The sequence below is a fragment of the Sphingobacterium yanglingense genome (genome assembly GCF_004363245.1).
GTDB lineage: Bacteria > Bacteroidota > Bacteroidia > Sphingobacteriales > Sphingobacteriaceae > Sphingobacterium > Sphingobacterium yanglingense.
Map to the genome: position 1 here is coordinate 172503 of NZ_SNYV01000016.1, position 57671 is coordinate 230173.

Below are 57671 nucleotides of genomic sequence, written 5' to 3' on the forward strand. Positions count from 1 at the left end.
CCCAATAAGGGACTGCAAAGGTAAAAAGTTTTTTATAACTATCAAATAGTTAATGCATTATTTTTTTTCCAACAACAAAGAATATACCGACAAATTTCAATTATTCATCGAATGATGATAAAATAACACTAAAATCCTACTATATTTGTTATTAATTAAAAAGTCAAACTTATGAAAAAACATTTTTACTATCCACGACATTATTCCTATTGGGACTAGGCTCTGTTGTTGCACAAACTGACAACGACAAAAGATGGACTATCAAAGGAGAAAACACCTTTTTAATCAACCAGAGCACGTTTTCGAATTGGGCAGCGGGGGGAATAAACTCTTTCGCTGGTAACTTAATTTTCAATTATGATTTCAACTACAAAAAAGACAATTGGAGTTGGGACAACAAGGTACTAGCTGCTTATGGCCAAACCTTCCAAAAAGAAACCGATTGGAGAAAGAATGATGACCGTTTTGTCTACACTTCCCTCGTGGGACGCAAAATGACTGAAAAGTTATTATACACTTTCTTCACAAATTTCAACACACAATTTGCCAAGGGCTATAAGTACAATGCCGATGGTACTGACAAATTACTATCAGCAGGTTTTGCTCCGGCATACTTGACCTTCGGTCCAGGTATTGCATTTAAGGAGTCCGACAATTTTAGAGTAAACGTTTCGCCAGCTGCAGCACGCTTCGTATTCGTTACGAACAAAGATATAGACGAGAGACTCTACGGTCTTGACGAGGGCAAAAAATCACGTTTCGAATTTGGTGCTTCATTAGACGCCTACTATAAGATCAATCTTATGGAAAACATCTCTTTTGAAAACATCTTAAAACTATACTCAAATTACAAAGAGAAACCACAAAACGTAGATGTTGATTACACGGCTAATCTTTTCATGAAAGTCAACAAATTTGTCAACGTTAATGCGGGAGTACAGTTGATCTATGATGACAATACAAAAATTCCTCTCTTTGAAAACGGACAACCTGCAGGAACAGGGGCTAGACTACAAGTAAAACAGGTTCTAGGAGCTGGAGTCACTTACAAATTTTAACAACAAATACCCTTTAAACACAGAGGCCCAGTGTAAACTGGGCCTTACTTTTTACAAAAAAGCATAGCTCAATTGGCTGAACTATGCTCTATACCTTTATTTCCCTAAAGCAATTAGTACTGTCCTGTATTTAACATTACCAACGTACAAGCTTCAACAATCTCTATTCCCCGTTCATTCAATTTCGCTGCCAATTCTGGATTTTCAGAACCAGGATTAAAAATCACGCGATGCGGGTTTGTTGCCAAGATATAATCATAATAAGGCTCTTGATTTTTAGGTCCTACATACATTGTAATCGTGTCAACATCCGTATGGATAACCTCTGCTGGTTCGATTGCTACTCCTGCGACCTCTCCATTTTTACGCCCGACATTCACTATTGGGTACCCTTTTCTCACAAGCTTATTGGCCACGAGATAAGAATATCTGGCGGAATTAGTGCTAGCACCTAAAATCAAGGTTTTTTTCATAATATGTGTCTATATATTTAGTGTTCTACAAAACCACCGTTTGCATCATAAGCATTCTGCCTCAAAATAGGCATTTCTAAAATCTTATACAACTCATCCAGACTATTTAAACTTCCATTTACCATATTGGACAGCAACACAATGGTTACATCATTGGTCAAATCGCGCACATACAGGTTTTTGAACCCATGCCACCAGCCCGTATGGTAAACAACTTGGTTCCCAGCTGTAGAAAATGTACGCCAGCCATAACCGTAACTAAACACGCCCCTCTTAGCATCAGAACGTGGTACATATGCCGAATCCAGTAATACCGTATCCAACAGCCTACCTTCCTTAAGGGCTAGATCCAGCAAATACATATCCTGTACCGTACTATAGATTCCCTTATCCCCTAGAGGACCATCAAGATAATCCTGCACAACAGACCGTCTCCAGACTTTATCATGTCCTATCACATCAGTAGGGATCTTATCATACTTGACTCGTGATAATGCAGCTGTATTTTTCATACCGGCAGGTTTAAAAACATGCTCATCCATATACGTTGCAAAATCCTGTCCAGAGACTTTTTCAACAAGAGCACCCAACACCATATAATTTGAGTTATTGTAATGAAATCTACCATCTGGCTGCCCATACCGCGCAGGCTTATGTTCGATCATCAGATTAATAGCATCCATATTTGACATTCCTTTCTTCCGATCGGGCCATATTTTATCAACGAAGTACACATAATTAGGTAATCCCGAGCGATGGGTTAACAATTGCCTGACAGTAACGCCCTCGTAAGGAAACCCCGGAAAGAAATCACTGACCAATTGATCCAATTTCAATTTTCCGGCTTCGACCAACTGTAACACTGCTAATCCTGTCATTGGCTTCGAAACAGAAGCCAGTTCAAACTTGGATGTTATCTTCAAACTATCCTTATGTAAATAATCAGCCCATCCAAATGAATTTTGATACAAAATCTTCCCCTTCTTTGCTACCAGAACATTTCCATTGAACCCCGACACGCTATGAAGTTTTTTCATAAAAGCATCTATATCCTGATTGGCCTGATGCGGATCATAAAGCAAGGCGATACTATCGAGTTCTGATTGTTTTTTTTGGATCTCCTGTTGTTTTTGCTCTGCACTGGAACACGAAAAAAGAGCTATTAAGAATAGAAAGTTTAGTAGCTTAGATAGAAAAAATCTCACGGGCATTTCATTTATTAACACAAAATTAAATATAGGTAAATAAGCAGTAAAACCCAATAAGCGATTGAAAAAAGCAGGCGAAATAAAGCACAAAAAAAGAAGGTATCTAAAAAGATACCTTCTTCGGCCAAGTCCGTAATGACCTGTCTATATTTTTTAGCTACGCCAACAAACGAATTGGCGCTTCTAGCAATCCTTTTAGTGTCTGTAAAAATTGAGCACCACTCGCTCCATCCACTACACGATGATCACAACCTAATGTTAGTTTCATCACATTTCCAGGGACAACAGCTCCATTTTTAACAACAGGAATCTGTTGGATAGCACCTACCGACAAGATAGCACCATCAGGGGAATTGATAATAGACGTAAATTCGTCAATACCAAACATACCTAAGTTAGAGACAGTGAAAGTAGAACCTTCCCAATCAGAAGGCTGAAGCTTTTTAGCTTTTGCCTTACCTGCAAAATCCTTCACTTCAGCAGCGATATGGGACAATGTCTTGCCATCCGCAAAACGAACAACAGGAACCAATAAACCATCTTCTACCGCTATTGCTACACCGATATTAGTATGCTCATTAAATCTCACCTTATCCCCTTGCCACGAAGAATTCACTGCGGGGTGTTGTTTCAACGCTGCTGCTGCAGCTTTGATGATCATATCGTTAAAAGAAACCTTAACTGGAGCGACTTCATTAATTTGTGCACGAGCAGCCATCGCATTATCCATATCGATACTTACAGTCAAGTAAAAATGTGGAGCTGTAAACAACGACTCTGACAAACGACGAGCAATAGTTTTACGCATCTGTGATACGTTCACTTCTGTATATCTCTCTTCTCCGATAAACTGTGGTAACGTAATTGCTTTTGCTTCCGATGGAGCTGCTACAGCAGCTGCCGCAGTAGATTTCGCTGCAGGAACAAAGTTCTCTACATCTTTTTTCACGATACGTCCACCGTCTGCTGACCCTTTAACGTCATTCAGATTAATTCCTTTATCCTTCGCAATCTTACGTGCCAAAGGAGAAGCTTTTACTCTAGAGTCATCATTTGCTGATGCAACTGCGCCTGTTGAAACAGCGGCAGGAGCCTCATTTGAAACAGCAACTTCGGCTTTAGCCTCCGGCTTAGCAGCTGTTGTTTTTTGATTTAACAACGGTGTCACATCTGTACCAGCTGGGCCTACAATCGCTATGATATCATTTACCTTAGCAGCTTGTCCTGCTTCCAAACCAACATACAACAATGTACCTTCTGCATAAGCAGTCACCTCCATTGTCGCTTTATCCGTCTCTACATCTGCAATAGCATCATCTGATTTTATAGTATCTCCGACTTTAAAATTCCATTGTGCGATTACACCTTCCGTCATTGTATCACTCAATAACGGCATTGTGATAACCGTACAGCCTAATTCTTCGGCAGTCACCGAGCTAGTCGAAGTATCTTGGCTAGTAGCTTCTGCCACTTCTTTTACCGCCTCTTCTTCTTTTTTTGTTTCAGGAGCAGAAGCAGCACCATCTAATAGAGCTTTGTAATCTTCACCTTCTTCACCCAACACCGCAATTACAGCATCTACAGCAACAGCTTCACCTTCTTTTGGTCCGATATAAAGCAATGTTCCTTCTTGGTAGGACTCAAAGTCCATCGTTGCCTTATCCGTCTCAATCTCTGCAACGAGATCTCCAGCATTTACCTTATCGCCAACTTTTTTGTGCCATTTCGCGATTACCCCTTCAGTCATGGTATCGCTCATTTTCGGCATTTTTACTACTTCAGCCATCTATTATAGTAAATTATATCTTAAACAATTCAAACAAAACAACTTCCTACTAGTCCATTACAAATGGATAGTCCTCTTGTACGTAAATATCTTTGTACAATTCGTCTACCGTAGGATAAGGAGATTCTTCCGCAAATTTAACCGAGTCTTCTACAATCTTCTTGATCTCCGCATCTACTTGCGCAAACCAAGCATCGTCCGCATAAGCGTTTTCTACGATAGCGTGTTTAGTAGTCAATAACGGATCTTTTCCTTTATATTCTTCAAGCTCTTCTTTCGTACGATATTTCGCAGGATCAGACATAGAGTGTCCTTTATAACGATAAGTACGGATTTCTAAAAATGTAGGGCCTTCACCTGCACGTGCACGTTGTACCGCTTCATCCATTGCATTATGGACTGCTACAGGATCCATACCGTCCACTGGCATACTAGGCATATCAAAGCCCAAACCAATTTTATAGATATCCTCCATGTTAGTTGTACGCTTTACAGATGTCCCCATTGCATAACCATTGTTCTCACAAACAAAGATTACCGGCAATTTCCAAAGCATAGCCATATTGAATGTCTCATTCAATGCACCTTGACGCACAGCACCATCCCCCATGAAACAAACATTCACATTATCTTTACCAAGATATTTTTCTGCAAAGGCTAATCCAGCACCCAATGGTATTTGTCCACCGACGATTCCGTGTCCTCCCATCATACCATGCTCTTTAGAGAAAAAGTGCATAGAGCCTCCTTTTCCTTTAGAACAACCTGTGCTCTTACCGTATAGTTCTGCCATACAAGCGTCTGCAGAAACTCCCTTTGCCAAAGCATGGGCGTGATCACGATAAGAAGTAATAACAGTATCTTCCTGTCTAGTTGCCGATATTGTACCAGCCACTACAGCTTCCTGTCCGATATACAAATGACAAAAACCACGGATTTTTTGCTGTCCGTACAATTGTCCTGCCTTCTCTTCAAATTTACGCATGAGTAGCATAGATCTGTACCACTCGAGATATGTTTCTTTTGTTATAGGTGTTGAACTCATTCTATAAAGTCTTTTTCTTACTTAACCGATTACAAATCTAATAATTTATATCGACAAAATGTAGATTTTTTGCCTCTCAGTCCCTCATCAATTCGATAAGTACTGACAATTTTACTTTCATCTGTTCTCCAGACTCCATATTCTTCAGTGTCAATTCTCCGGACTCCATCTCTTCCGTCCCTACAAGAAGGACAAATGGAATACGCTTTGCATCGGCATAACTCATCTGCTTCTTAAGTTTCGCGGCGGTAGGGTATAGCTCTACAGCGATTCCCTCTTTGCGCAAGGCTGACAACAACGGAATACTAAACGCTTCGGACTCCTTATCGAAATTGACAATAAGAATTTTAGAACTAGTGACTGTTAATTTTGGGAACAGGTCGAGTTCTTCCAAAACATCATAAATACGATCAGCACCAAATGAAACACCTACTCCACTAAGGTCTTTAAGTCCAAACATACCCGTAAGGTCATCATATCTTCCACCCCCACCAATACTCCCCATAGCCACCTCGTTGGTCTTAACTTCAAAAATACAACCTGTATAATAATTTAAACCTCGCGCCAAGGTTATATCCACCTCCACAATTCTCTCTAAAACCTTTTCATCAACTTTAAATGCACTGACATAATTAAAGACCTCCTCTATTTCAGCGATACCTTGCATTCCCTTTTCAGAAGAAGCCAACACCTTCTTTAGGCTAGCCAGTTTCTCGTCATTACTACCCTCCAGCAAAATGATAGGTCTCAACACTTCCAGGTCAGCCATTGTAAAACCGCGCTCTAAGAGTTCCTTATTGACCCCTTCTAATCCAATTTTATCCAACTTATCAATCGCGACTGTCATATCGACGATAAGCTCTGGCTTACCTATGATTTCTGCAATCCCTGTCAAAATTTTACGATTATTTATCTTAATCGTAAAATCCTTAAGCCCAAGTGCGAGCAGCGCTTCCCAATAGATCAGAACAAATTCCGCTTCGTTCAACAAGCTTTCCGAGCCCACCACGTCCACATCACATTGATAAAACTCCCTATAGCGCCCACGTTGTGGCCTATCAGCACGCCATACCGGTTGTATTTGGAAACGCTTAAACGGAAATGCCAGATCATTTTGATGCATCACCACATACCTCGCAAATGGAACTGTCAGATCATAACGCAGTGCCTTTTCAGAAATCTGCGGGATCAACTTAACAGAATTTTTCTCGCTCCACACCTGCTCGGAAACTTTAGAAAGATAATCCCCTGAATTAAGAATCTTAAAAATAAGCTTATCACCCTCATCGCCATATTTTCCGGTCAGGGTCGAAAGGTTTTCAAACGAGGGTGTCTGAATCTCACTATAACCGTATTTTTGAAAAACGCGTTTAAGGGTATTAAATATAAAGTTTCTCTTTCCCATTTCGGAAGGAGAAAAATCTCTAGTACCTTTTGCTAAAGATGGTTTAACTATTGCCATAAGGCAAAGGTAATATAACAGAATGAATAAGGAAAGAATGCCCGACGGTTTCTAGGCAATTTCAATAATTTTCAAATATTCACAAGCTCGCTCGGCAGCAAGCTTTTCCGCACTTTTCTTATTAAAATCACGTCCTAGACCACAGGCTTCGCCATTGACTAGAACCTCTATGCTGAACATCTTGGGCGACTCCCCTTCTGGATTGTCAACAGGTACAAATGCGACCTCCTTGCCTGCATGCTGGCACCATTCAATAAGTCTACTCTTAAAATTCGTCTCCGTGTTTTCTAGCGTATGAATATCGACATGGGGTTTGATAATACGAACCAATAAAAACTCTCGGGTGAACTGATATCCCTTATCCAGATAGACCGCTCCTATTAGCGCTTCGAAAGCATCCCCTAGCAAAGACCCCTGCTTATTTGGATAAGAAATCATACGTGAATCGTACTGAATTAGCTTGTCGAACCCCAACTTTCTGGACAGTTGATTCAAATTCGCTCTAGATACTATTTTCGATCTCATTTCCGTTAGGAAACCTTCATCCTTATAAGGATAAAGCTTAAAGAGCAGTTCTGCAATTACCGAGCCCAAGACTGCATCTCCTAAGAACTCCATACGCTCGTTACTATTCTTTACCCCATCCTTAATTTGTTTGGCGACAGACTTATGTCTAAAAGCCATTTGATACAACTTAAGATTACCCGGCACAAAGCCAAGAATATTCTTTAGCTTTTTAAAGTAAGCTCGGTTTGGAGAAAAATATAGTTTATAAATTCTTAGCGACATATGTATCTACGAAAAGCGAAACACTTACAAATTAACACCTATAAGGTTAACGCTTAGCACATTCAAAAATAGCAAGATTCTTCGAATGTTATTTTATAAAAGCCAATCTACATGTATAGAAAAATAGGTAGTTTTTCCAAACTACCTATTCATATCTTAATTCAGCATGCAATCATTATGCTTGGTATTTTTTGAAAATAACCGAAGCATTGTGACCACCGAAACCAAATGTATTACTCAAAGCCGCATTAACTACACGCTTCTGAGCCGTATTAAACGTAAAATTCAATCGATTATCTATTTGTGGGTCGTCTGTAAAATGATTAATGGTAGGCGGTACCAAATCATTTTTAACAGCCAGAATAGAGGCAATTCCCTCTACGGCACCAGCGGCTCCCAACAGGTGACCTGTCATAGATTTTGTAGAACTTATATTCAATCTGTAAGCACTCTCTCCAAATAGATCGACAATAGCTTTTGTCTCGCTAATATCACCTACTGGAGTCGATGTACCATGTACATTGATATAGTCGATATCTGAAAACTGCATTTCAGCATCATTTATCGCCATAGTCATAGCAAGCTTGGCCCCAAGACCTTCAGGATGCGAAGCAGTAATATGATGTGCATCAGCACTCATACCTCCACCAACAATCTCTGCATAAATCTTAGCTCCACGTGCTAAGGCATGTTCTAAACTTTCTAAAATTATCGCGCCAGACCCTTCACCTGAAACAAATCCGTCCCTATCCTTATCAAAAGGTCTAGATGCCGTCTTTGGATCATCATTACGGGTTGACAAGGCATGCATAGCATTAAAACCTCCTATCCCAGCTTCATTAATAGTAGCTTCCGAACCACCAGTAATAATTATATCTGCTCTACCCATACGGATATAGGTAAAAGCATCAATCATTGCATTAGTTGCAGAGGCACACGCAGAAACAGCTGAGAAATTAGGACCACGCAAACCGTGACGCATAGAAATATGTCCTGGAGCGATGTCCACCAACATTTTGGGAATAAAGAAAGGATTGAAACGAGGTGTTCCATCTCCTTTTGAAAAGTTAGCAACTTCCTCCGTAAAGGTAGTCAATCCTCCAATTCCTGATCCCCATATCACACCAATACGGTTTCTGTCTAATTTATCAAACTCCAATCCAGCATCCTTAACTGCTTCGTCTGTAGAAGCAATGGCATACTGAACGAAAGGATCTACCTTACGAGCTTCCTTGCGATCCATAAAATCATGTGGATCAAAGCCCTTCACCTCGCAGGCAAATTGGGTTTTAAATTTTGACGCATCAAAATGCGTAATAGGAGCAGCACCACTTACACCGTTAATTAATCCCTCCCAATAAGCTTGGACGGTATTACCTAGAGGTGTAAGTGCGCCTAATCCTGTTACAACTACTCTCTTAAGCTCCATTTATATCTTTAGCCTAATACAATTAGTTAGTTAACGTTTTTTTCTAAATAAGCGATTGCTTGACCTACAGTACTGATGTTTTCAGCTTGGTCATCAGGAATTGCAACGTTAAATTCTTTTTCGAATTCCATGATCAACTCCACTGTATCAAGTGAGTCTGCACCTAAATCATTCGTGAAAGAAGCCTCTGGTGTTACTTCATTTTCATCTACACCTAACTTTTCAACGATAATTGCTTTTACTCTTGATGCGATATCTGACATGATTTTATAGTTTAATTGTTTAATAAATCTGTGCAAAGAAAAATAAATTTCACCAAAAATCAAACCTTTTTAATTTTTAGGTGACAAATAAAGAGCAACAAAGCTCATTTAGTGCATTATAGCACGACAAAGAAACACAACTCAATAATACTAAAAGTAATATTCAATCACAAAAAAACTTTCATTTAATACAAATTTTACATTATCCCCCTTAAAAACACAAGCATAAGTTGTACTTTCGTAAATATATCAAGCCCCTGTAAAGTTGAATAAAATCACCTTCAAATTAGACATTGACTTTGACCTCGAACTAGATTTTATTTTGGTCGGTATCAGCTCGTCTTTGAGAGACTACAGGCTTTGCCATTTCATAAATAAGCATACAGGGTTGAATTTTATCTACGGAAAAGAATCCCCGATAGATCACAACGGTAATTTGAAAACTAAACCTCAAGAAGAACTAGACTTTCATATTATACAAGAAAAATCCAAAGGAAAAAAAGAGGCAAAACACCATTATCAGATGTATAGATATTGCTGCGATTCCTTTGATTTCGAGTATTACCTACTCAACAACAGAAGCTTAGAAAACGGCCTATTGGTACCAGAGGCCCCTAACTTTGACTACTTTATAATTATAAAACATTATATCGACGAAGAGGATCTTGACACGTTGATTGATAATTTAAAATCAATCAATGAAATCATGTTGGTGAAAGAAATTGATCCAACAATATTGAAATCTAAAGAAAATCTGATATTTTAGCGGATTCTTTAGAGAGTGTAATATTTACACCTTTGATAATTAAAATATAGATTAGCCATAATCAACCGTCTACGTTGGGATCAGGTCAGCGTAAACAGATAAAAAAACAGAACAACAACGATATGAAAAAGCTTCAAAAGAGAACTAAAATAGTAGCGACATTAGGCCCTGCATCATCCAATATTGATGTATTGACTAGCATGATTGCTAAAGGGGTTGATGTATGTAGATTGAATTTTTCCCACGGCAGCCAAGAAGATCACCTTCAAGTAATTAATACCATCAATGAGATAAATGCAAAACACTCTTTCAACGTTAGTATTTTGGCTGACCTTCAAGGTCCCAAAATCCGTATCGGTAAAATGAAAGAAGGAGGTGCTATTCTAACCAATGGTTCAACTGTCGAAATGACAACCAAGGAATTAATTGGCGACGAAAAGCAAATCTACATTACTTATGAAAACTTCCCTAACGATGTTAAGGAAAATGAAATCATATTGCTTGATGATGGTAAATTACAGTTACGTGTTCTATCTACAAACCACAAAGATACCGTTGTTTGCGAGGTCGTACATGGTGGTATTTTGACTTCACGCAAGGGGGTGAACTTACCTAACACAAAGGTCTCCATCCCTTCATTAACAGAAGAAGATTTAGACAATTTAAACTTCGCATTAGACCATGGTGCCGATTGGATTGCTATGTCATTTGTACGTTCAGCAGAAGACATCGAGCAGTGTAAAGAGATTATAGCTGCCAAAGGAAGTCACGCAAAAATCATTGCAAAAATTGAAAAGCCTGAGGCTATTGAAAACATCGATGCTATTATCAACGCGACAGATGCTGTAATGGTAGCCCGTGGAGATTTAGGCGTAGAGATGCCAATGGAAGAAGTTCCCGGCCTACAAAAGATAATTGTACAGAAATGTCGTAACCTCTCAAAACCAGTAATTATTGCTACTCAAATGCTAGAAAGCATGATTACCACACCTCGTCCTACCCGTGCTGAGGTCAATGACGTTGCCAACTCCGTATTGGATGGAGCAGACGCCGTCATGCTGAGTGGCGAGACATCTGTGGGTGAGTTTCCAGAGATCGTTATCGAGACAATGGCCAAAGTCATAACACACGTCGAGTCGACCTCCTATCCGTACTATAGCGAAAAAGTTGATGCATTTATAGAAGTAAACAAAATTCCAGATGCAATCTGTGGTTCATCAATATTCTTAGCTGAAAAAACAAAAGCATCTGCAATTGCTGTAATGACAGCCTCAGGCTATACCGCTTTTGAGATTTCAAGTTACCGTCCCAATGCAGACATCTATGTATTCACAGGAAATAAAAACCTGTTGAGACAACTTAGTCTTTTATGGGGAGTACGTTCGTTTATCTATGAGAAATATGAGAGTACAGATGGTACGATTCAAGATGTAAACGAGCTTCTAAAATCTCACCAGCTTGTAGAAGCAGGACAAATCGTAATCAATACAGCGTCCACACCTTTACATGAAAAAGGTAAAACAAACACAATTAGAGTTTCAGAGGTAAATTAATTTACCTCTTATCATAAAAAGACAAAGGGCAGGTAATCGCATTACCTGCCCTTTATTAATAAACTATAAGACATCAAATTATCACTTTATAATCAACAGAGGTATTGTTTTCATACTGGATTCCGGGTTTTGATACTTCTCCACTTCATCTAACTTTTCTGTCCCTGGCATTGGCGCGCAATTCTTGCCGGAAAGACGAAGAACAGGCGTTCTAGCCCCAGTCCCGACACCTGCTTTCCCTGAGTAGACATTAGGAATTTCAATCGGCCGTACCCCATAATATTCCGACAAAGGAAGCGAATCCCTTTGTAAGGTATCCGACATTGGAACCTTCAGCTCAACCAGTGGCTTAGACCACTTGTATCCTTTCCCGTCTTTTTTTTCAATTTTATAATCTTGAGCCGACACTGCGACAGATATCAGCGTCAAAAAAGCAAAACTAAAACCTATTCTTTTCACTATATTAGAACTTATATTCATCATAATAATTCACGAAAAAAGAAAATGTATGAACCAAACGTACATCCCTATTGCAAATCAAGATACAAATATTTCCGGGAACACGAGTCTAAGATATTACGTAAACTGCTGTTAAATAGTGTTAAAGAGGACTTCAAGGTATAATACATTACTATTTTTGTAACAAATGAAGAAAAAGAGCATCTCACTGATTATAGGCTTAATGTCCGTTGCATTACTAGGCGTAGTTGCTATGCAGTACTATTTCATTCGCGAGACCTACAAACAGAAATCCATTCTTTTTGATGAAGCAATAAATACATCTTTAGCGAAGGTAGCAGCAGAAATCGAGAAAAGTGAACTCATCAATAATTCTCAGATTATCACCCGGGCAAATCAAGCCAAGTACGAAGCTGAACAAAAAAAACAGCGAATGCTCGCAGAGCAATTACGCATTCAGCGTCAGATCGAAAAGCTACGGCTTCAACAACTTGATGTAGAGAGCGTTTTCAGAGAAGAAGACGAAAAACTCAAAGCTATATTTCCAAATATCACCTATATTGAAAATTGGTTTTACGAAACTTATTTCCGCAAACGTCAAAACCAGCGGTATATTGATATAAGTCTTGTTGAGGAACGGATACCTGGCACCTCTCTTGCGCAAAATTTTGTCGTTGTATCTGCCACCCATGAATTGCCTCGTGTCAGTGCCAAAGATGATTCAGTCCGTTATGTGGTATCCACTATAGACGTTTCAGGTATTGTCAGGGATTACAGGATAGCGACCTTACCTCCCAAAGCAGATGCCAAAGTAGCATTTGAACTTATGGAATTGAGATCACAATTAGAATTACTCAACAAAGAATTCTTAGCAGATAAGAGAAATGCATTGGCGGGAGCCGAAAACGCATTCGATACCTTAGCTATTCTAGGAGGTAAAAAAGTTGGCGTTGTAGAGGATATCGCATTGAGCATCCTCCTTTCAAACAGACCCCTTGAGCAACGTGTAAATCAAAACCAAGTCCAAAAACTACTACAGGAAGAATTAATATCCAGAGGAATCTATTCCCCATTTAATATTGAGATCCGTGATCGCTCTAGAATCATTTACCACAGCCCCGATGCGGAGACACTTGCTTCCTCCGAAAAATCGCCCCGTTATACAACAGCTCTATTCAAAGGGGACTTTGGCGAACCCACCGGAAGATTGAGCATCTACTTTCCCAACAAAAAAAGAGTCATTGCAGACAATATGAGCTACCTCATATTACCGACTCTGGCATTATTTGCTGTCCTCATTGGGTGTTTCGCATACACCCTGTCTATCATCTTCAAGCAAAAGAAAATTTCCGAAATGAAGACTGACTTTATCAACAATATGACCCACGAGTTTAAAACACCTGTTGCCACAATCATGATTGCCAGCGAGTCTCTGCGCGATCCCGAAATCGCATCCAATGAGCAGCGGGTAAATAAACTTGCCAACATCATATATGACGAAAACGTCAGATTAGGCAGTCATATTGAACGAGTTCTCAACATCGCCAAACTTGAAAAAGAGAATCTACGGATCGAACGCACCGATGTACATGTCAATCCCCTGCTAGAAGGAGTATTAGACAGTATGCAGCTACAATTGCACAAGGCGAGCGGAACAATCCATGCTGACCTCTCTGCAACCAAAGATTTGGTAATTGGAGACGAATTGCATCTTTCTAATGTATTCTTTAACTTAGTTGACAACGCAATAAAATACAGCCCTAATGCTCCGGAGATACTCGTGAGAAGTCACAATTCGAAAGAGAACATCATAATATCTATTTCGGACAAAGGGATGGGGATGACAAAAGAACAACAAGAAAAAATATTTGACCAATTCTATCGTATTCCTACAGGCAATTTACATAATGTAAAAGGATTTGGCCTTGGATTGAGTTACGTCCATGATATTATTAAACGATTAGATGGAAAGATTCAGGTGAAAAGTGAAAAAGACAAAGGCACGACCTTTGAGATAACATTACCGCTTAAATCGAAGAAGTCCAATAATTCATAAACAAAGACAACAAACTACTATGCAAAAGATATTATTAGCAGAAGACGATCCTAACCTAGGGGAACTCTTAAAAGATTACCTAGAACTAAAAGGAAAATATGAAGTAGTCCTTTGCCAAGATGGAGAGCAAGCCTTAGACCAATTTAGAAAAAGTGACTTTGATCTTTGTATTTTCGACGTGATGATGCCGAGAAAAGATGGCTTTACATTGGGAAAAGAAATCAGAAAAATCAATCAGACCATCCCCATTATTTTTGCAACAGCCAAAGGAATGATGGAAGACAAAACTCAAGCCTTTGAGTTGGGTGGAGACGATTATATCACCAAACCCTTCCGTGTCGAAGAACTACTTTTACGTATTAATGCACTCCTCAAGCGTGTTTCCAAAGATAAAGAAGAAGAACTGGCCGATAAGTTTGAAATTGGCGGATACTTTTTTGACTATACCAGCCAGATTATATCTTACAAAGGGCAACAACAAAAACTATCCACCAAAGAGGCAGAATTACTACGTCTTCTTTGCTTAAAGAAAAACGATGTATTGACCCGAGAAGAGGCACTCATTAAGATTTGGCATGATGACAATTACTTTACCGGACGTAGTATGGATGTTTTCCTGAGCAAGCTCCGCAAGTACCTCAAAGAAGATCCAAATGTAGAAATAGTAAATGTACACGGCAAAGGATACAAACTACTAGTAAGCTGATAAACAGACAAAAAGAAGTAAGGAAAAGACGATCCCAATCTATTCTTTTCCTTACCCTTTAATATTTTTCTTTGCAATTTCAATTCTTATCCATACCTTAGCGTCGCTTATAGAGAAAGGCAGAGGGACTAGACCCGATGAAGCCTTAGCAACCTGTCCCTTGACAAGGTGCTAAATTCTACTCCATAAATGGGGAAAGATAAGCCGAAGTTTCTGATCCAAGAACTCTCTCTACAGCATTATTTTTTTATTAAAACAATTTAAAAGGAAAATAGTATGTTAATTACCAACAACTTAGGTTACCCAAGAGTGGGCCCATTCCGCGAACTTAAAAAAGCTAACGAGGCGTATTGGGCCAAGAAGATTTCCGCGGACGAACTATTACAAGTAGCAAAAGAAATCCGTGAAGCAAACTGGAAAACACAGAAAGATGCAGGGATCGATTTAATTCCTTCCAATGATTTTTCTTTCTATGATCAAGTATTAGACCTTTCTTTGACAGTAGGTGCAATTCCCGCTCGCTACAACTCCCTATTAAGCAAGGTAGACAACAGCTACAGTCTAGATCTTTACTTTGCTATGGCTCGTGGATTCCAACAAGATGGAATTGATGTCACAGCTTCAGAGATGACAAAATGGTTTGACACGAATTACCATTACATGGTTCCTGAATTTACCAAGGACCAAACATTTAAATTATCTTCAGAAAAATTCTTAAACGAATATAATGAAGCAAAATCTGCAGGTATCGACACAAAACCTGTTCTAATCGGCCCTATTACCTATTTATTAATCGGTAAAGAGAAAGAGGCAGGATTTGACCGCATCGACTTAATAGATAGATTACTCCCTGTTTATGAGCAAATCATATCAAAATTAGCTGCAGCTGGAGCTAAGTATATCCAAATCGATGAGCCGTACCTAGCTTTAGACATTGATGCCAAGACAAAAGCTTTATATACAACCGTCTTCGAGCGTCTTAATGCAGCTGCCGGTACAACTAAGTTAATCGCAACGACTTACTTCGAAGCATTAAAAGACAATGAGGATCTCGCGTTATCGCTTCCTGTTCATGCTTTACACATTGACCTAGTACGTGGTGAAAACCAACTGGACACTGTTTTAGCTAAAGTTCCTGCCTCTCTGACACTATCTTTAGGTGTGGTAGAAGGTCGTAACATCTGGAAAAACGATTACGAAAAATCATTGAGTAAAATCGAACAAGCAGTTCATGCTTTAGGAGCAGATAGAGTATGGGTTGGTACTTCTTCCTCTTTGTTACACGTACCATTTGATTTGGAAAGTGAGAAAAACGAAGAAACATTACCAGCGCAAGTAAAAAACTGGTTAGCATTTGCAAAACAAAAATTAGCAGAGGTCAAAGACTTAGCAGTATTAGCACACGGCGAAGTAGACGCTACTACAGCACAACGCTTTGAAGCTAATAAAGCTGCTGCTGAAAGCCGTCGCACATCCCCTCTAATTCACAAACCTGAAGTAAAAGAACGCGTTGGCAATATCACCGATGAAGACGCCCGTCGTACATCTCCATTTGCAGCACGTAAAACAGCACAGCAAGCTAAATTCAACCTGCCATCGTTTGCTACTACCACTATTGGATCATTCCCTCAAACCAAAGACGTACGTAAATGGCGTGCTGATTTGAAAAAAGGAACTATCACACAAGAAGAATACGACAAAGCTATCGCTGAAGAAACTGAAAGCACAATCCGTCTTCAAGAGCAATTAGATATTGACGTGTTGGTACACGGAGAATTCGAGCGTAATGACATGGTCGAATACTTTGGAGAGCAATTAGCCGGTTATGCATTTACACAATACGGATGGGTACAATCTTACGGCTCTCGCTGTGTGAAACCTCCTGTCATTTATGGTGATGTATATCGTCCAGCAGATATGACCGTTCGCTGGTCCGCTTACGCACAGTCATTGACCAATCGTCCTGTAAAAGGAATGTTAACAGGACCGGTTACCATCCTTCAGTGGTCATTCGTTCGCAACGATCAACCACGTTCTACAACAACGTATCAAATTGCATTAGCGATTTTGGATGAAGTTCAGGCATTAGAAAAATCAGGCATCAAAATCATTCAGATTGACGAACCGGCAATCCGCGAAGGACTTCCGTTACGCAAAGCCGATCAGCAAGAGTATTTGGACTGGGCTGTACGTGCGTTCCGTGTTTCTTCTTCAAACGTTGCGGACGACACACAGATCCACACCCACATGTGCTATTCTGAGTTCAATAACGTAATCAAAGATATTGCAGCGATGGATGCCGATGTTATCACGATCGAAACATCCCGTTCGCAAATGAAATTATTGAATGCTTTCGCTGGAGACTTTAAATATCCAAACGACATTGGCCCAGGCGTGTACGATATCCACTCCCCTCGCGTACCTAGTACCGAAGAGATGGTTGATCTATTACGCAAGGCAAAAGATGTAGTCCCTGCATCCCAGCTATGGGTCAATCCAGACTGTGGTTTGAAAACTCGCGCTTGGCCAGAGACCAAGGCAGCATTAGAATCAATGGTTGAGGCTGCAAAAATATTAAGGGCAGAATAACCGCAAAAATTTAGTAGTATTAAATAAATTTAAAATCCCGAGCCCTAAAAAGTTTGGGATTTTTCATGACCGCACTTTTGCTTCGAACAAACCAATCAGTCTTTACCCTCCCCATCCTATACTATGGCTTTGTGCTAGCACTCACTCTTTACAATTATTTAAAACTGAAGGAATAAACTTTTTTGACAATCACTTGTTATAAAGTAAATATCAGTTATGAAAAAAATAAGTATTATAGCCCTGTTGACACTAGTTACATTATCATTCACAAGCTGTGAAGTGATTGGAGGAATATTCAAAGCAGGAGTCTGGTCTGGCATCATTATGGTTGTGGTTGTAGTAGCATTAATACTATGGCTATTGGCAAAAATGTTTGGCGGACGAAGAAACTAAAAAAATATATGCGCAACTACTTACTACTACTGCTTTATTTCAGTTCAGTTCTTTTCCCTTTATTAGCACAAGAAGGTTACCCAAAACCAAATGTTAAAGACTTGCTATTCTACATTCAGCACAATCGCGGAAAAAACACCTATTTGTATCAAGCCAATATCGACAAGCAGGGTAAAATAGACTCCAATGATCCCGTCAAGATCAGCAGACAGATGTTTGACAATAATGCGGAAATAAAATCTATAACCGCCATACAGCGCAAATTTGCTTATGGTATCGATTCCACACCACAAAGTGACAAGTCGTACGAACTGAGCCTTGTTTCTTATCCCCAACAACGGCTTTATCTCCGCAGCAACGCCGACGACAACTACTTTGTAGAAACCACCTTAAACGGTATAAAGATGAAAATAAATCGCTTATTTATTTTCCAAAAAGAAGGTACCTCCGGGCTTAATACAAAAGTAGATTACATTTTATTCTTTGGCACAGATCAAAAGGGCAAACACGTACATTCAAAATTAGTCATCGACTAGCCCTTCTTCTCCCTAGATTTTACTTTTCAATGTTCGTGATTACTCCACATTTTATCTAATTTTGCGTCATGATTACAGCAGAGAGATACCACGACATTTCATGTGGACACCGAGTAGTAGGGCATGAAGGAAAATGCAGATACCTGCATGGTCACAATTACCGCATACATTTCATTGTCCAAGCCGATGAGTTAGACAATGTAGGCCGTGTCGTCGATTTCTCCGTAATAAAAGAAAAACTATGCATGTGGCTCGAAGACAATTTCGACCACAAGTTCCTCATCTGGAATGAGGATCCATTACTAGCTTCATTGATGGAAATTGCTGCGGACAGCCTGGTTCTTGTCCCCTTCAATCCTACAGCAGAAAATATAGCAAAGTACCTAGTCGAGCAGATAGGCCCTCAACAGCTGGCAGAGCATGGCTGTCACCTTATCAAATGTAAAGTGGAGGAGACACAAAAATGTGCTGCCTCCTACACCTTAGCCTAGACGGCATCAATCCTTCAGCTCGAGCAATACCGGACAATGGTCCGAGTGTACAGCATCATTCAAAATATTTGCCGCTACAATCCGGTCTTTCAATGCAGCTGATGCCATATTATAGTCGATGCGCCACCCCAGGTTCTTGCCTCGGGATCCCGCTCTATAACTCCACCAAGTATAATGGTGCGGGTCTGCATTCAAATGGCGAAACGTATCAATAAATCCAGAATTGATAAAATTCTCCATCCACTCCCTTTCTTCGGGCAAAAAGCCAGAAGTGTTTGCATTAGATTTTGGGTTATGAATATCAATTGCACGATGACAAATATTAAAATCTCCACAGACGACAAGATTAGGCTGCTCTTGGATCAATTTGTCCGCATAAAGCTGAAAATCATCTAAAAAGCGGTACTTGAACGTCTGTCTTACATCCCCAGTAGTACCTGACGGAAAATACGTACTCATCACCGACACCGTATCAAAATCAGCCCGGATAATACGGCCTTCAAAATCATAATCCTCGTGTCCACAACCATACTCTATATGCTTGGGCGTTATCTTCGTCAAAATAGCGGTTCCACTATACCCTTTTTTTTGTGCAGGGTACCAGTAATGTTCATAGCCCATCTGTTCAAAAAAAGCTATTTCAGGAACCTGATCCGGTGTTGCCTTTATTTCCTGTAGACACACCACATCTGGGTTTACCGTCTTCAACCAGCCTACCCAATCCTTCTTCAAGGCAGCCCGTATTCCATTCACATTATATGTTACAATCTTCATCCCTAGCCAATTATAGATAAATTCCTTTACACAGCCCTTTATAGGCTATACTTCTTTGATTTAAAAGCATCAAAGAACTCCGTTATAAAACCAGATTTTGGTTTAAGTCCCTTTAAGATACGATCCTGATTCACCGCTTCCCTCCTCGTCAATAACCGGGCGGACATACGTTCATTCACAATAGGCCTATCCTGAGCGTTTGTTTTCGCTCCCGCGATAATATCTACGGCCTCTAGACCACTTATCACCTGACCGAATACCGTATAATTCCCATCCAAATGAGGAGCACCACCTACAGTAGTGTATTGTTCCCTTTGCAAAGCTGAAAGCTTATTCCCGTTCAATCTAAAACGCTCCAAAGAATCTAGACCATCATTTGTAAAACGGTGTCCCTGAACGATATAAAACTGCGAAGCAGAAGATTGCTTTGCTGGATTATTGTCCCGAGCAGCTCCCAAAGCTCCTTTCTTATGAATAAGTCCTTCCTGGATTTCTGATGATATTTTATAATCGGGGCCTCCATTGCCGAGCATCGCATTATCCGCAGCCTTCTTCGAATCTGGGTCCCCCCCTTGAATCATAAAATTCTTAATAACACGGTGAAAGAGTAAAGAATCATAATAGCGCTCATTCACCAATTTTTTAAAATTATCACGATGCTTCGGCGTCTCATTGTAGAGCTGGATTAATATATTTCCCTTCCCCGTCTTCAGCTCTACATAATAGTGCTGTGGTTTTTGCGCCTGTGTCACCACTAAAAAAAATCCTAAAAAAATAGAAAATAAAAATCTCTTCATAAAAATAAGTTATATCACTTCCAACTCTTGAAAGTAATCAATAATCAATGATTTCATAATCAGTTCTTGTTCCAATAATGTATAGTTAGGGATTGCTTTCACCAACTTCCAATGAGGCCAGCCTTGCTCGTCCAACCCTTCCAATTCATAAAACCCCATCGAACTGAAAAGTCGACATGTCGCAATATGCATCAGTTCCTCCTTCTCTCGCTTGGAGAATTTCTTAGGTCCCTGTCCGAGCTCCTGTACTCCGATTAAAAACAAAACCACCTTTATATCGGGTAGTTCCATATCAAAACTCTGAGCCAGAGCCTCCCTTAGGACATTCCATTTTTTATTTACTTCTGTTGCTTTCATGTATATTTAAAAACCAAAAGTAACTAATTCAGAAGTAAGAATTGTCATGTGATTCTTTAAGATAACTCTAACAATAGTTCTTTGCATCGTTTTTCGACCATTTTATATACCGGATCAAACAGCATATCATCAAAATAAGGATCAGGCACCACATCATCTTTCAAAAACAGATGCACCTTATCTTTCTGTTCCCTATTCCTAGCTAGGCCGATTACGTCTTTATAGTTCTGCCTGTCCATCACCAAAATTAAATCATAATCCTCAAACAGTATCTCCGTAAAATGTTGCGCCCGTTGACCAGAGATATCTACGCCATTTCTTTTTGCCACAGCGATCGATCTATGGTCTGGTGCATGTCCAACGTGCCAATCTCCTGTACCGGCAGAATCAACAATCCATCCCAACCCTTTATCCAAAACCATATGTTGTAATATTCCGTGTGCCAATGGCGATCGACAAATATTACCCAAACAAACCATCAAAATCTTCATATTCCAAAAATCTACATTATTATATAAAAAAACAAAGTATGACGATCTTACGAAAGCCATACTTTGTTTATATATAAACTATTCTACGGTTTAATACTCAATAGGTACATTCAACTCGACCGTACTTCCACGTTGAGGAACTCCCTTTATACGTACGATATTACGTTTTGTCGAAGCTAGTGCAGATTCTACATCATCCACATTATTTACCGTCTTACCGTTCACTTCAGTTATCACCAATCCACGTTCTACACCAAAATATTCGAACACTCCGCCACGGCGCACATCCGTCACCACAACTCCAGACGTAATTCCTAATTCTTTCTTACGCGCATCTGTTGCTGGAATAAAACTTGCACCAAGTTTATTAAATATCTGTGTTGCACTAGCGCTTGAGCCTTCATCACTAGCCGCAGCTTTGTTTACTTCCTCACCTTTTAGCGTTACTGTTACATCTTTCTCTTTTCCATCACGTTTATAAGTCAATGTAACCTTATCGCCTGGACGAAGTCGTGCTACACGCTCTTGTAAATCTGGCGAACTGTAAATAACTTTACCATCCACTTTGGTTATGATATCATTTTTCTTGATACCTGCAGCTTCTGCTCCGCCCCCTTTTACAACACTAGAAACATATAGTCCTCTTACATCATCAATGCCTAATTCTTTACGTGCAGCATCATTCATCTCCGTAAATGTAAAGCCTACATAACCACGTTTTACGCTACCAAACTCTTTAAAATCATCCAATACCTTTTTAGCAAGACTAATCGGAATCGCAAAACCATATCCTGCATAGGTACCCGTAGGTGAGGCGATTGCAGAATTGATACCAATCAATTCTCCTCGGGCATTAACCAACGCTCCACCACTATTACCTTTATTAATTACCGCGTCCGTCTGTATAAAAGACTCAATAGCCGTACTTACCATCTGCTCGGGTTGTCCTCCTTGTCCAAATCCTCTCTGTTGCGAAGGTTCATCGAGAATACCTATACGACGTCCCTTAGCACTTACGATACCTGCTGTTACTGTAGATTGCAAGCCTAGTGGATAACCTACCGCCAATACCCATTCTCCTACTTGAACATCATCCGAATTACCCAACTTAACCATTGGAAGATTTGTCGCGTTTACTTTAATCAACGCCAAATCAAAATTAGGATCACGACCGATTACTTTAGCTTCGTAGGTACGATTATCCGTAAGCTGCACCTCTATTTTATCAGCATCTTCAACCACATGGTTATTCGTTACGATATAGCCATCTGTTGATATAATTACACCCGATCCAGACGCCTGAGCCTGTCTTGGCTGAGCTTGCCCACGTCGTTGTTGTGGCATCCCAAAAAACTCCTCAAACATATCAAACGGAGAACCTGACCCTCCACCTCCACGTTGATTGGCACGTGTCGTCACAGAAACTTTTATATGCACAACACCCGGCGAGACTGCCGCTGCTGCTTGGGTAAAATCTGGGTTACCAGTAGATGAAATAGCTGCACCTGTAGGATTACTTGCATAATAGACTTTTTGCTGTTCTTCAAAAGTCATATTATTCAATTGTTTGTTCTCAAAAAATTTGTATCCCCCTACAGCGATTGCCCCTCCTAGGACAGCTGCTAATAAACTTACTCCTATTTTTTTCATATTACTTTGCTGTTTTAATTTCTAACTTTGCTATTCAAATAAATACAAATTGTGTTAGTCAAATGTAGTACCATCACAAGGTCTGTCACAACTTTTGTCAGTTAAAATTTGTTAATAAACAGTAGTTTTTCAGGTTTTTAACATGTTTTAACACGTTAGCACACAATTGTAACAAGAATATTAAATTTGACGCATATTTTCAAGTTTTATGGACCAAAAAATTAAATTTCATAAATATCAGGGTGCAGGCAATGACTTCATTCTAATAGACAACAGAAATAAGCTTTTCAATCACACCAATACAGACCTGGTCAAACACTTGTGCGACCGTAGATTTGGAATAGGTGCCGACGGCTTAATGTTACTACAAGATACAACGGAATTTGATTTCGAAATGGTTTACTTCAATTCTGATGGCCATCAAGGCAGCATGTGTGGCAATGGAGGGCGCTGTATCGTAGCTTTCGCACGCGATCTTGGTCTCATAAAAGATGAGACTGTCTTTTTGGCAGTTGATGGAGAACACCATGCTACCATTCAGCAGGAACAGGTAAAATTAGGTATGACTGATGTCCATGAAATCCAAATGGACGGAGATTCTTACATACTACACACTGGTTCGCCCCACTACGTAACAATGGTAAACAACCTTGCACAGTTAGATGTATATCGACAAGGCTATGCCATCCGCAACAACGACACTTACAAGCAAGAAGGTATAAATGTCAATTTTGTAGAACGAGAAGGAGAGGGGTATTTTCTGCGTACGTTCGAACGAGGCGTAGAAGACGAAACTTATGCCTGCGGTACAGGCGCTACTGCTGTAGCTATGGCTATGGCCTTTAAAGAAGGCTTAGATGGTTATCATGAAATTCCTGTACGTGCCTTAGGAGGTCAACTGTACGTCTCCTTTGAGAAAAATCATCAAACATTTAGTAATGTAATCCTTAAAGGCCCAGCTACATTTGTTTATGAAGGCACGATAGCTTCAGACTACAGATAACAAGCTACCCTTATACAGTCTATTATTTAGCTTTTTATTTTTACTTTATCGTTATTCGGGTTATCTTAGATGCCTTCTTACAGAAGAATTCATCAAGATGCAGCAAGTAGACAGATCCATTCGATATCAATTGGTTTATTCACTCGGAGAACACCCCTATCTGGGCTATCTACTGGAACCACATATTGTACAGCTCAATGCCAACGGAAGTCTTTCGCTATCTTCCAAACGGGTATTTTCCAATACAGTAGATGAATACGCTTCCGCCTTGGATGAACAAGATTACAAAATCATCAAACTTTTGGACGAGGTCGAACAGACCCATGTCATCAAGAAATACCATAAAAAAGCAATACGCCCGGCAGATTACTTCCTCAACGTATTCGATCAAAAAATATACGATTACATCCGTCCCAAATTAGAACAGAAGCTACTCAAAGCATTAGAATTAATCGGTCAGAAACCCCTATTCTTGATGAGTAAAAAAGACGGATATTCTGCAGACCAAAAGCTACAGATAGCTCCACAAGCGACATCCATTCTCTTCCATTTCAGACGCAGCGAAGAGGAGACCCGCTATTTTCCTACATTAAAATATGATGGGCACAGGATGGAGTTTATGTTCAAAAATGCCGAAGTCATCATCAATGCACAGGCATGGCTCCTGTTGGACAACACACTGTACCATTTTGACCAGCCGCTAGAAGGAAAAAAACTAAGTCCTTTCCTCAACAAACGTTATATCACAGTGACACGTGCTACGGAAAAAAAATATTTCGAAACCTTTGTCTCTAACCTTATCGAAAAAAACAACGTTTATGCGGAGGGCTTCGACATCAAGACCATCAAAGAAGAAGCAATCCCCGTATTGACGTTAAATTATATTGTAGATGGACAGTCCCATCTCCAACTATCATTCAAGTATGGTCACTACAACTTCTCTTCTGGTGGCGACCATAAAATCTCCGTACGTCTACATTACGATACCGATGCCGATTGGTATACCTTTACTCGAATTAGACGATCATCGCTCTGGGAAGAAAAACAGCATTTGTATCTCGAGAATCTTGGGCTAAAACGGCAAGATGCATTATTTGGCAGTTATATTCCCAGCACAGAGGATGTAAGCAGTATCTTCGACTGGCTTAATCAGCATCAAGAAGAATTGCTAAACAAAGGCTTTCAGATCAAACAAGAAACAGGGGACAAACAGATATTCATTGGTAAGACCTCATTGGACATCGAAGTAGTTGAGGACAACGATTGGTTTGACATACGTGCCTTTGCCAACTTCGGCCCTTACAAGATACCTTTTATACAGTTGAGAGATCATATCCTCAACCGCATCCAAGAATTTGTCCTTCCAAATGGGGAGATTGCGATCATCCCCGAAGAATGGTTCGCCCAGTATGAGCATCTTTTTCATTTTGCCGTCAAAAAAGATAGCCTACAACTTAACAAAGCGCATATAGGTATTCTCCACGAAATATCCGAGCATACCGAATTGAGCATGAGTCGTAAGCTTCAAAATCTGAGTAACTTTGAGGAGATACAACAGACTGCACCGCCCGAAGGCTTCAAAGGTCAGTTACGCCCTTACCAACAGGCAGGCTACAATTGGTTCCATTTCTTGCAGGAGTATAAATTTGGAGGTGTCCTTGCCGACGACATGGGACTTGGCAAGACCGTACAAACATTAGCCCTTTTACAAAAACAAAAAGAAGAGCTCAAAGACACCGATCACGCAAAGACGACACTACTGATCTTACCAACCTCTTTGGTTTATAACTGGCAAAAAGAAGCAGACCACTTCGCCCCAAAGCTAAGAGTACTCTTACATACTGGAACCAATAGATTCAAGGACCCTTATGCTTTCACCCATTTCGACTTGGTCATTACCACATACGGTATCGTCAGAAGCGACGAGGCTATTCTCAGCAAGTGTTTTTTCAATTATATCATTCTGGACGAAAGTCAGAATATAAAGAACCCGACCTCCAAGTCTTTTAAAGCCATCAAACTGTTAAAGAGCCGCCACAAGCTAGCGCTTAGTGGGACACCTATCGAGAATTCCGTTTCTGACATTTGGTCGCAGATGCATTTTACAAACCCTGGTCTTCTGGGCAACTATACCTTCTTCCAAAAAGAATTTGTAACCCCTATTGAAAAGAAAAAAGATGAAGTGGCAGCCAAAAAGCTACAGGCTATCATCAAACCTTTTGTACTGAGACGGACAAAAAACCAAGTAGCAACAGAACTACCTCCAAAAACAGAACAAATCATCTACTGTCAAATGACCGAAGGACAGTCTGAGCGCTATGAAACTACAAAATCCGAATACCGCAACGCTATATTGGATAGCGCAGTCCAACAACAGCGTAAAGGCGCACAGATAGCCCTATTGCAGGGACTGACCAAGCTCAGACAGCTTGCCAACCATCCGAGTATGGTCGAAGGCGATTACACCGATGGCTCTGGCAAATTTGAAGCGGTACTCGAGATGTTAGAAGCTATATTATCCGAGGGGAACAAAGTCTTGATTTTCTCCCAATTCGTCAAGCACCTTGAAATCTTTAAAGCGCATTTCCAACAGTATGGTGTACCATTTGCCTACCTAGATGGGACCACAAAAAACCGTGCAGAGGCAGTCCAAACATTTAAAACAGACGATAGTATCAAGATATTCCTCATTTCCATTAAAGCAGGAGGAGTAGGCCTCAACCTTACCGAAGCAGACTATGTATTCATTCTAGATCCATGGTGGAATCCCGCTGTCGAACAACAGGCTATTGACCGGAGTCACCGCATAGGCCAGACCCGCAATGTATTCATCTATAAATTCATCAGTAAAGATACCGTCGAAGAAAAGATAGTCGCCATGCAGAACCGAAAGAAATCGATAGCTACGTCTTTAGTGACTACCGAAGAAAGTTTCGTAAAGTCACTATCTCAGGATGATTTAAAGGAGCTATTAAGATAATAAGCTATAGAACAGTAGGCTTTAGGCGATAAGCTTAAAGCATATAGCTTACTGCCTATTATCAACAAAAGTAATCGGCTTTCGGCTCATCGGATTAAAAACAGACTGTTGTAATGCCTCAAGTTTACAAAACTCAATCTTAGGCGCCACCCGCAGCTTTGCCCTAAAATAATCCTTGATTTCATTGATAAATTCTTCCGATTCATTGGCAGACACCAATCGGATGATGATTTCATCAGTACCTATCTCATTGTGAAATAGCTCAATCTGATGCAACAGTATTTCAGGGAATCCAGCTAACAAATCATGCATAGCTGGCGGATATAGTGTTGTCCCCTTATACTTCACCATATGTTGTTTTCGCCCTTCGACAGGTCCAATACGATAGGTATGGCGGCCACATGCACAGGGCTCCGTATAACGGCGCACGATATCTCCAGTTTTAAAACGCAGCAGAGGCAACCCTTCCACCCCTAAGGTCGTTACTACCAACTCTCCACTTTCGCCATCAGCCACCCATTTTCCCTGTTCATCCAGTATCTCGGTGATAATCAAATCCGGTTGCACGTGCCCCCCTTTAAAATGATCACACTCCGTAAAAGCCGCTCCCATCTCTGTAGAAGCATACGTAGAATGCAAGTCCACATTCCACTTGCTTGCTATACGATTGGTAAGAATCGTATTATTCAGATCTTTATCCCGCAAAGCCTCACCTATGCAAATCACAGCCTTGACACTGCAATTAGTATAATCGATGTCATGCTGTTCTGCAAATTCAATCAGTTTCAATAAAAAAGAAGGAACACCAATAAGGTAAGTAGGTTTATATTTCAGTATCGAGTCCCATTGCATCTGGGGGATTCCCGAGCCGACACGGATTACCCCAGCTCCGAGCTTTCGCAAGCCAAGAAAATAAGCAAGTCCCGCCATAAACCGGCGGTCCATCGTCGTCATCAACTGCACCCTATCCCCCGGCTTCACCCCCACCATTTCAAAAGATTGCATTTCATTCGTCGCTAAGCGATCTAAATCCTTATCCGTAAGGCCAAAAGTAACAGGAGTACCCAATGTTCCAGAAGTCGTGCAATAATCAATGATCTCCTCCTGTGGTACACACAGAAAATCATCATTATACAATTGCAAATCATCTTTACAGGTAGTCGGTAGCTGTTCCAAATCCGACAGCCTTCTGATGCTTGACACATCGACATGATGTTTTGCAAATAAGCGTTGATAAAAAGGGGAGTTACTTGCCAAATACGACAACTGCTCCCGCAACAAACCTTCTTGAAAAGCTTCAATAGCGGCTACCGAAGCGTACACTACACCTTCCGTCTTTTGTTCGCCTTTTTCCATAATTTCCGTATTTCTTTTTCTGCTTGCAACGTAGGGATTTCTAATGTAAGGGCATGTGCGAATTCAGCTTGAGCCTTTCCATATGCCCCCTGCTTATACCAATATTTACCGGCAAGGTAATAAACTAACCAAAGATTTGGATTAAGCTCCTTAAAATTTTTCAATCGCTCCTCCGGCATCTCTCCCTTTACTCGAATCGCATACGCTATACTATCTGATTCACTTTTATACCTTTCATAGTTGACAAAAGTATCCGAGTGCACAAAAGCATCTTCTGCTATCGTGAGCGCCTCTATCTGTTTTGATTGTCCTATTGTTGAAGAATCTGCAAACACCTCATCCAGATTATATGCTGTAAACGCCCCAAGTTGATAAGGAGAGTTAGAAACCCATATCAATTTATCTTCCGGTTTAAAAATAACCGCATGATGCGCCAATAGATGATTGAGCGACTTGTCATTACCATACCCGATATCCGTATCCGACATACCCTTCCGATTACGTAAAATATCCGCCATTTTCTCCGGGTTTAACTTATTTTCCCTATGCAGTAACTCCAACAGCCTATCATACCGATACTGAGAATGGCTTTCTTGGATATGGGCTGTATTTCGTTTATCCAGCGCATAGGTATCAGATTGAAAATGGTTTGTACAGACAAGTTGATTCCCATTATCCACCTCGTATATTCCAAAATTCTTCGGTGAAATTTCTAAAAGAACCGCCTTTTTATCTTTTGCACTGCCAATCATCAACGATTCCGAGACAAACGATTGTGCCTCCTTTGCAATAACAATGGCTTCCTTTATGTCCGTAGCACGTTCTAGTATTTCCCGAGCAACAATAGAAATAGGTCTTTTTGCAGAAAGTGGAATAGTAGACTTCCCCGCATTCATCGTCACCGTAAGCCCCTCCTTATTCATTCCCGAGACAACACCTATCATCCCCGGCCACGATACCGACACAAAAGGAATCCCTTGTTCCGGCCGTACAAAGTTCAGCACTTTATTTTCCGCAAACTCATCCCCCACATAAAAATCAAAATTTCGTCCAATCAGTAGCTTACCATCCTCCGTCTTATCCCCCCAAGAGGCAACAGATGAACATCCTACAATTGCGAGATCGCGGAGTGCATGCCCTAGGTCATGTGCTGCATGCATCAACAGTGTCAGACTAAAATTATCTCCGGCATAAGGATAGGCATCATCCAGGTGTGTCGACAGCCCATAGATTTCGTCCAAATAAGAGGGGGGAATATAGTCATCTAGACGCCGTCCATACCAATGGATAAACTTAGACACAAGCCGCTGCTTAAATTTAGACGGCACCATGTGCTCCAATTTATCCATAAAAACACGTTGCTGTTGCCTAAACAAATCTTCGGTCAGCAACCCCGTCCTATTCCCTAAATCATAAGGCGCACCAGACACATAAAGCTCCCACATCCCGTACCGATTCTTTACCAAATAATCCTTATTGCTCAGCATCCGTAGCGAATCCTGGTCCAGAACAAGTTGTACCGTATCCGAAGTATCGTCAAAAGTACGGGTATACCGTTTAGAAATCCTATTAGATACACAAGAAGAACATAAAAGGATAATAAAAACAAATTGCAACCACTTACCCATGCGTTTCATTTTTAATTTTATCCAACAAATAGGTACGCCCTAGAATCTCCATACATGTTGCTACAGCTCCAATGGTCACCCCTAGTACTCCATGCATTCCCACACTCTGCCCCACAAAAAAAAGATTCGGCACCTTCGTTTTAGGGGATATCCGAGACCGCATCATTTCATTCACATCTTTTTCCGGACCATATAGGTTTCCCTCGGTCGTGCCTATATAATCCCGATAAGACAATGGTGTAGAGGCATACGCATCCACTATAGTACTTGGCAATTCCGGCCAGCGCACCGCCAACTTATTCAATATTCTATTTATTCTGGCTTTCTTAAATTCAGCATACCCTTCTCCTCTAGCGGCCTCTTTAATAACCGTATTTCTCGACTGTTCCCATGCCTTCACTTCATCAAAGCGCATCACACTGAGACAAGTCAATGTATCCGCGTACCCCGGCCTACTCTTATCCTCTGTCATAGACAGCATATACATCACAGGCCATTCTTTCTGTTCGTAGGCCGGTAGGTTCCACAGTTTCTCCTTGTCTTCGTGATAATATATGTTTGAACCAACAAATGGGAAAGTACCAACCTTTAGAACAAAATGCGCACTAAAAGAAGATACAGTAAGCGGCAGACTTTGTATGCGATTGTAATAGACACTCCGAAATAATTCCTGGTCCAGCTGCTTTAAAGTTGTCTGTGGTTCCACGTTGGAAATAAACAGATCCGCAACATACCGGCTCCCATCCCTAGTCTCCACCTGCTGTATACGTCCATCCCGACTATGATATCGTACCACCTCCTGATGACGCAGTGCTACTCCACCCAAAGAGCGTAGCACTCTGACCAATTGCTTACTTATCTGGCTCCCCCCATTTATGCAACGGTACGCACTCTGTATGTAAGAATTGATGGTAAGTGCATGCACGTAGAAAGGCGTCTTGTACGCGTCTCCGGCATATAGAAAATTTGCTCCGGCCAATACAGACCGCAACGTACTATTCGCAGTAAGCTGCTCGAAATATGTGGATACACTGATTCCCAAAAAAGGATGGTCATAAGCTTGCCCCGTTTGCTCTTCGAGATTATACAATGGAAACGCACGACACACCTCCTGTATATCCACAATATACTGCACTATTGCGGGCCGTTCCTGCGGAAAATAAGTGCTCAATTGTTCAACAAAATTAGCATATCCTTGCGCCAAAGGATAATCTACTCCTTCATTTCCAAAACGGACATAATCAAACACCTCAGGCATCTTCTCCAGGTTCAGCTTATCCATAATGCCCAGATATGAAAAACACCGGTGTAAGTTCTGCCCCTCTGACAGCCCACCTATATAGTGTACGCCCGTATCAAAGATTTTCTTGCTCCGCGAAAACGTCTGCAGATTACCTCCAAATTGATTATTCTTCTCCAATACACAGACCTTCTTACCCTCCTTCGCTAAGATTACTGCAGCTGTAAGTCCTCCTAAACCACTGCCTACAATGACGATATCATATTCAGTCATTGACATACATCCTTCTATAAATCTGTACACCATCTAGGCTAGATTCCATAACAAATCCATCCTGGACCAAAAAATCTAAGTTATTTCCACTATTGACGTTGACGACCATCGCATAGGTTTTCCAATCTTGCCCTAAATAGTCCTCTGCCAGCAATAGTTTAGAAATCACCAACAGATCAGCCTCTGGAGCTTCAGCGACAAACTGTATTCCCCGTAGTGAAGACCAATAAATACGCATTGCGACTTTTCTCCGCTCCTCATCCTCAATCACTCCCAACACTTTTCGTTTACCATTTTGCAGAGACAGAAGATAATCCAACTCTCCGAAGGACAGGCTCCAATGCGCCCATGTCCCCCCTTGTGGTAGCTGTTTATTCACCTCCCAAAACACCTTCTTCCATCGATGCAGGCCATCTTTCACCCCGCTGACTATTTCATCATCTTTATACAGGTATGCTAACCTTATCTTAGCCACAAAATAATCTTCATTTTCTAGCTGAGTCCGTTGCAGTTCGAACTGTCTCTTAAAATGATTTGAAATAGCCTTTGCACGCGCTGAATAGGTCCCACCAAACCGCTCATCAGCGATTGGAATCCGTTCTCCAATCATTGGACGGAGCTTTCCTGGAAAAATCAACACATCCCCCTTTGGTAATACATCACCATTTCCATGTATATAGATGGGTAGAATATCGAGTTGCAGCTGCTCTGCAAGATAGAATGCGCCTTTATGAAAGCGCTTAATCTGGTTATCATAAGAACGGGTTCCTTCCGGAAATACAACAATAGAATAGCCCTGTGCCACCTTACCCCGCAAAAAATCTAAACTTTCCTCAACACCACTACTTGTCGGATAAAACCCTAACACCCGAACAGCCTTTCCAAAAATCGGAGATTTCCAAACCCAATCATTCACTAAAAAAACCATCTTGGGAACCAGCATTCCCATGGTCAATGTATCGAGAAAAGAACTATGATTACCGATTACTACAGCCGGTTTATTAAAAGTCTCCCCATAAGGATTACTAGTCTTATTCTTTACTAACGGATACCCATACAACACCGACTTCATAAATTTAGAGACCACATACCGTAAAAATTTATCTTTCCGGGACCGCTCCATTGGCACAATAGGAAGAATAAGCCGTGCAAAAAAAGAAAGCACAATACAACCTAGACCATAGTACATGAACAGTAACAGTGACCACAAGAGAATAGTAATAGTGAAAGGAGATTTTCCACGTTTCGCCCTATCTGTGATAAAGAACCGAAAGATAATCGGATACCAGACAAAAGTAATAATCACTGCGGCAAAAACCCCGATCAGCGATACCGAAGATATTGAAATCAATGCAGGATGCTTAGCAAATATCAATGCACCGATAGCCAACACCGTAGTTAGTACAGCCAACAAAATCGAAGTACGGAATACCTGTAGTTCATCCTCACCCGTGCTGTATTGCTTTTGCAAGGCCGCAGTCATAAAAATACTGAAGTCCACTCCATGTCCAAATACCAAGGTACAGACAATAGCAGAAAAAATATTAAACTCCAATCCGAATACCCCCATCAACCCTGCGGTTACCAATCCGGTAAGACCGATTGGGATTGCCGCCAGCAACACCAGCTCCAAGCGCCTAAAAAACACCCACAGGATGAGTAATATCGCTACCGAAGAATAGCCTACCAATGCATTAAAATCATCCCGCAACTTCCCTAAAAACGTCTCGTTCAGCTGCTTACGATCTACAACAACGACTCCAGGTATTTCTTCCAATTTCTTAATCAGTTGATTTCTATTCTTCTCGTCCAGTTTGACCATCGAGGATACCGTAAAAAAGCCATTCTTACTAACGACAAAATCCCGGATTCCAGTACTTGGCAATTGCCCGAAATCCGACAACTGCATCGGCAAGAAAGGCTCACGTAGCAGCCCATAAAACTGCTCGTAGGCATCTGCTGTAAATCCATATTGCTCCCCTATTGTACGTAGGTTACGGATTACCAGTTCTTTGTTATGATATTGCCAAAAAGAATTCCAAGCTGCTATTTTAGCCTGTTGCACCTGAATCGGATTCAGCAACTCACTGACATTTGAAAAATCCAATATAACATCCTGATCCTTTGCCAAATTCAGATAAGCCGCTATTTCTTCATTGCGTTGCAGTGCAGTATCTAGCGTATTACCCGTAGCTACCACATAGAGTGACTTGGCCGAGGTATTCGTCAGTTTATCCAACCGAGCTTCCGTATCCGCCAGATCAGACGGCATATAGTTCAACCCTGCCAGATCATTATTAAAGCTCACTTTACCACTGGTAAACAAACTAATCACAATCAGTACTGTACAAGAAAAAATCAGGATTCTACTTTTCTCGAAAGGGAATGCTGCTATTTTATCCAGCAGACTAGTATGTCGGAGTTCTTCTTTAGGTTTATAAAGATGTGGAATAATGAGCAAGGTAAATACAGCGGAGGCAACCAAAGTGATTGAAGCAAAAATACCTAAATCAATCAAAGCGGTAGAGTGTACAAAAAGAAGACATAGAAAAGCCACCGCATTGGTCGTCCCCGATATTAGCAACGGTTTGGTCAACTCCTTAAACAACACCTTCACATCGGTGTTCTTTTTAAAGTGAGTCAAGATATGTAATGAAAAGTCAATCGTGATACCAATCAGAACTGCTCCTATACTTAGTGATATCGCCGAAATCACTGGCTTATACAAATAAAGACAGCCCAAGGCAAAGACAACTGCGAATAGCGTAGGGATAAATACCAACAATGGGATATACAGCTTACGATAAAACAAAACCAGCAGCACCATCAATACCGACATCGATATCAGTATTGTTTTTAGGATATCCCCTTTTATCTGATCCGCATTGGCCACCGCGACAAGAGCCGAACCAAAGTAAGATACCTCAACCCTCCCCTCATACGTAGCATTCCAGCTTTTCTGCAGACCATAAAGCTCCTCTGCAAAGGCTTTGTTCTTCTCTGTTTCAGCCCCCTCATATTTTGGACTTAAAAAAAGAAGCATTTGCGTTGTATCCTTGCTTGTTATGAATCCTTCATGCAGCAAAAAATTATCCCCAACGCTGATTCGTTGTAGCTTTTGTAAGCCCATTACCGCCAATCCAAGCGGGTCTTTCTGAATAAAGTCTCCCAATACAAATCCCGATGGTGATGATAGTGTTTCATAATTTGCTGCCATACGTTGAGATATACCGTCTCTAGATATACGTGTAGCTAGGCTATCATAATCCGCCTTATCGAGAAAAAAAGGAATATGTTCGTATACAAAATCATATGCTTGCCCTATTGCGCCTTCATCCAATTGCCCTGTAATCTCCCGGATATAGAGACTATCCTGCGACAGGGTATCTGCAATACCTTGCGTAGCTTCGACAAGATCATCAACAGATGCTGATGGCAGACGTTCCACCAATACCGTGATTTTATCCGAAAAATTGACCTGTCGAATGGCCTTTGTCGTTAAATCTGATTTCTCACTCTTCGGTATAATCTGTGTGATATCTTCTTCAAAGCGAATCTTGGAAGCCAGAAATCCAAAGAAAAACAAAAATAGCATCGATAGCACCACCGAAAGCACCTTATGTCGCTGTACCCAGCAATAGATATGATAAAAGAGTAAATGCATTATTCCGCAGACACCGATTTAGGTTGTTTCATCCGAATCAAAACATAACTTCCAAAGCCAACAAGCAGTCCCATTATCGTAGCCAACAGCAAAGAACCAACCAAATACTGCAACAGATGCTGCTGTATCGTATCAAAACTAATATTATCCAATTGCAACACCCCTTTGGTAGTTGACGAAGGAAGTACAGCCTCGCCTACGATTAGCGATGCGTAGATAATCAACGGGATAAATGGAGGCAAACTAATATTCGAAAAGGCAAAGGATAAAACCTTATTCAGTCTCAAGAACACCGATAGTGTGATGACTAAAGCAGTCTGAAAACCCCATACAGGAGCAATTCCCATAAAAACGCCAAAGCCGATGGAAGCAGCCATCTTTTCAGGTGAGTCTTCCGAACCAAAAATATTTTCCTTTATAAATTCATTCAAACTTTTTTTTTTGAACGAACGGAAGAAATTCCGGGGAATAATGTAAAAGAAAGTAAGAAATACCAGTACCGTATTTAAAATACTGATCCGTGTAAAATCCTTAAAAGGACGAAAGTGAGAAACCCGTTCCTCCGGGTCATACAGCACCTGTACGGGTATATTTCGGACAGCAACACCATTCCATGCAGCACGGACAATAATTTCAATTTCAAACTCAAACTTACGTGTGTAGTATTTCTGCGGAATCGCAAGTAGCGGATAAGCCCTATAACCCGATTGAGTATCTTCCAGTTTGATTCCAGTTTCAAACCAAAACCAAAAATTAGAAAATTTATTCCCGAAAGAAGACTTCTTCGGCACCGAATCCTGAGTCATGTTACGGGCACCGATTAATAATAGAGGGGCTTTCGCTTCTTCCAGGACTTCTACGAATGTAGAGAGATCACTCGGATAATGCTGACCATCCGAATCAATGGAAATAGCATAATGATAGCCCAACTCACGAGCCCTAGATAGTCCAACCCTTAGCGCACAGCCTTTACCTTTATTAGCGGCAAAATCGATACGTTCCAGTCCGTTATAATCATTTAATATCTGGGAGGTTGTGTCCGTAGAGCCGTCATTCACCACGATAATCTGCGCTGTATACTCCAACACACCGTCCAGCACACGGCGCAGAGTCTTCTCGTTATTATACGTAGGTATAACAACAACAATCCCCAAACGGGTAATCCGCTGTTGTAAAGTATCTTCCATAATGGGTTCTACTGAGTTAATGTACGCAGCTCAGCTGCTGTAAACACACTAGAACGGGTACTTGCATAACGCTTGACCGCATCTTTCACCGCTTTAGTTTGCGAATCAAAATTAGTCAAAATCATTTGCTTATCTGTATTAATATTTCCTTTATACTTTAAGATCTTGGGGGTATTCTCTTGGATAATCAACCGTACCAGTCGTATTTCTACATTGTTTGGTGCCGTTGCAACAGCTCCTTCAATATCCTTCGCTCCCGCCATAAAAAGTTCCTTTTTCGTCTTTCTATCCGGTACATAGCGGGCTTGCATAGCATAAGCAGCCCCCTTATAGGCCAACAAAACAGGGTCCGTTTTATTATAATTTTTAAGCTGATTATACAGGGTCGCGGCAGCTTCTTTTGAAGTGTCGGATTTCTCAAAATTAGAACGGACTGACGATAGGTCAACCTGAACCCATAATGAAGCTGTCAGCAAAAAGGATATCAAAATATTAGCCATCTATTTCACTTTAAATATGCATGTCAACTTTAATGCTACTGTATCTTCAAAATAGCTGACATTTTTCACTTTATACTCAGACTCATCAGAACCCGAAATGTCAATTTCCAATCGGAGCTCTGCATTTACTTCGGGATTGATTAAAGCCATAAATTTTACATTAGAAGATTTGTACATAAACAACTTCCTTTCCAAAACCTGCTCACTTAGTTCCTTGACAATCTGCATCATGCATACGCCGGGGGTTACGGGTTGATCCGGGAAGTGTCCCTTAAAAATAGTATGATGCTTATTTAATGTAATATCTGCGACATATTTATGTCCCCCAAGGTTCTGTAAAGCACGTACGGTATAAAAATCCTTTAAAAGCATGTGTTCTCTTTAGTCTTCAAAGATAAAAGAATTTAAATTTTATTTTGCATTTACGAATTCTTTCGTAGATTTGATTACGAAAACATTCGTAGATAAACTTAAAAAGACATGAAACCCACTGAAAGCGAAATGGAAATCCTACAAGTACTTTGGAACAAAGGGCAATGTAGTGTACGCGAAGTCTTCGAAGCACTGAATAAAAAAGATGTGGGCTATACCACTATTCTTAAACTCATGCAGATTATGCACGAAAAGGAAATGGTGACTCGCGACACTTCTTCAAAGACACATATCTATACCGCCAACATCAATAAAGAAAAAACACAAAACCAATTCTTGAATAAAATGATCGACACCGTATACAACGGTTCCACATCAAGATTGGTCATGCAGGCGTTAGGCAACCACAAGACGAGCAAAGAAGAATTAGACTTGATCAAAGATTATTTAAATCAATTAGAAACCAGGTAACATGGAAACATTGATATCATCTGTAAGCACAGCGTTAGGATGGAGCCTCCTACATTCCTTATGGCAAGGAGCTGCTATATACCTTATTCTATTTGGGTTATACCTTGCTATACCCGGACTAAGGGCGACCACAAAACATAACCTAGCTCTAGCCGCTCAGGTTACGTTATTTTTTTGTTTCGTCTATACATTTTTTGACCTGATAGACTACCGTACCACACAAGAAAGCGCTACTCCACTTTCTTTAAAAAATGAAGAGCTATTCTATATAGACTATCTACATGAAAAGCAATCCAGTATCCAACACTACTTCATGTATATCGTGCCATTATATCTATTGGGCATCCTCGTTCAATCTATTTCATGCACGCGCAGCTATCTGCAAGTCAAAAGTCTAAAAAGAAAAACGACCGATCACATTCCTAGCGCATGGCAAGAGCAGTTTACACATAGTATCCAACGTCTTGGTATCACCAAGAATGTACGCCTATTGCTATCCGACCAGATTTTCGAACCTCTAGCAATGGGATTCTTTAGACCGGTTGTTATCTTTCCTGTTGCTTATATCAATAAAATGGCATTAGCCGAGGTAGAAGCACTCATTCTCCATGAACTCGCACATATTAAACGCAACGACTATCTTCTCAACATAATGAAGATAGTGATGGAGACTATTCTATTTTTCAATCCTTTCATCTGGCTTATCTCCAGGCATATCCAAACCGAGCGCGAGCAGGCATGTGACGACAGTGTTGTGTCCCTCCTCCCCCAACAGATTAACTATGCTAAAGCATTGCTTACGGTTGAACTTCTCAAGAAAGAAGCTTCGTCTCCACGAATGAGCCTTGCTGCATCTGGCACACAACACAAACTACTTCAAAGAATAAAAAGAATAACACAAGCTAAAATGGAAACATCATATACGACCATCAAACACCAATTAGTAGCTTCACTAATGGTTCTATTCACCTTAGTATCTGTCGCCTGGACACAACCCAACAGTAAAAAAGAAGTTAACAAAACAGATGCGGCAATAACCAAGACAAACATAGAAACCAATGAATTAGCAACCCTTAGCTCCCAATACAACAACACCGATTGGTCAGACGACTCACTCGACAACTGGGCTTCGGACATTGTCCTAACCACCGACACCAACAAAATCACTACGAAGAAGTTCGAATCTCCCGAATGGCATGCCTATATCGCGAAGATTGAAGAAAATGCCAGAAAAGTAGAAGAAAAATTTAACTCACCAGAATGGCATGCCCATATCGCGAAGATTGAGGAAAATGCCAGAAAAGTAGAAGAAAAATTTAATTCTCCAGAGTGGCATGCTCATATCGCTAAGATCGAAGAAAATGCCCGAAAAGTAGAAGAAAAATTTAACTCCCCAGAGTGGCATGCTCATATCGCTAAGATCGAAGAAAATGCCAGAAAAGTAGAAGAAAAATTCAACTCCCCAGAGTGGCATGCTCATATCGCTAAGATCGAAGAAAATGCCAGAAAAGTAGAAGAAAAATTTAACTCTCCGGAATGGTTAGCACATATTGCTAAAATTGAGGAAAATGCCCGAAAAGTAGAAGAAAAATTTAACTCTCCAGAATGGTTAGCACATATTACTAAAATTGAGGAAAATGCCCGTAACTTGGCAAAGGACATCTTGGACTCAAAGTATAAAAAGAAGCCATGAATGGGAGCCAGTAGTATCGTTTTTTTGAAATGATGCGATAAACCTGTACAAGATTATGATTTCCTCGTACAGGTTTGCTCTTATTTTGTAGAGGGTTACGAAAGTTTTGTACAAGTCTTTCAAACTTTTGCACAAGATTATCAAAGTTTTGCACAAGATTATCAAAGTTTCGTATAACTATCTCGCACTTCTGTACATAACTCTTAAACTTTTGCACGGATTTTTCATAGTTCCGTGCGGGACTTTTAAACTTTTGCTCAAGACTATCAAAATTTTGCACAAAAGTTTCCCACTTTTGTACAAGACTATTGAAGTCATGTACCTATCTCTCGAACTTTTGTACAAGAATGTTAAAGTTCTGTACGGGGCTGATCAACTTCTGTACAAGGTTTTCGGCATCATCTTACAGATCAAAAATAGAATCTGCGAGTGTTCCATTTATCTTCTGATTGGTAAATACAAAGCGCGTAGAGCCATTTGAATTATCTAAGAGCATCACCTCTACCACCTGATAGGTAGTCTTATCAAAACCAACAACCAATTGTTTCATAGCCTTTTTAACCTCTTTGGCGAGAGGGTTCAGTTTTAAAATATACAACTTATTTGTCTGAAAATAAGAAGGTGAAAACTCAGTCCCTTGATAGGTACCTCCATTCATATTACTTTGTATCGCTTGACTGATTTTTTCAAACTGTTTACTCCTCCCAACATCCATGGTCTTTTTCTTCCCCTTCTCTTCAATCATCATCTTTTTGTTGTTAAATACCATCGTATAGGCAGTAGGGCTGCTATAGAACCAAGCCAGCTTATCTGGATTTTTCACGTAAAACTTACCCGACGACACCAACTCATTCTTGACATACCCCACCCTCTTGTATTGTATAAAGTCTGCTGTCAAAGTTTTGATTTGACCTATCTTTCCCATTCCGTTTTGAAAAGTAGAAATCTCTGCAGACGACATTTTCTGCTCTTGGGCAATTCCCACAGTAACACAAAATGTCAAAAGAAATGATAACAAAAAATTATTCTTCATATGCGTGCAAATTTAGCAATTCGTCGGCAGTTACCGAATGCCAATCACGCTCTTTCATATAGGCAAGGACCCGCGCTAGTACCCGCAGGCTTTTTGAAGAAGTATCATGAAACAGAACAATGTCTCCTGGTTGCAACCTGCCGACGACACGTTCATATATTTTATCCTCGTTAGACAGCACCGTATCTAAAGAACGAATGCTCCAACCAATCACCTGATGTTTGGTCTGCTGGACCGCTTTAGCTACCGGAGGATTAGTCACTCCAAAAGGTGGCCTAAAAAGACGGGGCTTCAATGGAACTAAATCATTAATCACCGCATCACAACTATCGATTTCCAAAACCACCTGGTCCGCAGTCAGGAAACCAAATGCCTTTGAATGCATCATCGTATGATTGCCAATAGTATGTCCTTCTTCCAAAATACGCTTAAATATCCGGGGGTATTTAGTAATCTGCTTACCAATACAAAAAAAGGTAGCCTTAGCATCGTAACTCTTTAGTAAGTCTAAAAATTCTTCTGTAATTGGGGTAGGTCCATCATCAAAGGTAAGTGACAGTGTGCGTCCATCATGTCTGAACTTCTTATAAAATACATCCGTAAAATAGCTTTGACGGATATCAAAGGATCCCCAGGTAGTCAGACCTATCCAAAGGAAAATTAATAGAAAACACCAAGACCACGATATTACCGAAAATAAAGCCAATATCGCAGCAAGTATCCCTAAGGATAGCAAAAACGGAACGATATTTTTATGCTTAAACATACTTTTAACAATTGTATTTTGATTCTGTGATCTTGCTATCCTGTTATCTTGTGATCTTGTTAACTTGATAACCTGTTCACCTGTTCACCTGTTCACTGGTTCACTCAATAACTTAATAACTCCTTAACTCCGTTTCAATAACACCAAACTGTGGTCTCTACCTTTATACTGATTATATAATAAAACATAATTAAGCGGCATTTGTTTTCCGGCTTTCCAAACAATTTCTTCTGGAATCTGCTGTGTTTTCAACACATAGGCCGCTGTAGCCATTCCAAAAGCTGAAGCCACATCAGAATGACCATAAAAATGCTTATAATACAACTGATAGGTATCTTCAAATAACTGTCCAAACCCATCGAAATAATAATCGTATTCCATATCACCACTATTGCCGATTACTACAGCGGAAATAGCAGCACGCTCTACTTTATTCCGCTCTAGAAAACCATCGATAAATTCTTCTACCTCTCCAAGCTCAAGCCGATTTTGAATACATACATCCACAACCTCCGCATAGCTCTCCATAGTTGAGCTTGAGCCAAGTGCAAAAAAAGTAGCTCCTTCACCGTAATTAACACCCCTAGTTTGAGATTCACGGATAGTTTCATCTGCGCCATCAGACTTTACCTCTCCAATCAACTGCTTTAAACTGAAAGTATGGCCCGATATTTCATCTATTCCACCTACCAATATCGATTGTGCATCTCCTGTCTCCAACTGCTGCAAGCTATCCAACAAAGCCGATTCGAAAGAGACCGCACCATTCACATAGGTAAAATTATAAGCCTTACAGCCCAACCGTAACGCAATCTGTGCTCCTACTGTATTATGCGTAGACTGAATAAAGGAAGTCGGGGTTAGATACTCTTCGTCATTATCCAGTATATTTTTTAAAAACTTCTCAGAATCTTCCAAACAGCCTAATCCCGTCCCAGTAATTACGCCATCTAAGTCTTCCCCCCCTGCTTCATCTAAGGCTTGTTGAGCAGCAAATATCCCCATTTTAATACCTTTGGACATACGCCGTATCATATTCGGAGCAATCAACTCTTTATAAGAAGGCTGTTCCGCGTAGGCCTTAGATACCCGAATCTCTCTGGCCTGTTCAAAAAAATCAGCCCGCCAGATTCCCTGTGCAGTAACGGCACCAATACCCTGAATAAAACATTTACCTTTCATTTCTCTTTTTATGTGAACCTGTGATCGAGTTATCGAGTGAACTTGATAACTCCATAACTTGTTAACCTGATAACTTCATAACCTGATAACTACCTCCCAAATATCAACGTCGAACAGTTACCTCCAAATCCAAAAGAATTAGACAAAACATAATTGATATCCCTTCGCAATAACTCAGTCTGTGGAATCAATCCAAACTCCTCCATCGGCGTATCAAAGTTAAGGTTTGGAAACACCATGCCCTCTTGGATTGCCAAAATACTATAGACCGCTTCGATCGCCGCCGCTGCCGCTAGCGTATGTCCAGTGAATGCCTTCGTCGAGCTGAATGTAGGGACATCATTACCAAAAGCACGTAGCAAAGCACGTCCTTCAGACAAATCATTATTCGGTGTCGCGGTACCATGGGCGTTGATATAGTCGATTTGACTCGCTGCTAATCCACTTACCGCAAATGCCTTCTGCATCGCTAAAAAGGCTCCTTCTCCATTCTCAGATGAGGCCGTCTGATGGAAGGCATCATTTGCATTTCCATATCCTGCGACATAAGCCAACACAGGCTTTTGCTCCTTAGCAATCAACGCATCTGATTCCAAGACCAAATAAGCCGCCGCTTCACCTAGATTAAGCCCCTTACGATTTTGGTCAAAAGGCTTACAATAGGTATCCGAAAGTATCATTAACGTGTTAAATCCGTTCAACGTAAATTTGCTCAATGCATCCGTTCCACCTACAATAACACGGTCCAACCGGCCACTCTTAATCAATCTCGCTCCTAGCATAATCGCATTGGCAGCCGAAGAACAAGCGGTACTAATGGTCGTAACTGTACCTTTCAAACCCAGGTCATCGGCAATCTGCTGCGTAGACACACCCGCATCATGACTCAGGATATAGTGTTGCAATTCCGGGTCGTGGGTATAGCTATAAAAATACTTCTCCGTGACATCCATCCCCCCCACGCTTGTAGATGAAATAAGTCCTGTACGGACTGATGAGTCGGCAAGTGATAAACCGGCTTGTTGTACAGCCTCCCGGGCAGCAAGAATGCCGAGCATCCCAGTACGAGTGACACCATGTCCCTTGAGCAGACCTATGCGTTCTTCGAGCTCAGCATTAGAAAGCTTAATCTCTCCAACAAGTACATGCTCGCGATGCCGGGTCTCAAAATTATCCACCTGTGTAATCCCACATCGGGATACAGCAAGTGATGACAGGTTCTCGGTCACAGAAAGACCTATAGCCGAAACCATTCCCATTCCGGTAACACCTATGCCCACCGACATATTTTACTTCGTTCTATTTTTCGAGATAAAATCGGCCATCGTATTGATTGATTCAAATATTGCTTTACCTTGCTTAGGGTCGCTCAATTTGATACCGTAACCTTTATCCAATAAAACAATAAGCTCCAAGGCATCGATAGAATCTAATCCCAGTCCATCCCCAAACAAAGAATCATCATCATTAATGTCTTCGACCGTAATATCTTCTAAATTTAAAACCTCAATGATTTTACCTTTTAATTCCGCTTTTAATTCTTCCATTCTATATTAAAAATAATTGATCAATTTGTTCTATTGTATGGGGTAGCACGCCAGTCTGTTCGACCAGATATAGTACCGCCTTATATTCTTCTCCAAACAACTCTACCCAACCGCATAATACCCGCTTTGCCTTGCCGGACAGTAATAAGTACTCCGCATAGGCATGTTGACTTTTGGAGTCGTAATTATCAGCCACAAAAAAGGCATTCTCTGCAAGAAACTGATGCCGGATACACAGCTCACCTGTACAGATATTGGCCAGCGTATATACAAATATAGCAGGGCTTGGGTAATAATTAGCCTCCTCCCGAATAGTCCCCCAATGTCTGTAATCTGTATCCAGACTTCCGGACCTATTCGCAAGTATGATAGCAGTATCCTCCTCTACAGGCATATCTTTCAACAGATACTCTGCTGCGGCAAACGCCAATTTACTCAAGCTATCCATCTTGTAAAATTTGGGATAATCAACCTGAATATTCTTTACAGCCTCCTTCACAAAAGTGGCAAACGAATCAGCTGTACTAGAGTACCCCAACTGTCCATTCACAAACACCTGCCCCGTGGCAACTGTTATATAACTTGATATGTAGAACGTTTCCTTCACTAGATTTTCTTTAGAATCATAGCCGTATTACTACCTCCAAAGCCAGACGCAGTCTTCAGACAATAATTTAAATCCATAGGCACCAAATCCTGGATAATATTCAAATATTTGGAGGTTCCTAAAGTAGCAAACCCCTTAGTCGGAATGAGCATATTCTCACGTAGCGATTTAACCGCTATAGCAAGCTCTAGCAAACCGGAAGCCCCCAGTGTATGTCCATAATATCCTTTCAAGCTATGCGTAGGTGTCCCGGATAGTCCCATACGATCAAAAGCTATAGCTTCCATCTCATCGTTGTATAGGGTTGCTGTTCCGTGTGCCGATACAAAATCAATATCACCTGTAGAGATACCTGCTTCCTGAAAAGCCGACTGCATACTGCGCACCAATCCCTCTCCCGTACGTGAAGGCCCAGAAATATGATTCGCATCGTTTACAGCCCCTTCTCCCATTATTTGTACAATGCCCTCGGACTTACGATCGGTCAACCATGCTGCCGCAGTCGCCTCACCCAACGTAACACCACTACGCGCCGCATCAAACGGCCGGCATGGGCCACTGCTCATCGCCTGAAACGACTGGAATCCCGATAGCACAAACTCACTGACCTGGTCTCCTGCCAACACCAGTACCTCATCATATTGTCCCATCTGTATCAATCTCTTACCAACAGATACCGCCAACAATCCTGACACGCAGGCATGGGAGACAACAATTGGTTTTGAAACAAATCCCAGACGCTGTGCCAATACCCCTGCAAGTCTGCCCAGCTCGGCTTCCTCTACGGAGCCAGATGCTAGTTTCTCGATATTACCCTTAGTCGTCGAGAGAATAAAGCCCGTACGTGCTGTAATCACTTTGTCACTCACCAACGGCAAGGCCGCATGTAACATTATATTTTCTAAAAAAGAAAGGGAATCATCCAATAGAGCTGGTCTATCAGCAAATCTAGCGACATCTATCTCCTTGAGCATTCCTATATCTATTCCCTCAATAGCGCTTTCCCCTTTCGTCAAGGCAGCCCAATTGCTTTCCAAGTCCATTCCAAGAGGACTCACGCAATTCACCTCCGATATGTAAATAGGTTTAAACACTACAGTAACCCCACCTTTTTTTTCCAGCTCACGATAAAATCCGGAATATTTAATGTCAACAAACCTTCGCTATCAAGAAAAACCTGCGTCGTCTCTCCCAAGCAGACCAGGTCGTCCTGTTCATTAAAAATCTTAAACTTAAATATCATTTTAGCAGCGGGAGTGTCCACAAAAGAAGTCTGCACCCGAAACTTATCCCCATACCGCAACGGAAGCTTATGCTCACAGACAGACTTGACAATAGGAGTCGTATAGCCTGACGCCTGCACCGTAAGATAATCTATACCATGTTCCTTACCGAAGGCCTCACGTCCGTCCTCAAAAAAGGTGATATAATGACCGTGCCACACAATACCCAATGCATCCACCTCGTTAAAGCGTACCTCTCCCCATTTGGATACGGTCAAATGACTTGCCTCATTATATAGTTCTTTTCTTCTTATCATATAGGACTGCAATCAGCAACGTAAGCATAAAAAACAAAAGTAATAAAATTATATTAGGCAGAATAGCCAACCAACTTCCCTGCCGTAACAAGATGTCGTAAAAACCACTCAATGCCCAATTCATCGGAGAGAGCTTGGATATCGTCTGCATGATTGCAGGCATTACAAACACGGGCACCCATACGCCACCCACAGCGGCCAAAATCACCACAAACGTAGCACCAAAAGGGGCAGACTGTTCCTGCGTAGTAGCAATAGTCCCCAATAAGATGCCAAATCCAATCGCTGCAAGTCCAGCAAACAGTGCCATAGCCGACAGTTGCAGAAAATGATGCCCCACTTCAAAGGCAGGTAAATCCAAAAGCGGAAACACATATATCCCGACCAGCAACATCAGATAAAACTGAATAAGGCTCACCAACAGATAGGTAAAAGTCTTGCCCAGTAAAAACAATGTATAGGGAACGGGATTCGTGATGAGCCGAACCATGGTACCTTGCGACTTCTCTTTTACGATATTAATGGAAAGTGGTACGACTATAAAAAATATAGCGAACAAAGACCAAGCAGGAACATTATGTTGCACGGCGCTCGGTTTTAGGCTATTCCTACCCGCTTCGGGACCAATCTCCCGATATTGGAGTATCTGACCGTTATCAAACACCGCTTCTTCATTGACGCCCAGTTCTTCCTGAAAGACCTTATACACCTTATCCTTTTCAATAGTGGCAATCAGCTTATCAATAGAGCTCTTGATGGCTGTTTTAAAAGACTCCTGCGTGGCAGGGTCAAAATATAGATTGACATCCTTCTTCTTGATTTCGGTTATAGCTGCCGTTACTGTGTCCGAATCTGAATACGAAAACTCGGCCATCACCTTATCTACGTTCTGCTTGATATGAAGATTCAGATCATCGCTCAACTTGGGTGGCAATACAATAGCCAATTGGTAATCTCCTTTGAAAACAGCTTCCTTTGCTTCCTTCTCATCCAGAATGGCGCCATTGACCTTCTCTACCACCTCAAAACTACCGATATCACCGAGCTCCTTGCGCACCGTCTGCGCAATTTCTCCCTTATCATTATCAACCAACAGAACCGGAATCCGGGTACCTGTAATCGAATCGAATGACCCTTTTTGTACCATAGTAATGGTAATCAATAATACCATAGGCATCACAAAAAGGATAATAAGCCCCCCAACATCCCGCGATTGAAGAAGAAGCTCCTTACGAATAGCCATACCTAACTTATATAGCATCCCTTAGCCCCCTTCCTGTCAAAGCAATAAAGACATCTTCCAAGTTACGTGCCCCTTCGGTCGTATCAATAAGTTCCTGAGGAGTGCCCTGTACAATGACCTTACCACTCTCAATAATCGCAATACGATCGCACAATTCCTGCGCTTCAATAAGGTGATGCGAGGTGTATACGATAGTCATACCGGATTGATTTTGCTCGTTTAAAAAATCGAGGATCACATTTTTAGACTGCACATCCACGCCTACGGTAGGTTCGTCTAAAAAGAGCAATTTAGGTTCATGCAGGATACCCGCCAACAGATTGACCCGTCGCTTCATTCCTCCAGAAAATGCACCTATTTTTTTATGTGCGAATTTCGATAGTCCCATCTTTGACAGCCCCTCTTCCACCAAGCTGTTTAGAACCTTGCCTTTCAGACCGTACATGGCTCCAAAATAAACCAGATTTTCTGTAGCCGTCAATGTAGGATACAGCGCGTACTCTTGAGGTACAACACCTATTAACCTACGGATATCCATAGGCGTATCTTTATACGAAAGACCGGCTATCGTAAAGCTTCCCGATGTAGGTTTTATCAACCCGCACAGCATCGAAATCAAGGTAGTCTTGCCAGCCCCATTAGGTCCCAGTAACCCAAACACCTCTCCTTCGAAGATTTGAAGACTGAGATTCTCCACCGAGTAATAGTCGCTGTCTTTATATTTTTTGGAAAGACTGTCTATTCGAATTATCTCCATATCCCTAAACAGCTTTCTTCAATTTCTTAAAAAATGCTTCTTCAAGGTCCGCTAGGTGGAGTAATTCTGCCGACAAGGTATTATACACATCGCCTTGATTACTCCGTTTCTTATAAACCCGGGACGCATTAACCGCAAAATCACGCCATAGATCTCCTATTTCCGTCATCTCTTTGGATAGCTCCAACAAAGCAGGGTTATTAATTTTGTGCCCAGCTTCCTGCAGGAATGCAGAATAAATATATCGGAATCCACCACCACCAGTCCCAATTTCTTCCTGCATACGGACCATTTGTGCCAAATAGTAATTAGCCTTTGGAATCCCTACCTTACCCGGCCATTTAGCAATGGCTTTGGCAACCGTACGCATCCCTTTGACACCGACAATAGGAACCGGTGCCAACATATCATTACAGGCTTTTCGTATAGATTTCCGAATAGCTTGCGTCCAGTCAATTTCACTTTCGGCAGGCACATATGTCGGATAGTATAGATGCCCTTTAGGGGCAAGCACCCCCTTCGCAAAACGAACTCGTTCCAACTCTTTCTCTGTGAGCCGGTGTACCCCTTCCATCGTAGGATCACTCACGAGATATTCATTCCCCTCTTTGCCATAAATCACCAGATTATGTGCGTTGAAATGGAATCTATAATCATCTGGAAAATAAGGCAGATGGTATACACCGACCTGCAGCCCAGAGGGAATATTCTGTTTCAGATTCTCATCCAGCTGCTGTTGTGCCTTGGCAGGATTAGCAAACTTCCGCCGTTTTATTTTGATTCCCAAACGTCTAGCCATACGGCTGAAAATCCAACCCGGCATCGGGCGATAGCTTAGCCCAGGGGCGTTACTAACTTTCAGAAAAGGGAGATAAACATAAAATATACCTGCTCCCAAACCAAAAACCATAGGCTCGGAGAGGTTCAGCCCCTTATCTTTCAACAAATTCGAGGCCACCCCACTTTCACAATGTGCAGATTGGTGATGTGTAAAATCTAACTGCATTAATCTCCTTTAAAATTCTTTAACTCTGCTATGGTGATATCAAATGCATCAGCGTACTTCTGCAACCTACTATCACTCAACCTACTAAAAACCTCCGGCTTAAAATGACGCTTGATACGCCATTGCCAAAATCCGGTATACCCCGCCAAAACCACCACATCCATCCTAGTCAGTAGCATATAATAGTAAATGGGGCTTCGCTTTCCCTCTTTTACAGCCACTTTAGCCTGGTCAATCTCCGCCTGTAATACTTCCATAGTATGGTCCTGAACGATATTTTTAGCTTCCCAGCCTGTACTCAATGCTGTGGTATATTCGCCATTTTCATCCACAGCGTAATACATTTCTCTAGAGCCTTTCTGCACGATCCGTCCACTATCTTGGGGTACTTCAGATTTCTTCATAGCTATTAAGGTTTACGTTCTTGTAAGAATAAATTAATCTCGGCCTCCGCAATCTGGTCACCAAGGACCTCCGCAATCACCGACATGGTACAGATGGTATATCCCGCCCCCTCAAATTGAGAAACCAAACGAGCAGTCGTACGGATACGCTGTTCTTTCTTGGGCAGGCATTCAATACATACACTTTTAATGGCGGATATAAAACCAATCACCCGCTCATCGACTTCCGGATTATAATCCTCCGTATAATAGTTCTGCCCAACAATCGAAGAGCAGGTCTGGGCCATATGCTCTATCAACCCCACCTCCTGCAGGAACTCGTCAACCAAAAATATACAATCGCTCTCAATCGTATACTCACAAATAACATGCCCTTGGCTGATTTCGACGATATAATCCACCATCAACATAGGCGCCCTATGTGGCAGAAACTCATGGATAGGTATTTTTATAACGCCTTCTGTCATATTATCCCGTTGAAGCGATTACTGTTTTCATCTGCGCAGAACCTATACTCTCCTGCCCAATGTATGTTTCTATATGTACCAAGGTAACTCCCATAAACTCCTGGATAATCTCCACCTTACTGGTCAAAACCTCTCCCACCAAGGGCAATCGGTGTACCTCTGCTTTCTGAATGGAACCAATATATCCAGTAGGCGCCTGTTCCTCACGGATATAATAACTATATCCTGTATGTGCAGCCACCGACTGTGCCATATGCTCTAATAAACCGCTTTCCTGTAACTGACCTCCAGCCACAAATAGATTGTCCGTCCTGATTTCAAAATCAACAACCACCGTCTCTGCCGTATAATCGAGCAACCTATCAATCATAACCATAGGAAACCGCTGCGGAATCAGCTTGATAATATGTTCACCTTGCACAGGAAGCATTAGCACACGGTTAAATAAGCATAGGAATAGGTAAACCGGGCACTCTCGGGCACACATAGTAGGATTCGCTGACCGGATTTCAATTTTCCAGAATTCACCAGCTCTTCCAACATAAGATATACTGAACCTGCTCCGACATTACCAACAGAACGGAGATTCATAAACCATTTATCTCTGGTAATCTCGATTCCTGCCTTGGCAAAGCGATTATATAGTCCATCCACAAAATAATGCGAGGACACATGAGGCAATAAATAGTCGATATCATCAGGAGTCACACCATGCTTCTCCATTGCATCTTTCATACTTTCTACGCCTTTATCCAAAATATACTTATCGAGCAACTTGGTATCCTGCTTGACTGCAAATATCGACTGATTGAGCCATTCTACAGAGGGATAATCACTAAAGGGTTTTAACTCACCATTAGCTAACTTTTCCGAACCCGCATACATACAGACGTCCAACTCATGAGCGTAAGAATATCCTTCTACCCAATCCATCCGTAAAGACAATGGACCTCTTGGTTTATTCTCCAAAAGCATGGCACCTGCTCCATCAGAAAGCATCCACCGTAAAAAATCCTTATTAAAAGCAATGATTGGCTGTTCTTCCAAATCTTTCAGATTTTCCACCTCCTTATTGTAATGATCAGCCAACATCCACGAAGACATCCGCTCCGATCCGGTACACACCGCATTGTCCGTATTTCCGGCCTTTACCGATAGATAGCCAAATTTTAGTGCATTCATCCCTGCACAACAATTGCCTGAGGCAGAATTGACCTCTGACTGACCATTCTTCAGTTCGCCATGAACCATTACAGCATGCGATGGCATCAAATAATCCGGCGAGGAGGTGCCGCAAGATATCAGTTGAATATCTGACGCCTTAAAATCTTCATCCAATAGATTGCGGATAGCATTAGCAGTCAACAAGACATTGGTATGGGTAGGTACCCCTTCTTTCGTAAGGGCATAATACCTCGTCTGTATACCATTGTTGCGTAAAACAATACGCTTCGCCTTTGATTCTCTATCGTTGATCTTACCCAAATAAGTCTCCATATCCTCATTGACAATGGGATCATTGGGCAAAAATTTACTAACACGATTTATAAAAACTTGATTCATTTACTAAATACCTTGATAATGTACCTTCTCCTTTTTAATTTTTGCAAAATATAAAATCGGGAAAAGCACTAATTCGATTAAAAATACAATAGGTGACAGAAAATATATCGCAAAAATCACGTAATATTTAAAACAGTTCACCAGCAGTTTACGTTTTTTAGGATTTTTTAAAATTAGTGTAGACCAGATATGGAACATACGGTTTGCCTTTTTATCCATAGACACCAAGAAAAACCGATAGTCCACAGCCCCCTGAGCAAGTAAATGAGACTGCATACCCTCAAAATTACTATGCTGCAGATGCGAGAGAATCGTCTCCCCATATTTACCTGCTCCTTTGATCTCCCCCTCAGCAACCCCGGGCATAGGGAATATACCATAGGCTTTACGCTTTACACCTGAAAATAACCAATCTACAATAGTCACTACAGAAATCATATTATGATGCCTGTCTGTGAGCGCGATATTACCAACCAACTGGGCACCATTTTGAAGCAACAAGGCTTTTACCTTATCCTGTGCCTTAGCCCACATATTACGGGACCCGCTAATGGTTACAACGGGCGTATCCGCTAATATACGCTTGGCATATAGACTCTTTAAAAATGAATTAATTGGAATAGAAGGTGTCAAATACCAGACCTGATAATGAAATAATACCAAGTCGTACTTTTGCTCTAAAACAGCTGTCGCCGGAGGGTGAATCTCTTCCGGAATTTGCTGAAAAGTCTCTGGAAAGACATTAAAAAAAACATCACTACGCCAGGGGAACGGGAAAGAGTGTACAGTTCTGATTTCGTAAAAATCAACGTGTACTTCTTCATTGTCCAATAAGGGTTGTGCTATTGATTTGGCTATATCTTCCAGTTGTCCAGACTGGCTATAATAAATTACTAAAACATTTTTCATAACCTAAGGGGAAGCCTTCTCCTTTCTATTCCAAAAATCAAAAAAATTAAACCACTGTAATGGATATCGGGACAAAATCCCCTCGACACTCTTTACATAAAAATCCAATGCAGCCTGCGCGTCTCTACGTTTTACAGCATCACACCTCCGTGCATACAGATGGTAATGACTATTAGTCTCTTTCATCACATATACGAATATAATGGGGACGCCCAATCTTGATGCCAAATGGAAAGGCCCCGCGGGGAAAAAGGCTTTCTTACCTAAAAAATCAGCTTCCAATACCTTTGAACCTTCAAAATAACGGTCGCCTGTAAAACAGATCAGCTCATTGTTCGAAAGCGCGTCGTTAATATTGAATACATGAGACATATCCTCCTTGATGTAGATATGTTTAATAGTCGATTTTTTGGAAATCTGTTGCAGGTATTCCTTGATGACAGACACCTCTTGATCCACTGTCACTTGATTAATCTGAAAGCTCAAATCAAGATCCGAAAAAAACTGTTCCGATATTTCGAAATTACCAACATGGGCAGAAATCAAAATCCCTCCACGCCGTTCCTGCAGAACCTCTTTTAAAGATTCAATACCATCAAAATCATAGGTAAACTGGTTGCGCATACCCGCGGAAATGGCGACTTTGTCAATAATAGTCTGCCCAAACACAAAATAAACGCTGTATACCTTCCAAAATGAGGTCCATTTTGAAAAGCCCTGTCGCTGATGCAGGTAATAGAAAATATTACTAAAACTTGTGGGATAAAACAGGAAATAATAAAGGGCTACAAAAACAAGAAGTCCGTAAGCTGTACGGACACCAAATTTCTTAATAAAGAAAACAAATATTTTATAGCCAAGGAGTGTTCCTTTCGACTTTCCGTCCCATTGGCTCATGGTTGTCTAAAATTATTTTGCCAATATTTTATTTTCGATAACATTATAGAAGTCCTGAAAGGTAGTCATCCCTGCAAAATCCGCTTCTCCCAACTTGACACCAAAATTAGACTCAATCAACACGACTAAATCCACATAATCCAAACTATCTAAATCAAGAGACTCTCTAAGAGGAGCTTCTGGCTGTATCACCTCTGCATCCACCTCAAATTCCTCTACCAAAATTTCATTTATCGTCTGCTTAATATCCGCGTTACTCATTATTAAATTTCTTAACTACCACCGCTGAATTTGTTCCACCAAATCCAAAAGAATTTGACAAATATATGTCAATTTCTTGTTTTATTGTTGATGAAACTAAATTTAATTCCTCCAACCCACTATCTACCTGCTTCAAATTAATATTAGGCGCAATAAAGCCATGTTGTAACATCAATGTAGAATATACAATTTCGCTCGCCCCGGCCATCCAACATTCGTGTCCAGTCATAGACTTTGTTGAACTCACGAAAGGCTTACCTCCAAATACCTCCAATATCGCCTTTCCCTCATTAGCGTCACCAATCGGTGTAGATGTCGCATGGGCATTGATATAGTCCACTTCATCCGCGGCAATACCCGCCTGCTCCAGTGCGCGACGCATCGCCATCGCCGGTCCATCGATATTGGGTGTAGAAATATGTCCCCCATTGGAAGAAAATCCATATCCCAATACTTCAGCAATAATAGGGGCTCCACGTTTTACCGCAGACTCATAGCTCTCCAAAATAACTGTAGCTGCTCCTCCACTGGGTACTAACCCCGTGCGGTCTATATCAAATGGTCGGGAAGCCGACTCAGGATGTTCGATATCTTCGGCAAATACACCAAGGCCATCAAAACTAGCCATCGCATAGGGGTTTATTTCTTGGGCCCCACCACAGATAATCATATCCTGCAGTCCCTGCTTGATAAACATATAGCCTAGACCAATTGCATGCGAACCACTCGCACAGGCCGCACTAATGGTCATATTAACCCCCTTTAGCCCCAAGATTGTTGCCAGGTTCATCGTGACTGTCGAGTTCATCGACTTAAAGATTGCCCCCGAACCGATGAGCTGGGTATCTTTTTTCTCACGGACTATATCTGTCGCTTCTATTACCGCTTTTGAAACACTATCATTACCGTATAGAATACCGACTTCATTCGCGTCAATATAACTCTCATCAATCCCTGCATGCTGCAAAGCCTCACGAGTAGCAACATAAGCATATTCAGACTCTTCGCCCATGCTTATTCGCTGCCTTCGTGTCAATTCGTTTTTGAGGTTCGGGACCGGTACCATTCCTGTTAGGGGCGATTTGAACCCAAATGCTATTCTAGACTCGTCAACCACAATACCAGACTTACCTTCGAATAGGGACTTTCTCACCTCTTCCAAATTTGTCCCTATGCAAGAATAGATACCCATCCCTGTAATCACGACCCTTTTACTCATACGTATCTAGGAATAAATACCACCGTTAATATTTATAATTTCACCCGTAATATAACTAGATTTTTTTGATGCTAAAAATGAAATTAAATCCGCAACCTCCTCCACTTTCCCAAAACGATTCGCTGGAATAAGCTTAACGAGCTCCTGTTCATCCATTTCTGCCGTCATATCCGTTTGGATAAACCCCGGAGCTACCGCGTTTACAGTAACATTACGCTTGGCAACCTCTTGTGCCAGTGCCTTTGTCGCTCCAATCACTCCCGCCTTAGCAGCAGAATAGTTAACCTGCCCTGCTGTACCCTTGACTCCAGATACCGACACCACATTAATAATACGCCCATAGCGATTCCGCAACATTTTCTGAATAAAAAAATTAGTTACGTGAAAGAATCCATTCAAAGAAACATCCAGCACATTTTGCCAATCTTCTTTTTTCATCCACATGAACAAGCCGTCCTTAGCAATGCCTGCATTATTGACAACAACCTCTACAATGGCATCCGGATGCTTCTCTACCCAATTTGACAAAGCCGTATTTACCGCCTCCTCGTCAGTAACATCAAACTTTAATACTGCACCACTTCCCCCTTCCTCCTCGACCAGACGTAAAGCTTCCAAAGCAGCAGCCTCATTGCCTTGATAGTTAATCAAGACAAAATACCCCAAATCAACAGCTAATTTTTGACAAATCGCGCGACCTATCCCTCTAGATCCTCCGGTTACTAATGCACACTTCATAATTACGCTTTTTTCATTAAGTATTCTTTAACAGATTGAATCGCCATGTATAAAGGTTTGTCCTCCGAAAAAGCAGGGATGATAGCTCTTATAGCGGCATAAATCTCTTTCGTACGAGTGGACACCAAGTCCTGACAAGAAAGAATATCAATAGCCTGAGCAACAGATATCAACTGTATAGCCAATACTTCATATGCATTGATTATCACTTTATGGGTAATCACCGCAGCATTAGTCCCCATACTCACGATATCTTGATTATCATTATTATTAGGGATACTATGGACGTACATCGAGTTGGAAAGCGTCTGATTCTCAGCTGTCGTAGAAGTTGCTGTAAATTGTGCTCCTTGCATTCCAAAATTAAATCCAAGCTTGCCCATGTTAACAAAAGGAGGTAATATTTCATTAATCTTAGCGTTCATCAAGTAGTTCAACTGACGCTCCGACAACATCGTCAACCGTGTGATAGCCAACTTCAGCTTATCCATTTCCAAAGAGATATAATCTCCATGAAAATTGCCGCCATGGTATACATTTTGGTCTTCAACAGATATGATAGGGTTATCACTTACGGAGTTCACTTCATTTTCTAAAATCTGCCCCACCTGCTCTATAGTCTCCAAAACAGGGCCTAAAATCTGGGGAACACAGCGTAATGAATAATATTCCTGTACTTTGTCTTTAAATATCTCTTCGAGGTTATTTCCTGAATAGAGGTCTTCTTCACGCTTGCGAATCAACTTAGAATCCGCTAAATGACTCCGCATCATCGCTGCAATATCCTGTTGTCCTTGGTGTTTTTTCACTTCATTGAGCGTCACAGAATAATGATCATCATGTGCTTTCGCCAACTCATTCATAATAGAAGACAACTCAACCGACCAGGACAACAGCTGTTTGGCATGAAAATAATTGACCAGACCGGCACCGGTCATGACCGAAGTACCATTTATCAACGATATCCCTTCCCGAAGCTCTACAGCTATGGGCGCCAAGCCCAACTCAACAAATACTTCGTTTGTCGGTCTTCTCTTATTTTGGTATACCACCTCTCCTTCGCCAATCAATGTCAATGCAAGGTGCGCCAACTGTACCAAATCCCCACTAGCACCTACACCACCATGAGCAAAAATAACTGGAGTAATATTACGATTGATGAATTCCTGCAACAGCTCCAAGACAGAGATATGTACGCCGGACTTTCCTTTTGAAAGGTTACATAAGCGGGTAAGCATAGCGGCCTTAACAATATCCGGGGGGAGTAAATCGCCTGTACCAGAGGCGTGGCTACGAATCAGGTTATACTGTAACTGAATACGATCGGCGTCTTGAATACGATATTGTGCCATCGGACCAAAACCTGTATTCACACCGTAAATAACCTTGTCTTTAATAAATGACTTCAAAAAGCTAAAACTTTCTTTTACAACTTCGACGGTATCGCTGCTCAAGCCTACCGGTTTCTGATTTAACAATACGTCTGAAAACTGATCTAATGAAAGATCTTTATGGATAGAAATCATTTAATATATAGGGTCTTTTTTACTTTCAATTTTTAGATTATCTTCTTTTCTCACCAAGATAATTAAGTACCTTTGTCAATAGCTAATTGCAAAAATAATACATTTCCGTTATAATAAAATCCTTGATTAAAGAGGAGTGCTAAATATTTGATTTTATTTAGCTTTAAATTGAATTCTGCATAGAATGAATACAAGCGAAGTTGACATTTTGATTATCGGAGCAGGCCCTTCTGGCTGTGTGGCCGCAGGGTACCTACAGCAACAGGGCGCAAATATCAAAGTTGTGGAAAAGAGCAAATTTCCCAGGCTAGTAGTCGGAGAGAGTCTCATCCCTCGTGTCATGGACCACTTTGAAGAAGCTGGCCTTTTGGGCAACCTAGACAAGCAGAATTTTCAAAAAAAACCTGGTGCTCGTTTTATACGAGGACAGGTTATCAGCATTTTTGATTTTAGTCAGAAATTTGGTGAAGGCTGGGACTGGACCTGGCAGATCCCGAGAGCAGACTTT

55 protein-coding genes and 1 riboswitch (1 of these 56 only partly in view) are annotated in these 57671 nt (G+C 41.1%); of the genes, 13 read left to right on the forward strand and 42 right to left on the reverse strand.

Annotated features, from left to right (window positions below; genetic code table 11):
- Positions 1–209 precede the first annotated feature (209 nt).
- Positions 210–1058 carry a DUF3078 domain-containing protein gene (locus CLV99_RS16975; RefSeq protein ID WP_133585702.1) on the forward strand — a complete coding sequence of 283 codons (849 nt, stop codon included), beginning with the start codon at positions 210–212 and terminating at the stop codon, positions 1056–1058.
- Positions 1059–1171: 113 nt separating this feature from the next.
- Here CLV99_RS16975 and CLV99_RS16980 read toward each other — a convergent pair whose 3' ends face one another.
- The 8 genes from CLV99_RS16980 to CLV99_RS17015 all read right to left on the reverse strand — a co-directional run bounded on the left by CLV99_RS16980 (position 1172) and on the right by CLV99_RS17015 (position 9513).
- Positions 1172–1531: a CoA-binding protein gene (locus tag CLV99_RS16980; protein WP_133585703.1), complete on the reverse strand. Its 360-nt coding sequence runs from the start codon at positions 1529–1531 to the stop codon at positions 1172–1174.
- A gap of 17 nt (positions 1532–1548) precedes the next feature.
- Entirely contained in the window at positions 1549–2742 is a 1194-nt protein-coding gene (locus CLV99_RS16985) for a serine hydrolase domain-containing protein (protein ID WP_211348566.1), read from the reverse strand.
- Between the two features lie 154 nt (positions 2743–2896).
- A complete protein-coding gene (locus CLV99_RS16990) occupies positions 2897–4525 on the reverse strand; it encodes a 2-oxo acid dehydrogenase subunit E2 (RefSeq protein ID WP_133585705.1) in 1629 nt (542 codons plus the stop codon).
- A gap of 49 nt (positions 4526–4574) precedes the next feature.
- Positions 4575–5570 (reverse strand): pyruvate dehydrogenase (acetyl-transferring) E1 component subunit alpha, encoded by a 996-nt coding sequence (gene pdhA, locus CLV99_RS16995; protein WP_133585706.1) that lies wholly within the window; start codon positions 5568–5570, stop codon positions 4575–4577.
- A 76-nt stretch (positions 5571–5646) separates the two neighbouring features.
- The gene (gene hisS, locus CLV99_RS17000; protein ID WP_133585707.1) at positions 5647–7032 is read right to left on the reverse strand and encodes a histidine--tRNA ligase; all 1386 of its coding nucleotides are present in this window, start codon (positions 7030–7032) and stop codon (positions 5647–5649) included.
- Positions 7033–7083: 51 nt separating this feature from the next.
- The gene (gene rnc, locus CLV99_RS17005; RefSeq protein ID WP_133585708.1) at positions 7084–7821 is read right to left on the reverse strand and encodes a ribonuclease III; all 738 of its coding nucleotides are present in this window, start codon (positions 7819–7821) and stop codon (positions 7084–7086) included.
- A 175-nt stretch (positions 7822–7996) separates the two neighbouring features.
- Positions 7997–9250, reverse strand: a complete 1254-nt coding sequence (gene fabF / locus CLV99_RS17010; protein ID WP_133585709.1) for a beta-ketoacyl-ACP synthase II — start codon at positions 9248–9250, stop codon at positions 7997–7999.
- Positions 9251–9276: 26 nt separating this feature from the next.
- Positions 9277–9513: an acyl carrier protein gene (locus CLV99_RS17015; RefSeq protein WP_079643602.1), complete on the reverse strand. Its 237-nt coding sequence runs from the start codon at positions 9511–9513 to the stop codon at positions 9277–9279.
- 265 nt (positions 9514–9778) lie between these two features.
- Here CLV99_RS17015 and CLV99_RS17020 point away from each other — a divergent pair, with 265 nt between their 5' ends.
- Both CLV99_RS17020 and pyk read left to right on the forward strand, forming a co-directional pair.
- Complete coding sequence (locus tag CLV99_RS17020) at positions 9779–10279, forward strand: IPExxxVDY family protein (protein ID WP_133585710.1); 501 nt, start codon at positions 9779–9781, stop codon at positions 10277–10279.
- 122 nt (positions 10280–10401) lie between these two features.
- Positions 10402–11832, forward strand: coding sequence for a pyruvate kinase (gene pyk / locus CLV99_RS17025; protein ID WP_133585711.1), 1431 nt, complete (start codon positions 10402–10404; stop codon positions 11830–11832).
- An 81-nt stretch (positions 11833–11913) separates the two neighbouring features.
- On the opposite strand, the gene CLV99_RS17030 is transcribed toward pyk, so the two are convergent.
- Complete coding sequence (locus CLV99_RS17030; protein ID WP_133585712.1) at positions 11914–12291, reverse strand: hypothetical protein; 378 nt, start codon at positions 12289–12291, stop codon at positions 11914–11916.
- Between the two features lie 187 nt (positions 12292–12478).
- On the opposite strand from CLV99_RS17030, the gene CLV99_RS17035 reads away from it, so the two are divergent.
- The 5 genes from CLV99_RS17035 to CLV99_RS17060 all read left to right on the forward strand — a co-directional run bounded on the left by CLV99_RS17035 (position 12479) and on the right by CLV99_RS17060 (position 19062).
- Positions 12479–14347: a sensor histidine kinase gene (locus CLV99_RS17035; RefSeq protein ID WP_133585713.1), complete on the forward strand. Its 1869-nt coding sequence runs from the start codon at positions 12479–12481 to the stop codon at positions 14345–14347.
- A 19-nt stretch (positions 14348–14366) separates the two neighbouring features.
- Positions 14367–15053, forward strand: coding sequence for a response regulator transcription factor (locus tag CLV99_RS17040; RefSeq protein WP_133585714.1), 687 nt, complete (start codon positions 14367–14369; stop codon positions 15051–15053).
- 104 nt (positions 15054–15157) lie between these two features.
- Positions 15158–15259, forward strand: a riboswitch (SAM riboswitch).
- Positions 15260–15329: 70 nt separating this feature from the next.
- Positions 15330–17642 carry a 5-methyltetrahydropteroyltriglutamate--homocysteine S-methyltransferase gene (metE, locus tag CLV99_RS17045; RefSeq protein WP_133585715.1) on the forward strand — a complete coding sequence of 771 codons (2313 nt, stop codon included), beginning with the start codon at positions 15330–15332 and terminating at the stop codon, positions 17640–17642.
- 353 nt (positions 17643–17995) lie between these two features.
- Positions 17996–18571 carry a DUF4833 domain-containing protein gene (locus tag CLV99_RS17055; RefSeq protein WP_133585716.1) on the forward strand — a complete coding sequence of 192 codons (576 nt, stop codon included), beginning with the start codon at positions 17996–17998 and terminating at the stop codon, positions 18569–18571.
- Between the two features lie 68 nt (positions 18572–18639).
- Positions 18640–19062 (forward strand): 6-pyruvoyl trahydropterin synthase family protein, encoded by a 423-nt coding sequence (locus CLV99_RS17060; RefSeq protein WP_133585717.1) that lies wholly within the window; start codon positions 18640–18642, stop codon positions 19060–19062.
- Between the two features lie 6 nt (positions 19063–19068).
- Here the strand turns inward: CLV99_RS17060 and CLV99_RS17065 are convergent, their stop codons facing one another.
- From CLV99_RS17065 to CLV99_RS17085, 5 genes are all read right to left on the reverse strand, one after another.
- Positions 19069–19836: an exodeoxyribonuclease III gene (locus tag CLV99_RS17065; RefSeq protein ID WP_133585718.1), complete on the reverse strand. Its 768-nt coding sequence runs from the start codon at positions 19834–19836 to the stop codon at positions 19069–19071.
- A gap of 38 nt (positions 19837–19874) precedes the next feature.
- Positions 19875–20633 carry a peptidylprolyl isomerase gene (locus CLV99_RS17070; protein ID WP_133585719.1) on the reverse strand — a complete coding sequence of 253 codons (759 nt, stop codon included), beginning with the start codon at positions 20631–20633 and terminating at the stop codon, positions 19875–19877.
- Positions 20634–20642: 9 nt separating this feature from the next.
- On the reverse strand, positions 20643–20990 hold the full coding sequence (locus CLV99_RS17075) for a hypothetical protein (RefSeq protein WP_133585720.1): 348 nt from the start codon (positions 20988–20990) through the stop codon (positions 20643–20645).
- A gap of 56 nt (positions 20991–21046) precedes the next feature.
- Complete coding sequence (locus CLV99_RS17080; RefSeq protein ID WP_133585721.1) at positions 21047–21481, reverse strand: low molecular weight protein-tyrosine-phosphatase; 435 nt, start codon at positions 21479–21481, stop codon at positions 21047–21049.
- 90 nt (positions 21482–21571) lie between these two features.
- Positions 21572–23131 carry a Do family serine endopeptidase gene (locus tag CLV99_RS17085; RefSeq protein ID WP_133585722.1) on the reverse strand — a complete coding sequence of 520 codons (1560 nt, stop codon included), beginning with the start codon at positions 23129–23131 and terminating at the stop codon, positions 21572–21574.
- 208 nt (positions 23132–23339) lie between these two features.
- Between CLV99_RS17085 and dapF the strand changes: the two genes are divergently transcribed.
- Both dapF and CLV99_RS17095 read left to right on the forward strand, forming a co-directional pair.
- Positions 23340–24134, forward strand: a complete 795-nt coding sequence (dapF, locus tag CLV99_RS17090; protein ID WP_133585723.1) for a diaminopimelate epimerase — start codon at positions 23340–23342, stop codon at positions 24132–24134.
- Between the two features lie 97 nt (positions 24135–24231).
- On the forward strand, positions 24232–27114 hold the full coding sequence (locus CLV99_RS17095; RefSeq protein ID WP_133585724.1) for a DEAD/DEAH box helicase: 2883 nt from the start codon (positions 24232–24234) through the stop codon (positions 27112–27114).
- A gap of 48 nt (positions 27115–27162) precedes the next feature.
- Here CLV99_RS17095 and CLV99_RS17100 read toward each other — a convergent pair whose 3' ends face one another.
- From CLV99_RS17100 to CLV99_RS17130, 7 genes are read right to left on the reverse strand one after another with little or no spacing between them, the layout of a single operon-like run.
- Positions 27163–28470, reverse strand: a complete 1308-nt coding sequence (locus tag CLV99_RS17100; RefSeq protein WP_133585725.1) for a phenylacetate--CoA ligase family protein — start codon at positions 28468–28470, stop codon at positions 27163–27165.
- Positions 28437–30098, reverse strand: a complete 1662-nt coding sequence (locus tag CLV99_RS17105) for a C45 family autoproteolytic acyltransferase/hydolase (RefSeq protein WP_211348568.1) — start codon at positions 30096–30098, stop codon at positions 28437–28439. The genes CLV99_RS17100 and CLV99_RS17105 overlap by 34 nt, the downstream gene beginning before the upstream one ends.
- The gene (locus CLV99_RS17110) at positions 30091–31617 is read right to left on the reverse strand and encodes a phytoene desaturase family protein (RefSeq protein ID WP_211348570.1); all 1527 of its coding nucleotides are present in this window, start codon (positions 31615–31617) and stop codon (positions 30091–30093) included. The genes CLV99_RS17105 and CLV99_RS17110 overlap by 8 nt, the downstream gene beginning before the upstream one ends.
- Positions 31604–35275 (reverse strand): 1-acyl-sn-glycerol-3-phosphate acyltransferase, encoded by a 3672-nt coding sequence (locus tag CLV99_RS17115; RefSeq protein ID WP_133585728.1) that lies wholly within the window; start codon positions 35273–35275, stop codon positions 31604–31606. Before CLV99_RS17115 ends, CLV99_RS17110 begins: the two co-directional genes overlap by 14 nt.
- Positions 35275–36462 carry a DUF2062 domain-containing protein gene (locus CLV99_RS17120; RefSeq protein WP_133585729.1) on the reverse strand — a complete coding sequence of 396 codons (1188 nt, stop codon included), beginning with the start codon at positions 36460–36462 and terminating at the stop codon, positions 35275–35277. The genes CLV99_RS17115 and CLV99_RS17120 overlap by 1 nt, the downstream gene beginning before the upstream one ends.
- 8 nt (positions 36463–36470) lie before the next feature.
- A complete protein-coding gene (locus CLV99_RS17125; RefSeq protein WP_133585730.1) occupies positions 36471–36962 on the reverse strand; it encodes a hypothetical protein in 492 nt (163 codons plus the stop codon).
- On the reverse strand, positions 36963–37334 hold the full coding sequence (locus CLV99_RS17130) for a hotdog family protein (RefSeq protein WP_133585731.1): 372 nt from the start codon (positions 37332–37334) through the stop codon (positions 36963–36965).
- Between the two features lie 108 nt (positions 37335–37442).
- Between CLV99_RS17130 and CLV99_RS17135 the strand changes: the two genes are divergently transcribed.
- Entirely contained in the window at positions 37443–37805 is a 363-nt protein-coding gene (locus tag CLV99_RS17135) for a BlaI/MecI/CopY family transcriptional regulator (RefSeq protein WP_133585732.1), read from the forward strand.
- Position 37806: 1 nt separating this feature from the next.
- Positions 37807–39498: a M56 family metallopeptidase gene (locus CLV99_RS17140; protein ID WP_133585733.1), complete on the forward strand. Its 1692-nt coding sequence runs from the start codon at positions 37807–37809 to the stop codon at positions 39496–39498.
- A gap of 403 nt (positions 39499–39901) precedes the next feature.
- On the opposite strand, the gene CLV99_RS17145 is transcribed toward CLV99_RS17140, so the two are convergent.
- From CLV99_RS17145 to CLV99_RS17245, 21 genes are all read right to left on the reverse strand, one after another.
- On the reverse strand, positions 39902–40531 hold the full coding sequence (locus tag CLV99_RS17145) for a LolA family protein (RefSeq protein ID WP_133585734.1): 630 nt from the start codon (positions 40529–40531) through the stop codon (positions 39902–39904).
- Complete coding sequence (locus CLV99_RS17150) at positions 40521–41297, reverse strand: polysaccharide deacetylase family protein (RefSeq protein WP_133585735.1); 777 nt, start codon at positions 41295–41297, stop codon at positions 40521–40523. The genes CLV99_RS17145 and CLV99_RS17150 overlap by 11 nt, the downstream gene beginning before the upstream one ends.
- A 123-nt stretch (positions 41298–41420) precedes the next feature.
- Positions 41421–42479 (reverse strand): beta-ketoacyl synthase N-terminal-like domain-containing protein, encoded by a 1059-nt coding sequence (locus tag CLV99_RS17155; RefSeq protein WP_133585736.1) that lies wholly within the window; start codon positions 42477–42479, stop codon positions 41421–41423.
- Positions 42480–42568: 89 nt separating this feature from the next.
- The gene (locus tag CLV99_RS17160; protein WP_133585737.1) at positions 42569–43765 is read right to left on the reverse strand and encodes a beta-ketoacyl-[acyl-carrier-protein] synthase family protein; all 1197 of its coding nucleotides are present in this window, start codon (positions 43763–43765) and stop codon (positions 42569–42571) included.
- Positions 43766–43768: 3 nt separating this feature from the next.
- A complete protein-coding gene (locus CLV99_RS17165; protein WP_133585738.1) occupies positions 43769–44026 on the reverse strand; it encodes a phosphopantetheine-binding protein in 258 nt (85 codons plus the stop codon).
- Between the two features lies 1 nt (position 44027).
- Positions 44028–44633 (reverse strand): beta-ketoacyl-[acyl-carrier-protein] synthase family protein, encoded by a 606-nt coding sequence (locus CLV99_RS17170; protein ID WP_211348571.1) that lies wholly within the window; start codon positions 44631–44633, stop codon positions 44028–44030.
- Complete coding sequence (locus CLV99_RS17175) at positions 44633–45727, reverse strand: beta-ketoacyl synthase N-terminal-like domain-containing protein (RefSeq protein ID WP_133585739.1); 1095 nt, start codon at positions 45725–45727, stop codon at positions 44633–44635. The genes CLV99_RS17170 and CLV99_RS17175 overlap by 1 nt, the downstream gene beginning before the upstream one ends.
- On the reverse strand, positions 45727–46173 hold the full coding sequence (locus CLV99_RS17180) for an acyl-CoA thioesterase (protein ID WP_133585740.1): 447 nt from the start codon (positions 46171–46173) through the stop codon (positions 45727–45729). Before CLV99_RS17180 ends, CLV99_RS17175 begins: the two co-directional genes overlap by 1 nt.
- Positions 46148–47434: an ABC transporter permease gene (locus tag CLV99_RS17185; protein ID WP_162850145.1), complete on the reverse strand. Its 1287-nt coding sequence runs from the start codon at positions 47432–47434 to the stop codon at positions 46148–46150. Before CLV99_RS17185 ends, CLV99_RS17180 begins: the two co-directional genes overlap by 26 nt.
- The gene (locus CLV99_RS17190; protein WP_133585741.1) at positions 47424–48173 is read right to left on the reverse strand and encodes an ABC transporter ATP-binding protein; all 750 of its coding nucleotides are present in this window, start codon (positions 48171–48173) and stop codon (positions 47424–47426) included. Before CLV99_RS17190 ends, CLV99_RS17185 begins: the two co-directional genes overlap by 11 nt.
- A 4-nt stretch (positions 48174–48177) precedes the next feature.
- On the reverse strand, positions 48178–49179 hold the full coding sequence (locus CLV99_RS17195; RefSeq protein WP_133585742.1) for a BtrH N-terminal domain-containing protein: 1002 nt from the start codon (positions 49177–49179) through the stop codon (positions 48178–48180).
- Positions 49179–49583: a hypothetical protein gene (locus CLV99_RS17200; protein ID WP_133585743.1), complete on the reverse strand. Its 405-nt coding sequence runs from the start codon at positions 49581–49583 to the stop codon at positions 49179–49181. The genes CLV99_RS17195 and CLV99_RS17200 overlap by 1 nt, the downstream gene beginning before the upstream one ends.
- Positions 49584–49588: 5 nt before the next feature.
- The gene (locus tag CLV99_RS17205; protein WP_133585744.1) at positions 49589–50050 is read right to left on the reverse strand and encodes a hypothetical protein; all 462 of its coding nucleotides are present in this window, start codon (positions 50048–50050) and stop codon (positions 49589–49591) included.
- Between the two features lies 1 nt (position 50051).
- Positions 50052–50480, reverse strand: a complete 429-nt coding sequence (locus CLV99_RS17210; RefSeq protein WP_133585745.1) for a hypothetical protein — start codon at positions 50478–50480, stop codon at positions 50052–50054.
- Positions 50480–51613: a beta-ketoacyl-ACP synthase III gene (locus tag CLV99_RS17215; protein ID WP_133585746.1), complete on the reverse strand. Its 1134-nt coding sequence runs from the start codon at positions 51611–51613 to the stop codon at positions 50480–50482. Before CLV99_RS17215 ends, CLV99_RS17210 begins: the two co-directional genes overlap by 1 nt.
- A 3-nt stretch (positions 51614–51616) precedes the next feature.
- Positions 51617–52522 carry a dialkylrecorsinol condensing enzyme DarA gene (locus tag CLV99_RS17220; protein WP_133585747.1) on the reverse strand — a complete coding sequence of 302 codons (906 nt, stop codon included), beginning with the start codon at positions 52520–52522 and terminating at the stop codon, positions 51617–51619.
- Positions 52523–52525: 3 nt separating this feature from the next.
- Entirely contained in the window at positions 52526–53419 is an 894-nt protein-coding gene (locus CLV99_RS17225; RefSeq protein WP_133585748.1) for an LpxL/LpxP family acyltransferase, read from the reverse strand.
- Positions 53420–53431: 12 nt separating this feature from the next.
- A complete protein-coding gene (locus tag CLV99_RS17230) occupies positions 53432–53680 on the reverse strand; it encodes an acyl carrier protein (protein WP_133585749.1) in 249 nt (82 codons plus the stop codon).
- Positions 53673–54899, reverse strand: a complete 1227-nt coding sequence (locus CLV99_RS17235) for a beta-ketoacyl-[acyl-carrier-protein] synthase family protein (protein WP_133585750.1) — start codon at positions 54897–54899, stop codon at positions 53673–53675. Before CLV99_RS17235 ends, CLV99_RS17230 begins: the two co-directional genes overlap by 8 nt.
- A gap of 6 nt (positions 54900–54905) precedes the next feature.
- On the reverse strand, positions 54906–55637 hold the full coding sequence (fabG, locus tag CLV99_RS17240) for a 3-oxoacyl-ACP reductase FabG (protein ID WP_133585751.1): 732 nt from the start codon (positions 55635–55637) through the stop codon (positions 54906–54908).
- A gap of 2 nt (positions 55638–55639) precedes the next feature.
- A complete protein-coding gene (locus tag CLV99_RS17245) occupies positions 55640–57163 on the reverse strand; it encodes an HAL/PAL/TAL family ammonia-lyase (RefSeq protein ID WP_133585752.1) in 1524 nt (507 codons plus the stop codon).
- Between the two features lie 184 nt (positions 57164–57347).
- Here CLV99_RS17245 and CLV99_RS17250 point away from each other — a divergent pair, with 184 nt between their 5' ends.
- Positions 57348–57671, forward strand: the start of a protein-coding gene (locus CLV99_RS17250; protein ID WP_133585753.1) for an NAD(P)/FAD-dependent oxidoreductase. 945 nt of this gene lie beyond the right edge of the window; 324 of the gene's 1269 nt are visible here — the first part of the coding sequence; the start codon lies at positions 57348–57350; its stop codon lies beyond the right edge, outside the window.

Bases quoted from the DNA above. Each gene is read 5' to 3' on its own strand.
- CLV99_RS17075 (WP_133585720.1), bottom strand. From the start codon at position 20,990: ATGAAAGCAACAGAAGTAAATAAAAAATGGAATGTCCTAAGGGAGGCT.
- CLV99_RS17040 (WP_133585714.1), top strand. From the start codon at position 14,367: ATGCAAAAGATATTATTAGCAGAAGACGATCCTAACCTAGGGGAACTC.
- CLV99_RS17150 (WP_133585735.1), bottom strand. From the start codon at position 41,297: ATGTTTAAGCATAAAAATATCGTTCCGTTTTTGCTATCCTTAGGGATA.
- CLV99_RS17180 (WP_133585740.1), bottom strand. From the start codon at position 46,173: ATGATAAGAAGAAAAGAACTATATAATGAGGCAAGTCATTTGACCGTA.
- pyk (WP_133585711.1), top strand. From the start codon at position 10,402: ATGAAAAAGCTTCAAAAGAGAACTAAAATAGTAGCGACATTAGGCCCT.
- CLV99_RS17060 (WP_133585717.1), top strand. From the start codon at position 18,640: ATGATTACAGCAGAGAGATACCACGACATTTCATGTGGACACCGAGTA.
- CLV99_RS17230 (WP_133585749.1), bottom strand. From the start codon at position 53,680: ATGAGTAACGCGGATATTAAGCAGACGATAAATGAAATTTTGGTAGAG.
- CLV99_RS17235 (WP_133585750.1), bottom strand. From the start codon at position 54,899: ATGAGTAAAAGGGTCGTGATTACAGGGATGGGTATCTATTCTTGCATA.
- CLV99_RS17245 (WP_133585752.1), bottom strand. From the start codon at position 57,163: ATGATTTCTATCCATAAAGATCTTTCATTAGATCAGTTTTCAGACGTA.
- CLV99_RS17100 (WP_133585725.1), bottom strand. From the start codon at position 28,470: ATGGAAAAAGGCGAACAAAAGACGGAAGGTGTAGTGTACGCTTCGGTA.
- hisS (WP_133585707.1), bottom strand. From the start codon at position 7,032: ATGGCAATAGTTAAACCATCTTTAGCAAAAGGTACTAGAGATTTTTCT.
- CLV99_RS17070 (WP_133585719.1), bottom strand. From the start codon at position 20,633: ATGAAGAGATTTTTATTTTCTATTTTTTTAGGATTTTTTTTAGTGGTG.
- CLV99_RS17155 (WP_133585736.1), bottom strand. From the start codon at position 42,479: ATGAAAGGTAAATGTTTTATTCAGGGTATTGGTGCCGTTACTGCACAG.
- CLV99_RS17225 (WP_133585748.1), bottom strand. From the start codon at position 53,419: ATGAGCCAATGGGACGGAAAGTCGAAAGGAACACTCCTTGGCTATAAA.
- metE (WP_133585715.1), top strand. From the start codon at position 15,330: ATGTTAATTACCAACAACTTAGGTTACCCAAGAGTGGGCCCATTCCGC.
- CLV99_RS17165 (WP_133585738.1), bottom strand. From the start codon at position 44,026: ATGGAAGAATTAAAAGCGGAATTAAAAGGTAAAATCATTGAGGTTTTA.
- CLV99_RS17015 (WP_079643602.1), bottom strand. From the start codon at position 9,513: ATGTCAGATATCGCATCAAGAGTAAAAGCAATTATCGTTGAAAAGTTA.
- CLV99_RS17205 (WP_133585744.1), bottom strand. From the start codon at position 50,050: ATGACAGAAGGCGTTATAAAAATACCTATCCATGAGTTTCTGCCACAT.
- CLV99_RS16990 (WP_133585705.1), bottom strand. From the start codon at position 4,525: ATGGCTGAAGTAGTAAAAATGCCGAAAATGAGCGATACCATGACTGAA.
- CLV99_RS17065 (WP_133585718.1), bottom strand. From the start codon at position 19,836: ATGAAGATTGTAACATATAATGTGAATGGAATACGGGCTGCCTTGAAG.
- CLV99_RS17220 (WP_133585747.1), bottom strand. From the start codon at position 52,522: ATGAAAAATGTTTTAGTAATTTATTATAGCCAGTCTGGACAACTGGAA.
- CLV99_RS17135 (WP_133585732.1), top strand. From the start codon at position 37,443: ATGAAACCCACTGAAAGCGAAATGGAAATCCTACAAGTACTTTGGAAC.
- CLV99_RS17095 (WP_133585724.1), top strand. From the start codon at position 24,232: ATGCAGCAAGTAGACAGATCCATTCGATATCAATTGGTTTATTCACTC.
- CLV99_RS17145 (WP_133585734.1), bottom strand. From the start codon at position 40,531: ATGAAGAATAATTTTTTGTTATCATTTCTTTTGACATTTTGTGTTACT.
- CLV99_RS17035 (WP_133585713.1), top strand. From the start codon at position 12,479: ATGAAGAAAAAGAGCATCTCACTGATTATAGGCTTAATGTCCGTTGCA.
- CLV99_RS17085 (WP_133585722.1), bottom strand. From the start codon at position 23,131: ATGAAAAAAATAGGAGTAAGTTTATTAGCAGCTGTCCTAGGAGGGGCA.
- CLV99_RS17160 (WP_133585737.1), bottom strand. From the start codon at position 43,765: ATGTCGGTGGGCATAGGTGTTACCGGAATGGGAATGGTTTCGGCTATA.
- CLV99_RS17210 (WP_133585745.1), bottom strand. From the start codon at position 50,480: ATGCTTCCTGTGCAAGGTGAACATATTATCAAGCTGATTCCGCAGCGG.
- dapF (WP_133585723.1), top strand. From the start codon at position 23,340: ATGGACCAAAAAATTAAATTTCATAAATATCAGGGTGCAGGCAATGAC.
- CLV99_RS17115 (WP_133585728.1), bottom strand. From the start codon at position 35,275: ATGCATTTACTCTTTTATCATATCTATTGCTGGGTACAGCGACATAAG.
- CLV99_RS17110 (WP_211348570.1), bottom strand. From the start codon at position 31,617: ATGTCAATGACTGAATATGATATCGTCATTGTAGGCAGTGGTTTAGGA.
- CLV99_RS17215 (WP_133585746.1), bottom strand. From the start codon at position 51,613: ATGAATCAAGTTTTTATAAATCGTGTTAGTAAATTTTTGCCCAATGAT.
- CLV99_RS17130 (WP_133585731.1), bottom strand. From the start codon at position 37,334: ATGCTTTTAAAGGATTTTTATACCGTACGTGCTTTACAGAACCTTGGG.
- rnc (WP_133585708.1), bottom strand. From the start codon at position 7,821: ATGTCGCTAAGAATTTATAAACTATATTTTTCTCCAAACCGAGCTTAC.
- fabF (WP_133585709.1), bottom strand. From the start codon at position 9,250: ATGGAGCTTAAGAGAGTAGTTGTAACAGGATTAGGCGCACTTACACCT.
- CLV99_RS17190 (WP_133585741.1), bottom strand. From the start codon at position 48,173: ATGGAGATAATTCGAATAGACAGTCTTTCCAAAAAATATAAAGACAGC.
- fabG (WP_133585751.1), bottom strand. From the start codon at position 55,637: ATGAAGTGTGCATTAGTAACCGGAGGATCTAGAGGGATAGGTCGCGCG.
- CLV99_RS17195 (WP_133585742.1), bottom strand. From the start codon at position 49,179: ATGCAGTTAGATTTTACACATCACCAATCTGCACATTGTGAAAGTGGG.
- CLV99_RS17140 (WP_133585733.1), top strand. From the start codon at position 37,807: ATGGAAACATTGATATCATCTGTAAGCACAGCGTTAGGATGGAGCCTC.
- CLV99_RS16980 (WP_133585703.1), bottom strand. From the start codon at position 1,531: ATGAAAAAAACCTTGATTTTAGGTGCTAGCACTAATTCCGCCAGATAT.
- CLV99_RS16985 (WP_211348566.1), bottom strand. From the start codon at position 2,742: ATGCCCGTGAGATTTTTTCTATCTAAGCTACTAAACTTTCTATTCTTA.
- CLV99_RS17200 (WP_133585743.1), bottom strand. From the start codon at position 49,583: ATGAAGAAATCTGAAGTACCCCAAGATAGTGGACGGATCGTGCAGAAA.
- CLV99_RS17185 (WP_162850145.1), bottom strand. From the start codon at position 47,434: ATGCTATATAAGTTAGGTATGGCTATTCGTAAGGAGCTTCTTCTTCAA.
- CLV99_RS17125 (WP_133585730.1), bottom strand. From the start codon at position 36,962: ATGGCTAATATTTTGATATCCTTTTTGCTGACAGCTTCATTATGGGTT.
- CLV99_RS17120 (WP_133585729.1), bottom strand. From the start codon at position 36,462: ATGGAAGATACTTTACAACAGCGGATTACCCGTTTGGGGATTGTTGTT.
- pdhA (WP_133585706.1), bottom strand. From the start codon at position 5,570: ATGAGTTCAACACCTATAACAAAAGAAACATATCTCGAGTGGTACAGA.
- CLV99_RS17055 (WP_133585716.1), top strand. From the start codon at position 17,996: ATGGCTATTGGCAAAAATGTTTGGCGGACGAAGAAACTAAAAAAATAT.
- CLV99_RS17080 (WP_133585721.1), bottom strand. From the start codon at position 21,481: ATGAAGATTTTGATGGTTTGTTTGGGTAATATTTGTCGATCGCCATTG.
- CLV99_RS17105 (WP_211348568.1), bottom strand. From the start codon at position 30,098: ATGGGTAAGTGGTTGCAATTTGTTTTTATTATCCTTTTATGTTCTTCT.